Annotated in this window: 49 protein-coding genes (2 of these 49 running past the window's edge); 26 read left to right on the forward strand and 23 right to left on the reverse strand. The window is 71.1% G+C overall.

The genetic code is table 11. The features are described 5' to 3' along the window. From hsdR to ACTYVM_RS14300, 5 genes are all read right to left on the reverse strand, one after another. A protein-coding gene (gene hsdR, locus ACTYVM_RS14280) for an EcoAI/FtnUII family type I restriction enzme subunit R (protein WP_445526312.1) crosses the window boundary here: on the reverse strand, nucleotides 1-2247 show its 5' portion. It extends 219 nt beyond the left edge of the window; 2247 of the gene's 2466 nt are visible here — the first part of the coding sequence; its start codon is at nucleotides 2245-2247; its stop codon lies off the left edge, out of view. Between the two features lie 800 nt (nucleotides 2248-3047). Continuing rightward, the gene (locus ACTYVM_RS14285; protein ID WP_445526313.1) at nucleotides 3048-4724 is read right to left on the reverse strand and encodes an SWIM zinc finger family protein; all 1677 of its coding nucleotides are present in this window, start codon (nucleotides 4722-4724) and stop codon (nucleotides 3048-3050) included. A 516-nt stretch (nucleotides 4725-5240) separates the two neighbouring features. Continuing rightward, the gene (locus ACTYVM_RS14290; protein WP_445526314.1) at nucleotides 5241-6674 is read right to left on the reverse strand and encodes an ATP-binding protein; all 1434 of its coding nucleotides are present in this window, start codon (nucleotides 6672-6674) and stop codon (nucleotides 5241-5243) included. A 342-nt stretch (nucleotides 6675-7016) separates the two neighbouring features. Then, entirely contained in the window at nucleotides 7017-8258 is a 1242-nt protein-coding gene (locus ACTYVM_RS14295; RefSeq protein ID WP_445526315.1) for a S53 family peptidase, read from the reverse strand. Nucleotides 8259-8691: 433 nt separating this feature from the next. After that, a complete protein-coding gene (locus ACTYVM_RS14300; RefSeq protein ID WP_445526316.1) occupies nucleotides 8692-9579 on the reverse strand; it encodes a LysR family transcriptional regulator in 888 nt (295 codons plus the stop codon). Between the two features lie 165 nt (nucleotides 9580-9744). Between ACTYVM_RS14300 and ACTYVM_RS14305 the strand changes: the two genes are divergently transcribed. From ACTYVM_RS14305 to ACTYVM_RS14315, 3 genes are read left to right on the forward strand one after another with little or no spacing between them, the layout of a single operon-like run. Continuing rightward, nucleotides 9745-10590, forward strand: a complete 846-nt coding sequence (locus ACTYVM_RS14305) for an alpha/beta hydrolase (protein ID WP_445526317.1) — start codon at nucleotides 9745-9747, stop codon at nucleotides 10588-10590. Then, nucleotides 10587-10988 (forward strand): alpha/beta hydrolase, encoded by a 402-nt coding sequence (locus tag ACTYVM_RS14310; protein ID WP_445526318.1) that lies wholly within the window; start codon nucleotides 10587-10589, stop codon nucleotides 10986-10988. Before ACTYVM_RS14305 ends, ACTYVM_RS14310 begins: the two co-directional genes overlap by 4 nt. 49 nt (nucleotides 10989-11037) lie before the next feature. Further along, the gene (locus ACTYVM_RS14315; protein WP_445526319.1) at nucleotides 11038-12213 is read left to right on the forward strand and encodes an alpha/beta hydrolase; all 1176 of its coding nucleotides are present in this window, start codon (nucleotides 11038-11040) and stop codon (nucleotides 12211-12213) included. A gap of 355 nt (nucleotides 12214-12568) precedes the next feature. Here ACTYVM_RS14315 and ACTYVM_RS14320 read toward each other — a convergent pair whose 3' ends face one another. Then, nucleotides 12569-12712: a hypothetical protein gene (locus ACTYVM_RS14320; protein WP_445526320.1), complete on the reverse strand. Its 144-nt coding sequence runs from the start codon at nucleotides 12710-12712 to the stop codon at nucleotides 12569-12571. Between the two features lie 7 nt (nucleotides 12713-12719). On the opposite strand from ACTYVM_RS14320, the gene ACTYVM_RS14325 reads away from it, so the two are divergent. Further along, on the forward strand, nucleotides 12720-13232 hold the full coding sequence (locus ACTYVM_RS14325) for a hypothetical protein (RefSeq protein WP_445526321.1): 513 nt from the start codon (nucleotides 12720-12722) through the stop codon (nucleotides 13230-13232). Nucleotides 13233-13254: 22 nt separating this feature from the next. Here ACTYVM_RS14325 and ACTYVM_RS14330 read toward each other — a convergent pair whose 3' ends face one another. The 3 genes from ACTYVM_RS14330 to ACTYVM_RS14340 are packed head-to-tail and all read right to left on the reverse strand — an operon-like array spanning nucleotide 13255 to nucleotide 16090. After that, entirely contained in the window at nucleotides 13255-13854 is a 600-nt protein-coding gene (locus tag ACTYVM_RS14330) for a NifU family protein (RefSeq protein WP_445526322.1), read from the reverse strand. Beyond that, nucleotides 13851-15788 carry a ferrous iron transporter B gene (gene feoB / locus ACTYVM_RS14335; protein ID WP_445526323.1) on the reverse strand — a complete coding sequence of 646 codons (1938 nt, stop codon included), beginning with the start codon at nucleotides 15786-15788 and terminating at the stop codon, nucleotides 13851-13853. Before feoB ends, ACTYVM_RS14330 begins: the two co-directional genes overlap by 4 nt. Next, entirely contained in the window at nucleotides 15785-16090 is a 306-nt protein-coding gene (locus tag ACTYVM_RS14340) for a FeoA family protein (RefSeq protein ID WP_445526324.1), read from the reverse strand. Before ACTYVM_RS14340 ends, feoB begins: the two co-directional genes overlap by 4 nt. Before the next feature lie 167 nt (nucleotides 16091-16257). Here ACTYVM_RS14340 and ACTYVM_RS14345 point away from each other — a divergent pair, with 167 nt between their 5' ends. Together ACTYVM_RS14345 and ACTYVM_RS14350 are read left to right on the forward strand one after the other, a co-directional pair. After that, on the forward strand, nucleotides 16258-17679 hold the full coding sequence (locus ACTYVM_RS14345; RefSeq protein WP_445526325.1) for an SMI1/KNR4 family protein: 1422 nt from the start codon (nucleotides 16258-16260) through the stop codon (nucleotides 17677-17679). Between the two features lie 97 nt (nucleotides 17680-17776). After that, nucleotides 17777-19360 (forward strand): FMN-binding glutamate synthase family protein, encoded by a 1584-nt coding sequence (locus ACTYVM_RS14350; RefSeq protein ID WP_445526326.1) that lies wholly within the window; start codon nucleotides 17777-17779, stop codon nucleotides 19358-19360. Between the two features lie 269 nt (nucleotides 19361-19629). Here ACTYVM_RS14350 and ACTYVM_RS14355 read toward each other — a convergent pair whose 3' ends face one another. The 3 genes from ACTYVM_RS14355 to ACTYVM_RS14365 all read right to left on the reverse strand — a co-directional run bounded on the left by ACTYVM_RS14355 (nucleotide 19630) and on the right by ACTYVM_RS14365 (nucleotide 21330). Further along, nucleotides 19630-20034, reverse strand: a complete 405-nt coding sequence (locus tag ACTYVM_RS14355) for a VOC family protein (RefSeq protein ID WP_445526327.1) — start codon at nucleotides 20032-20034, stop codon at nucleotides 19630-19632. 182 nt (nucleotides 20035-20216) lie between these two features. Then, nucleotides 20217-21029: a rhomboid family intramembrane serine protease gene (locus ACTYVM_RS14360; RefSeq protein WP_445526328.1), complete on the reverse strand. Its 813-nt coding sequence runs from the start codon at nucleotides 21027-21029 to the stop codon at nucleotides 20217-20219. A gap of 127 nt (nucleotides 21030-21156) precedes the next feature. Further along, nucleotides 21157-21330, reverse strand: coding sequence for a hypothetical protein (locus tag ACTYVM_RS14365; protein ID WP_445526329.1), 174 nt, complete (start codon nucleotides 21328-21330; stop codon nucleotides 21157-21159). A gap of 852 nt (nucleotides 21331-22182) precedes the next feature. Between ACTYVM_RS14365 and ACTYVM_RS14370 the strand changes: the two genes are divergently transcribed. Next, nucleotides 22183-23052, forward strand: coding sequence for a class II glutamine amidotransferase (locus ACTYVM_RS14370; RefSeq protein ID WP_445526330.1), 870 nt, complete (start codon nucleotides 22183-22185; stop codon nucleotides 23050-23052). Between the two features lie 216 nt (nucleotides 23053-23268). Beyond that, nucleotides 23269-23751, forward strand: a complete 483-nt coding sequence (locus tag ACTYVM_RS14375) for a hypothetical protein (RefSeq protein WP_445526331.1) — start codon at nucleotides 23269-23271, stop codon at nucleotides 23749-23751. 456 nt (nucleotides 23752-24207) lie between these two features. Here ACTYVM_RS14375 and ku read toward each other — a convergent pair whose 3' ends face one another. After that, nucleotides 24208-25290 (reverse strand): non-homologous end joining protein Ku, encoded by a 1083-nt coding sequence (ku, locus tag ACTYVM_RS14380; protein WP_445526332.1) that lies wholly within the window; start codon nucleotides 25288-25290, stop codon nucleotides 24208-24210. A gap of 93 nt (nucleotides 25291-25383) precedes the next feature. Here ku and ligD point away from each other — a divergent pair, with 93 nt between their 5' ends. Further along, the gene (gene ligD, locus ACTYVM_RS14385) at nucleotides 25384-26265 is read left to right on the forward strand and encodes a non-homologous end-joining DNA ligase (protein WP_445526333.1); all 882 of its coding nucleotides are present in this window, start codon (nucleotides 25384-25386) and stop codon (nucleotides 26263-26265) included. Between the two features lie 68 nt (nucleotides 26266-26333). Here ligD and ACTYVM_RS14390 read toward each other — a convergent pair whose 3' ends face one another. Then, nucleotides 26334-27146 carry a nuclease-related domain-containing protein gene (locus ACTYVM_RS14390; RefSeq protein WP_445526334.1) on the reverse strand — a complete coding sequence of 271 codons (813 nt, stop codon included), beginning with the start codon at nucleotides 27144-27146 and terminating at the stop codon, nucleotides 26334-26336. Between the two features lie 157 nt (nucleotides 27147-27303). Between ACTYVM_RS14390 and ACTYVM_RS14395 the strand changes: the two genes are divergently transcribed. The 7 genes from ACTYVM_RS14395 to ACTYVM_RS14425 all read left to right on the forward strand — a co-directional run bounded on the left by ACTYVM_RS14395 (nucleotide 27304) and on the right by ACTYVM_RS14425 (nucleotide 34059). Continuing rightward, entirely contained in the window at nucleotides 27304-27810 is a 507-nt protein-coding gene (locus ACTYVM_RS14395) for a protein-tyrosine phosphatase family protein (protein WP_400029095.1), read from the forward strand. 171 nt (nucleotides 27811-27981) lie between these two features. Then, nucleotides 27982-28815 carry a hypothetical protein gene (locus ACTYVM_RS14400; RefSeq protein WP_445526335.1) on the forward strand — a complete coding sequence of 278 codons (834 nt, stop codon included), beginning with the start codon at nucleotides 27982-27984 and terminating at the stop codon, nucleotides 28813-28815. After that, nucleotides 28812-30263, forward strand: a complete 1452-nt coding sequence (locus tag ACTYVM_RS14405; protein ID WP_445526336.1) for an ATP-binding protein — start codon at nucleotides 28812-28814, stop codon at nucleotides 30261-30263. Before ACTYVM_RS14400 ends, ACTYVM_RS14405 begins: the two co-directional genes overlap by 4 nt. A 176-nt stretch (nucleotides 30264-30439) precedes the next feature. After that, nucleotides 30440-30649: a hypothetical protein gene (locus ACTYVM_RS14410; protein ID WP_400029092.1), complete on the forward strand. Its 210-nt coding sequence runs from the start codon at nucleotides 30440-30442 to the stop codon at nucleotides 30647-30649. Beyond that, nucleotides 30646-32007: an FtsW/RodA/SpoVE family cell cycle protein gene (locus ACTYVM_RS14415; RefSeq protein ID WP_445526337.1), complete on the forward strand. Its 1362-nt coding sequence runs from the start codon at nucleotides 30646-30648 to the stop codon at nucleotides 32005-32007. Before ACTYVM_RS14410 ends, ACTYVM_RS14415 begins: the two co-directional genes overlap by 4 nt. 19 nt (nucleotides 32008-32026) lie before the next feature. Continuing rightward, on the forward strand, nucleotides 32027-33496 hold the full coding sequence (locus tag ACTYVM_RS14420; protein ID WP_445526338.1) for a peptidoglycan D,D-transpeptidase FtsI family protein: 1470 nt from the start codon (nucleotides 32027-32029) through the stop codon (nucleotides 33494-33496). A 44-nt stretch (nucleotides 33497-33540) separates the two neighbouring features. Continuing rightward, nucleotides 33541-34059 (forward strand): DUF3291 domain-containing protein, encoded by a 519-nt coding sequence (locus tag ACTYVM_RS14425; RefSeq protein ID WP_445526339.1) that lies wholly within the window; start codon nucleotides 33541-33543, stop codon nucleotides 34057-34059. Here the strand turns inward: ACTYVM_RS14425 and ACTYVM_RS14430 are convergent. Then, nucleotides 34041-35153, reverse strand: a complete 1113-nt coding sequence (locus tag ACTYVM_RS14430; RefSeq protein ID WP_445526340.1) for a ferritin-like domain-containing protein — start codon at nucleotides 35151-35153, stop codon at nucleotides 34041-34043. The genes ACTYVM_RS14425 and ACTYVM_RS14430 overlap by 19 nt on opposite strands. Nucleotides 35154-35304: 151 nt before the next feature. Here ACTYVM_RS14430 and ACTYVM_RS14435 point away from each other — a divergent pair, with 151 nt between their 5' ends. The 4 genes from ACTYVM_RS14435 (at nucleotide 35305) to ACTYVM_RS14450 (ending at nucleotide 38834) form a co-directional block, all read left to right on the forward strand. Then, nucleotides 35305-36243 carry an AurF N-oxygenase family protein gene (locus ACTYVM_RS14435; RefSeq protein ID WP_445526341.1) on the forward strand — a complete coding sequence of 313 codons (939 nt, stop codon included), beginning with the start codon at nucleotides 35305-35307 and terminating at the stop codon, nucleotides 36241-36243. Between the two features lie 363 nt (nucleotides 36244-36606). After that, the gene (locus ACTYVM_RS14440) at nucleotides 36607-37266 is read left to right on the forward strand and encodes a TetR/AcrR family transcriptional regulator (RefSeq protein ID WP_400029086.1); all 660 of its coding nucleotides are present in this window, start codon (nucleotides 36607-36609) and stop codon (nucleotides 37264-37266) included. Nucleotides 37267-37276: 10 nt separating this feature from the next. Then, nucleotides 37277-37579, forward strand: coding sequence for a DUF8847 domain-containing protein (locus ACTYVM_RS14445; RefSeq protein WP_445526342.1), 303 nt, complete (start codon nucleotides 37277-37279; stop codon nucleotides 37577-37579). Between the two features lie 103 nt (nucleotides 37580-37682). Then, nucleotides 37683-38834 (forward strand): C40 family peptidase, encoded by a 1152-nt coding sequence (locus ACTYVM_RS14450; protein ID WP_445526343.1) that lies wholly within the window; start codon nucleotides 37683-37685, stop codon nucleotides 38832-38834. Here the strand turns inward: ACTYVM_RS14450 and ACTYVM_RS14455 are convergent. The 5 genes from ACTYVM_RS14455 to ACTYVM_RS14475 are packed head-to-tail and all read right to left on the reverse strand — an operon-like array spanning nucleotide 38798 to nucleotide 44584. Beyond that, nucleotides 38798-40060 carry a styrene monooxygenase/indole monooxygenase family protein gene (locus ACTYVM_RS14455; protein ID WP_445526344.1) on the reverse strand — a complete coding sequence of 421 codons (1263 nt, stop codon included), beginning with the start codon at nucleotides 40058-40060 and terminating at the stop codon, nucleotides 38798-38800. The genes ACTYVM_RS14450 and ACTYVM_RS14455 overlap by 37 nt on opposite strands. 58 nt (nucleotides 40061-40118) lie before the next feature. After that, nucleotides 40119-40760, reverse strand: a complete 642-nt coding sequence (locus ACTYVM_RS14460) for a GTP-binding protein (RefSeq protein ID WP_445526345.1) — start codon at nucleotides 40758-40760, stop codon at nucleotides 40119-40121. After that, nucleotides 40741-41157: a DUF742 domain-containing protein gene (locus tag ACTYVM_RS14465; RefSeq protein ID WP_445526346.1), complete on the reverse strand. Its 417-nt coding sequence runs from the start codon at nucleotides 41155-41157 to the stop codon at nucleotides 40741-40743. The genes ACTYVM_RS14460 and ACTYVM_RS14465 overlap by 20 nt, the downstream gene beginning before the upstream one ends. Continuing rightward, on the reverse strand, nucleotides 41154-41663 hold the full coding sequence (locus ACTYVM_RS14470; RefSeq protein ID WP_445526347.1) for a roadblock/LC7 domain-containing protein: 510 nt from the start codon (nucleotides 41661-41663) through the stop codon (nucleotides 41154-41156). The genes ACTYVM_RS14465 and ACTYVM_RS14470 overlap by 4 nt, the downstream gene beginning before the upstream one ends. Beyond that, nucleotides 41660-44584: a sensor histidine kinase gene (locus ACTYVM_RS14475; RefSeq protein ID WP_445526348.1), complete on the reverse strand. Its 2925-nt coding sequence runs from the start codon at nucleotides 44582-44584 to the stop codon at nucleotides 41660-41662. Before ACTYVM_RS14475 ends, ACTYVM_RS14470 begins: the two co-directional genes overlap by 4 nt. Before the next feature lie 417 nt (nucleotides 44585-45001). Between ACTYVM_RS14475 and ACTYVM_RS14480 the strand changes: the two genes are divergently transcribed. Continuing rightward, nucleotides 45002-45790 carry a protein phosphatase 2C domain-containing protein gene (locus ACTYVM_RS14480; RefSeq protein WP_445526349.1) on the forward strand — a complete coding sequence of 263 codons (789 nt, stop codon included), beginning with the start codon at nucleotides 45002-45004 and terminating at the stop codon, nucleotides 45788-45790. A gap of 58 nt (nucleotides 45791-45848) precedes the next feature. Here ACTYVM_RS14480 and ACTYVM_RS14485 read toward each other — a convergent pair whose 3' ends face one another. Next, nucleotides 45849-46340: a MarR family winged helix-turn-helix transcriptional regulator gene (locus ACTYVM_RS14485; RefSeq protein ID WP_445526350.1), complete on the reverse strand. Its 492-nt coding sequence runs from the start codon at nucleotides 46338-46340 to the stop codon at nucleotides 45849-45851. 296 nt (nucleotides 46341-46636) lie between these two features. On the opposite strand from ACTYVM_RS14485, the gene ACTYVM_RS14490 reads away from it, so the two are divergent. Next, on the forward strand, nucleotides 46637-47455 hold the full coding sequence (locus tag ACTYVM_RS14490) for a lysozyme (protein WP_445526351.1): 819 nt from the start codon (nucleotides 46637-46639) through the stop codon (nucleotides 47453-47455). A gap of 249 nt (nucleotides 47456-47704) precedes the next feature. Here the strand turns inward: ACTYVM_RS14490 and lon are convergent, their stop codons facing one another. Both lon and ACTYVM_RS14500 read right to left on the reverse strand, forming a co-directional pair. Continuing rightward, entirely contained in the window at nucleotides 47705-50137 is a 2433-nt protein-coding gene (lon, locus tag ACTYVM_RS14495; protein WP_445526352.1) for an endopeptidase La, read from the reverse strand. Between the two features lie 145 nt (nucleotides 50138-50282). Beyond that, nucleotides 50283-51098, reverse strand: coding sequence for a rhomboid-like protein (locus ACTYVM_RS14500; protein ID WP_445526435.1), 816 nt, complete (start codon nucleotides 51096-51098; stop codon nucleotides 50283-50285). A gap of 390 nt (nucleotides 51099-51488) precedes the next feature. Here ACTYVM_RS14500 and ACTYVM_RS14505 point away from each other — a divergent pair, with 390 nt between their 5' ends. The 4 genes from ACTYVM_RS14505 to ACTYVM_RS14520 all read left to right on the forward strand — a co-directional run. After that, a complete protein-coding gene (locus ACTYVM_RS14505; RefSeq protein ID WP_445526353.1) occupies nucleotides 51489-52166 on the forward strand; it encodes a spermine/spermidine synthase domain-containing protein in 678 nt (225 codons plus the stop codon). 123 nt (nucleotides 52167-52289) lie between these two features. Then, the gene (locus ACTYVM_RS14510) at nucleotides 52290-53027 is read left to right on the forward strand and encodes a response regulator transcription factor (protein ID WP_400029072.1); all 738 of its coding nucleotides are present in this window, start codon (nucleotides 52290-52292) and stop codon (nucleotides 53025-53027) included. Further along, nucleotides 53024-54130 (forward strand): HAMP domain-containing sensor histidine kinase, encoded by a 1107-nt coding sequence (locus tag ACTYVM_RS14515; RefSeq protein WP_445526354.1) that lies wholly within the window; start codon nucleotides 53024-53026, stop codon nucleotides 54128-54130. Before ACTYVM_RS14510 ends, ACTYVM_RS14515 begins: the two co-directional genes overlap by 4 nt. Before the next feature lie 284 nt (nucleotides 54131-54414). Next, on the forward strand, nucleotides 54415-57671 hold the 5' portion of the coding sequence (locus ACTYVM_RS14520; RefSeq protein WP_445526355.1) for a multifunctional oxoglutarate decarboxylase/oxoglutarate dehydrogenase thiamine pyrophosphate-binding subunit/dihydrolipoyllysine-residue succinyltransferase subunit. 535 nt of this gene lie beyond the right edge of the window; only the first 3257 of its 3792 coding nucleotides appear in the window; it begins with the start codon at nucleotides 54415-54417; its stop codon lies off the right edge, out of view.

Below are 57671 nucleotides of genomic sequence, written 5' to 3' on the forward strand. Positions count from 1 at the left end.
GTCCCGGTGCTCGTGCAGGAACCGGTACAGCCGTTCCTCCCGGCTGACCAGCGGCAGTCCCCAGGCGACGTTGAGGAGCAGGTCGACCGGATCGACATCCGGGCTGCCGAACTCCGCAGGCAGTTCCTCTGCCTCGATGTCGGCGGTGTGCAGAATGGTCATGAGCTCGCGCCGGCTCTTGGCGACGGCCCACTGGGCGCGCAGCCTGTCCGGTGCGAGGTCGAGTTCGAGTACGCGGTCGTGTACCCACTGCTGGATGGTCACCAGCCTCATCGTCCGGCCATCCGTGTCGAGTTGGTAGCGCCGCTCGCCCCACTTGTAGACATGGACTCCGTTGACCACGTAGCGCCTGCCGCGGGATTGGATGCGGTCCACCTCGTCAGGGTCATCCACCCTGCCCTCGGCGCGGTGCGCGTCGAAGCTGCCGCCGTCCGAGTGGTCGTACGCGGTCTCCGGCTCCGCAACGGTCTCCGGGGCGATCTCGTCGCCCTCTGGGGTCTCTGGTGCGCTCCCGACCACATGCCCTTGGTTGTCGGCGGTATCGCGTACGACACGGAGCGGAGGACCGTCGAACCCGGGGTCGTTGAAGAGCCGGGTGGCCTCGACGAAGTCGATGATGTCGAAGGACCCCTTGCCGATCTCCGGGCACAGACGGGTGCCCCGACCGATGGTCTGTTTGAACTCGGGCATCGAGCCAATGCGCCGGAACAGGACGATGTTGCGTACGGCCGGCAGGTCGATACCGGTGTTGAGTAGCTTCGACGTCACGGCGATCACTGGTTCGTCGGAGTCGTCCTTGCGGAAGTCATCCAGCAGAGCCCGGCCATGGGGGCCGTCGGCGTCGGTGATCCGTACGACATAGTCGTGGTGCGCCTGCACCTCCGCCGAGGCCGCGTTGAAGAGGGCCGTGCGCATGCGTGCGGCGTGGTTGTTGTCCTCGCAGAACACGATGGTCTTGCCGTGCTTGCCGTCCTCCGCGGTAGAGCGCAGGTAGTCGATGACGTACTGCGCCGCCGCCTCCGTGCGCTCCAGGATCACCATGACCCGCTCGAAGTCCTTCGGGCCATAAACGCCCTCCGGGATCTCGTTGCCGTACTTGTCCCGCTGTCCTGGCTCGGTCTGGTAGCCCTCCATGTCCACGTTGAGCCGGACCCGGCGCACCCGGTACGGGGCCAGGAAGCCGTCCTCGATGCCGTCGGCCAGCGAGTAGGTGTAGACGGGCTCGCCGAAGTAGTCGAAGGTGTCGGCCTCCTTCTTACTGATCGGGGTGGCGGTCAGCCCGAGCTGGGTCGCAGGTGAGAAGTGCTCCAGCACGCGACGCCACTGCGAGTTGTCCCGGGCGCTGCCCCGATGGCACTCGTCCACGATGACAAGATCGAAGTAGTCGGGTTCGTAGCGACGGAAAAGTTCTTCCTCATCGCCCTTCTCCAGCGCCTGGTACAGAGCGAAGTAGATCTTCCGGCCTCGCACGGGCTCGCCGCTGATCTTGTGGACGTCGTCTTGGCCGAAGACGGAGAGGAAGTACTTGTCCTTGGGATCGTCGACAAGCATCGAGCGGTCGGACAGGTACAGAACCCTGGGCTTGCGTCCGGAGATCCACTGGGACCTGTAGAGCTTGGCAACCGTCTGAAGGGCCACCATGGTCTTCCCCGTACCGGTGGCCAGCACGAGAAGGATCCGCTTCTGCCCTGCGGCGATGGCCGCGAGGGTGCGGGCTACCGCGACGCGCTGGTAGTAGCGGGGCCGCTTGGCGGTGTTGTCCGAATTTCGCAGCGTGTGATCGTAGGGGGCAGCCAGGAGTTCGCGCCCGACGCTGGAGTCCGCCTGCTGGTCGGCCAGATAGCGGCTCCACAGCTCCTTGGGCGTGGGGAAACGGTCGATGTCCCGGATCGTGGGAGCAGCACCGCTATAGTCGATCTCCACGATCTGTCGGCCGTTGGTGGCGTAGGCGAAGGACAGCCCAAGCTTCGCGGCGTACCGACGAGCCTGCTCCACACCGTCGTTGGCATCGACTCGGTAGCGCTTGGCCTCGACAACCCCGATAGGGACGTCCGGTGCGTACTCCAGCACATAGTCGGCAACCAGAGGGTCGCCGTAGACGTGCCGCTTCGGCGTGGGTGTGAGCCGCCCGTCGTTGATGCGGAACTGCGGGCGAATCTGATCACTGGTCCACCCGGAATCCGCGAGGGCAGGTATGACCAGTGCCCGGCACGTCTCGTCTTCTGTCATCCCCTGTGCAGCTGTCACCACACGGAGAGTAGTGCCGCTGATCGCGGCTGTCCTCACCATTGACGAGATCCAGCCTCTGCCTCTCACTGACGTGTAGGGGACGGTGTCGCCACCCGACAGCTCGAGGTGGTGCCGGTGGGCGGCTCATGGACCATTCGTGGACGAGTCACCGGCAACTGCCGCCCTACAGTTGGCTGAGCAGGAGGAAAGCAGCGAGCAGAAGAGGCCTCCGGAGCCGTGTGCGCAGGTTCGACGACGTCGAGTTCCGAAGATCGTACGGACGCGCAGCGAGCGGGGACGCGACCGCGGCTGGCGGAAGCGCCAGCGCACGAGTCTTCTGCCAGACGCGGTGGTACGTGGACGAGCTGACCACTCCAGGCGGTCACCGGTAATAATCTGCCGGGTCGGGTTGGTCGAGGCAGATCACGACCGACGAGCGGCTGTTCCCGTGGGGCGACACACCCAACGGCACCCGCGTGAAATGCGCCGACTCGTGGGTCGGCGCACCAGGCCCGCTCGCGGCCCTGACCGGGAAGCTGCGTCGCCGAGACCCTCCCCGCCCCGAAGCAACGACGGAACCAGGCGCCCGTACCGTGTCGTCAAGACTGCTGCGATGGCGGTATGACACGGAGTTGTCATGGTGACTTCTACGACTCCGAGGCCTGCCACAAAGCAGTTCCGCCATGTCCCCAGGACCGCACCCTGAGCACGACCGACTGACTGGGGCTCCGGCCGCGAGCGGAGGATCAAGAGCGCCATCCGGCGGCTGGGGTGTGAGGGCAGCGTGGGCCGGGTGGGCCTCCGGGACGCCGTCCGGCTCACAGACCGTGTTGGTCCATCAGGCGCATCAGGTTCCGCTTGCGTTTCTGGGCGGTGCGCAGGGCCGTGGCGTACGCGGTGAACTCGTCGGGCGTGCCCAGGCGACGGTGGCAGTCTCGGACGCTCAGCAGCAGGCTGACGAGCTGCTCGTAGACCGTGTTGCCGGTCTGCTTGGTCAGTGGTTCGGCCAGGCGCAGGTAGACGCCGAGCGCGTCGGCGGGACGGTCGGCCCGGGCCTGCTCGGCGAGGGCGAGCCACTGCCGGTCATGGGTGCTGGTTCGGGCAGCGGCCTGCCAGGCGGCATCGACGTCCTTGTCGTCGAGCAGGGCGTCGACCAGGACGGAGCCGCCGTACCAGCCCTGCTGCCGCCGCTCCGCGTCAGCACGCAGCAGGGCAAGGGCTCCTGCGCGCTCGGCCGGCCAGCAGTCCGCGGCCTGCGCAGCGGCGCGCAACTGCTGGTACGCGGCCAGGGTGCGGCGAGCACGGAAGTGGTCGCGGCGCACGGCAACGGCATCCGACAGACGATCCGCCTGGGTGTAGCGGTCGCAGAGGTAGTCGACGAGGGCGGTGTCGACGTCGGAGAGGTCCCGGGTTTCCCGGATGCCGCGTTCTGCCCAGCGCAGGGCCTCGTCGGCGCGCCGTGCGGTGTCCAGCTCGCGGGCGATGACCAGGTGCGTGTGGCCGTTCGGTGAGAGGTCGGCCGCATGCACGGCGATCACCGCGTCGACATCGCCTCCCGCCTTGGCCAGACGCTCCATCAGGTACTTCTCCGCCCAGCCGCGACGGTTGCCCTGCCATGCCCCGACCGCCGACTTCCGCAGGACTGCCATTCCCTCTTCGCCGAGGACATCCTCATAATCGAGCGGATCGATATCGGTCAGACCGTCGTCGATGTCACCGAGAGCATGGCCGACCAGCCAGCGCGCGAGCTTCTCGGGGTCGGGGCGTGCCGCACGGCACGCGTCGAGGTGCGCATCGGCAAGGCCCGCACCGATCTGCCCGAACCAGCCGTCCGAATCGTCGACGCTCTCCACCGCCTCGGCCAGCAGTCGCATCGTCTCGCGCGCCAGGGTGATCGCGTCGGCGGCCCGGCCCGAGCCGGTCAGCGCGCCGATCGCGGACACCGCCTGCCCAGCCTGGTCGGCGTAGGCGCGGGCATCGGCGTACTCGACGTAGCCGTACTGCGCGAAGGGTCCGATGTCGAGCAGATCGCGGATACGGGACCGGACCGCGGCAAGGTCCCCGCGGGCGGTCGCGGCCCGCAGCTCCAGGCGGCGCCGCAACTGGGGGTCCTCGTCGATCTGTTCCCGTAGCAGAGCGAGCAACTCGTCCTTGGGCAGAGCGGACAGCCAACCGTCGAGGTCCTGCGCGCGCTCCCGGGGCGCCTTCCGCTGCCGCGGCAGGCTCTCCCGCCGGGCGAGCACCGTCAGGCCGAGGGCGACCAGGTGCTTGCAGAAGTTTCCCTCCAGCCCGTATGGGCAGTCGCACTCGCCGGCCGGCCCGCCGGGCCCGTCCAGGGTCAGCTCCACCTCGTACCGTTCCGTGCCGTGAACGGTCGCGGTGACCCAGCCGTCACCGATCTCGACCCCGGACACCGCGTTCAGGTACCCGAGGCCACGTTCGAAGGAACGGGCACCGGCCAGCTTCTTGAGGTTCGCCTCGGTAAGGCCGCGCATGGTTCTTTTCCGCCCTGCTGTGGTGGTGCAGTTGATGCTTCCGCCAGCCTAGGGGGGTCCGGAAGTGCGGGCGGCGCCTTTGGCGGCTTCGACCTCCAACTCGACCTGGTGCCGGGGGTCGGCCGGTCACGCTCCCTCTCCCGGTCCTTGTGGAGTTCGCGGTTCTCGGCGGCCACCCCGAGGACGATGACTCGCCCAAGGCTCTGGCTCTCGCAGCCCACCAGCTCCGTCAGGCCCCCGGCCTGCGGCCACTGCCCCGGGCCGGATTGCCTTCGAGCAGACCGGAGAGTTTCTCCAGATCGACCGGCACCGGCCAGCACCGCCCCGGCCTCATCCACCGCCTCGACCACCACGGCCTCCGGTAACAACGCGACTCCCCTGTCTGCAGGCTTCCGTCCCGAAACCACCGCGCGGCTGAGCTCCAGACCGACCCAGCACCGCTCGTGATCGCCCCGCAGGTGCAGGTCAGCGCCGTGCGCACGACCAACCACGTACCCATGCCTCACCGTGTCTCCGCTACTGCCAGGCGCGGACCAGATCTTCAGGTCCCCAGTGGGCCGCAAGCGGCAGGCTGCCGACCACACCGCTGCGGGACACCGCGACCAGCGGCGTGTCCGGCCCGGCGCCGGGTACCGCGAGCACGTCCCGAGCCAGGGTGTCGTATTCACGCCGGCCGAACGGCTGGGACTCCAGCCACTTGATGGACCCGACGAAGTGCACCGCGCCCGCCACGGGTTCACGATCGGTGCCCACCAGGTCGATCTCGGGGTTGTTCTGCCTGTTCCACCAACCGCCGACCGCCTCCGTCTCCGGCCACCGCTCGTCGGGCAGCAGCCGCAGCAGCGACTCCCGGATGAGCGGCTCGACCGCACGCCCCCGCCAGGCGGTCCAGGACCGCTCGATGCGCTCCAGGGCCAGATCGCCCCGGCCGCGCTCGATGAGCGGGATCCCCCGCTGCAGGAAGGCCAGCCAGAACCGGAGATACGGATCCGCGACGCGGTAGCGCTTGTTCTTGGTGTCGGCCTTCGCGGACAGCGGCAGGTCGGCCGCCAGAACCCGCTTGGCCTGCAGGGTGTTCAGCAGCGGGGACAGCGTGCCCGATGGCAGGGCGCCTGTTCCCCCAGCCTGTGCAGCGATGGTGGAGAAGGTCCGCTCGCCGCTGCCCACCGCCTCCAGCACCGCCCGCGAGTGCGACGCCTCGGGAAACTCCCCCAGCAGCGACAGCTCGCCCGCCACCAGCAGCGGAGACAGCGGATTCGCCACGGCCTCGCGCAGGAAGTCCACCCGGCCCACGCCCGGCCGCCACGACTGAACGATTTCCGGAAAGCCTCCCGTGATCAGCAGCGCGTCCACCGCGTCCACCGCATCCAGCTGGGTCATGGCCTGCACATCGCCGAGGTGCAGCGGCTGGACGGTCATCTTCGCCGCCCGCCCGAAGAACGGGCGGCCGTAGGACTGCAGCGCCTCCATCACCGACATGTCGCTGCCGACCAGGATGAGCAGGACCGGCTTGGTGGACAGGTGACGGTCCCAGACGGTCTGCAGAGCCCCCTCGAACTCCGCGTCCTGTTCCACCAGCCACGGCACCTCGTCGATCACCGCGATGCTCGGGGCGTCGTCCGGAACCGCGACGGCCAGTGAGCGAAGCGCCTGATTCCAGTCCGCGGCCTGCAGCCCGGCCACCAGCTCCGCCCCCGGTAGGGCGGACTGGGCGAGCACCCCGGTGAAGTCCGCCCGCTCGGCCATGGCATTGCGGCCCCGGGTCGCCTGGAAGACCACGTACGGAACCCCGGACCGGTCACAGAACTCCTGAACCAGACGAGACTTCCCCACCCGGCGCCGCCCGGTCATGGTCACGGCCCGCCCTCGGGTGGCGCCCGCGCCCTCGATCACCAGGCCCAGCTGTCGAGTCAGCAGATCCAGGTCAGCCACCCTCCCCTTGAATTCCACAGGCAGCCTCCCCAACCAAACACAGTTTCGATATTACGTAGATTGAATCTTACTTAGATGTTAGCTCGCTTCCTATGCCAGCGTGATCCTTGTCGGAAACTTGGACGGGCACGCCACACCATCAGCCCTTTCGGGTCTTGGTCAGATGCGCCGACATCGACACAACCAGGGGAGTTGCCAGCCCGACGGGCCGGGTCAGCGATCGGCATCCCGGCGTTCGGCCACCGCCATCGCCTCATGCGAATTTGGGTCACGTCAGTCCGTCGAAGATCCACAGAGCGGCCGGCGCGGGGCACCCGGCGGTCTGTGGCAGGCGCCCGCGCCTCGGGGGCGGGAGTGCTTTCAGCCCTCCTTGGCGAGGGCCCGGACGAAGCGGGCCGCGTCGATCGTGCCGACGCCGGTCGCCATGTCGTAGCCCTTCACCGCGGTGTAGCCGGGGACTCCCGCGTAACTGTTGTTCGTGCCGTCCTTCGCGTCGACGATCCCGGTGGACGGGTTCCGCGAGGACTGCGCGAACAGCGAGTACAGCGCCTGGTGGATGTCACCCAGCCGGTGCCCGGCGGCCTGGTCGGCCAGGGCCACGATGCCCGCGAAGAGCGGGCTGGCCTCGCTGGTGCCGGTGTAGACGTCCCAGCCGACCCGCTTCGGGTCGAAGCTGGAGTACACCCATGCGCCGCCGTTCATCGCGGCGGACATCGAGACGTCGGGGGTGCCGCGGCGGTCGCCGACCACCTGCTTGACCCCGTTCTGGTACGAGGGACGGGCGAAGACATGGGACTTGCCGCCGCCGCTTGCTCCACGGTCGTTGTAGACGCTGTCCGGCGCGATGCGGTCGCCCTTGGCGTCCAAGTGCAGTTGGGTGCCGCCGACCGAGACGACCAACGGGTCGGAGGACGGCCAGGAGTTGGCCCTGTACGGGTAGTCGGCATCGCCGTTCGGGGTGGGGCTGGTGGCTCCGTCGTCGCCGGAGGCCGCGAGGACGGTCACACCGTGCCTGGCCGCGTCCTTGAAGGCGTACCGCAGGTTCTGAATGCTGGAGAAGTCACCGCTGCGGTAGCCGGGGAAGGTGTTCTCCGTCGCGCCGAAACTCTGGCTGATCACATCGCCCACACCGCGGTCGATGAGCGACTTCTCGGCGTCCATCATCTCTCGCAGGCCGGTGGTGCCGTCCCCGCTCTGGTTGACGCCGGTCTCCACCAGGACGATGTGCGCGTCCGGGGCGACGGCATGCGCCATCTCCACGTCGAGGGTGCTCTCGTCGGCCCAGAAGTTGTGGTCGCCGTTGGAGGGGTCGAAGGGCGGGACGTCACCCCACTTGACCACGTCGACGTGGGTGCTCTTCATGCCGAACCGGGCGCTGTAGACATCCAGGTCGTGCTGGATGGTCGGCGAGCCGAAGGAATCCACGATCACGATCGTGCGGCCCTTGCCGGTGACTCCCGCCCGGTACAGCGAGTTCAGGTTGTACGCCTTTTGGTACTGGGTCGGGGTGTAACAGGAGATCTGCCACTTCGCCTGGCACTGCTCGGTGGTCAGCAAGCTGCGGCCCGTGCTCTCCGGTTGCTGCCCGGCTGCCGCCGGCACGTCCTTGACTCCTTGTGCGGATTGCACGGGTGCGGCCATCGCAGAATCGGACAAAATAGGCGATATCAGTGCGGTATTGGCGAGGACTGTGACCCCGGCCACTGTGACCGCAATACGGCGCCGCACGCGAACTCCGCGCATGATTAATCCCCTTGCAAGGTGAGACCCCCACTCGACGGTTGCCGCAATCCCACCTTGAGGTCATTCGCAGAGCAAGCACTTGACCCTGTGCGACTTCTCACTGATGTGCTACTTGTCACTGTTGTCCGATTCAGGACTGTGCGGTCATGCCTGGCGCGCACAGGACGACCCGGAAAGAGCGGGAGTCGCTCTCACCGACTCCCGCTCTTTCTCACTGTCCCTCAGTGATCGCACACCCCCGGCGCAGTCAGAGCGGCCCCGGCACAGTCGGAGCGGCGCCTCTCCCCCTGGATCAAGTCGCCGTCAGCGCCGCGGTCAGGTGGTCGCGGAAGCGGCGGGCCGCCTCGGACACGTAGGCCCCCTCCCGCCAGTACAGCCGCAGGACCCGCTCGGCGCCGGGAGCCGCCAGTCGTACGGGCGAGAACGGTGCCCGCGACGTCGCCAGCGGGGAGCGGAGATACCAGGCGGGCCCGAACCCCACGCCGAGCCCGGCGCTGACCATCTCGATGGCCGTGGTGGCCTCGTCGATCTCGCAGGCGACCACCAGTTCCAAGCCGGCCTCGGAGAACAGCCGCTCGGCCAGCGTGCGCTGCCAGATCCCCGGCCGGGTGGTGACCACGGGTTCGCCCGCGAGGTCGGCCATGGCCACCTCCCGCCGGCCGGCGAGCCGGTGCCCGAGCGGCACGGCGAGCCCGACTTCCTCGCGGACCAGCTCGTCATGGCCCAGCCCCGGCCCCTCGAGCACCTCGGAAGCCAGGCAGAAGTCGACCTGACCCTCGCTCAGTCGCCTGGCCATGACCGTCGGGGTCGCCTGGAAGAGACGAACGGCGACATCCGGATGCTCAGCGATGAAGCTCTTGACCGGTTCGGTGACCGTGAGCAGCGTCTCCGAGGCGAGCGAGACGCTGCCACGGGCGAGCCCGGCGGCGTCGGAGAGTTCGCGCGTGGCGTCGTCCAGCTCGGCCAGGGCCTTGTCCACCCGGCGCAGGAACGCGGCGCCGAACCGGTTGAGGCGGATCCGCCTGCCCTGCCGGTCGAACAGCTGCACGCCCACGTCGGCCTCCAGCCGCGCGATGGTCCGGCTGATCGAGGGCTGGGCGACGCGAAGCTCGTCCGCCGCCCTGCTGATGTGCTCATGGCGTGCCACGACTTGGAAGTAGCGCAGCGACAGCAGATCCATAATGCCTCTGACGTTATGCCTCTACCGTTATGACTACATGGAAAAACTGGTCTTGGACAGCATATAGCGCCGCTGGCTACGGTCGCCCCTCAGAGACCTTGGATCCGGCCTGCCCGCGGTTCGCCGTCGCGACGGGCATGCGCAATGTCGATCTTTGGAGGTTCCGTGCCCGTCGGTTATCTGGTCAGTGTGGCGTTGGCCGCGATCGGCACGCTGTTCGCGCTGGCGCCGGTGCCGTGGTCGCGCCCACTCGGCCACGTGAGCTACTTCTTCGGCCTCGCCGCGAACGAAATGCCGTTCGCGGCCTTCTGGTGGCTGGTGCTGCTCCCGACCGCGCTGGCGTTCGGCGAAGGTGACATCCATTCGCCGGGCGCCTGGGCGGTTGTCGCCCTGGCCGCTCTGATCACGCCCGGGCTCGCGGTCATCGCCCATCGCGCGCTCGGGGAGCGGGACCAGATCGAGCGCGCCATGGCCGACGGGCTGGGTGCCGGGTGGCGTGCCGCCATCGACGCCGACCTCGCCGAAGGGCTGCGGCGCCGCCTCCCGCTGGTCCGCATCCTGTTCCTGCCCATCTTCCGGCGCCGCTGGGATGTCCGGCGCGTGGCCAACCTCGCCTACGGCGACGCGGGTCGCCGCAACCTGCTCGACCTCTACCATCACCGCTCGCGCCCGCGCGGCGCGCCCGTCCTGATCCACCTGCACGGCGGCCACTACCGCCAGGGCCGCAAGAACACCCAGTCGCTGCCGTTGCTCCACCACCTGGCCGGCCGGGGCTGGGTGACCGTCAGCGCCAACTACCGGTTGCAGCCCACGGCCCAGCACCCCGACCACCTGATCGACCTGAAGAAGATCATCGCCTGGGTGCGGGAGCACGCCCACGAGTACGGGGCCGATCCGGCGACGCTGTTCGTCGCGGGCAGTTCGGCGGGCGGGCACAACGCCGCCTGGCCGCGCTCACCCAGAACGACCCCGCCTTCCAGCCGGGCTTCGAGGACGCCGACACCTCGGTGACCGGCGCCATCTGCCTGGGCACCTACTACGGCCCCATCAGCGACGATCCGAAGTCCTCGCCGCTGGCCCGCATCACACCCAACGCCCCGCCGTTCCTCCTCGTGCACGGCGACCTGGATCCGCTCGTACCCGTGGCCGACGTCCGGCAGGCCGCCGAGCGGCTCCGCCGTACCTCCTCCAACGCGGTTGTCCACGCCGAACTGCGCGGCGGGAACCACGCCTTCGACCTGTACCACTCGGTTCGCTTCGAAGCCGTCGTCGACGCCATCGAGGCCTTCACCGCCTGGGTGAGATCACGGGAGAGGGCCGCCGCCCCGGAAGGCGGGCAGACCTGCGACCCGGCCGAGCAGAAGACCACAGAGTCGGCCGAGGCGTCCGCCAAGGGCCAAGGCGAGTAACTTCATGACGTTTTCCCAGAGTTGACGGAAGTAGGTCACGGTCATGCCGATGGGATATCTGACGACGACAGCACTCCTCGCCTGGTGCACCTTCTTCGCCGTTGTCGCACCGCGCCGGCCCCGACCGCTGGCGAGCATGAGCTTCTGGTTCGGGCTGATCCTCAACGAGGTGCCGTTCCTGGGCATCTACGCCCTGGTGGCCTCCACGGCACTGGCCGCCGCCCAGGGCGATCTGGAGTCACCGGGCGCCAAGGCGACGGCCACCGTGGCCGCCGTCACCGCCGCCGGGCTCGCTGTCTCCGCCTGGCGGGGCCTGCGGACGGACCAAGCGGTCGGGCGGGCCCTTGAGCAGGGGCTGGGGACCGGCTGGCGGGAGCGTGTGCACGTACCGCTGCGCCGCCACCGGCCCTGGGCCCGCATCCTGCTGCTCCCGGGCTTCTTCTGGCGGCGTGACGTGGAGCGGATCCCCAACATCAGCTACGGGGACGCCGGGCGCCGGAATCTGCTCGACGTCTACCGCCGCCGCGACGCACCGCACAACGGGCCGGTCCTGGTCTACTTCCACGGCGGCGGCTACGCCGGCGGAGCGAAGAACCGCGAGGCACGGCCTCTGCTCTACCGGCTCGCCGGCCAGGGATGGGTGTGTATCAGCGCCAACTACCGGCTGCGGCCCCAGACCACTTTCCCCGGCCACCAGATCGACGCCAAGAAGGTCATCGCCTGGGTCCGCGAGCACGGCGCCGAGTATGGCGCCGATCCCTCGCGGCTGTTCGTTGCGGGCAGTTCCGCCGGCTCCAACATGGCAGGCCTGTGCGCGCTCACCCCGAACGACCCCGGGTTCCAGCCCGGATTCGAGTCCGCCGACACCTCCGTCACCGCCGCGATCTGCCTCTACGGTTACTACGGCCACTACTTCGGCGACCCGCCGGACGGGCCCCCGCCCCCGCCCCAGCCGCAGGGATACATCCACCCCGGTGCGCCGCCGTTCCTCATCGCCCACGGCACCAAGGACGCACGGGGGACCGTCGAGGCCGCCCGGAACTTCGCCGGTCAGCTGCGCCGCGTCTCGGACAGCGCCGTGGTCTACGCCGAACTGCCGGGTGGGCAGCACTCGTTCGACGTTTTCCACTCCCCGCGTTTCGATGCGGTCGTGGACGGCGTCGAAGCCTTCGCCGCCTGGGTCCTGGCTCCGCAGCGCACTCCTGGCTCCGCCCGCCAGGTGTAGTGACCTGAGGCAGTGGGCGCTGCGCCAGGCAGACCCCGATCAACACATACAGCACACACACCCCTCACATTTTCCATACAATCTCCCCCTGTCTGCCGTGTGCGCCGCGTGGGCGCGGCGCACGTGTCGGGAACGGAATCGTCCACGCCGACATGTGCGGACACGAATCGCCAGCAGACGCTGAGTACAGGAGCCAGGGGGCGTACATGTCTTTTCGGGTTGGCCCGAAGCGGTCGGAATCCAGCGGTGCCCGGGACGGGAAGAGCGGCGGAGGCAAGAGGCGTCGGGCCTACGGGGGCCTGGTGGTCGGGCTTGTGGCCTTGTCCCTCGGCGCATCGGCGTGCTCTGGCACGGATCAGGTCGAGAACACATCAGCCATACCTTCGACTTCGGCGACCATATCCAGTTCGCCCTCCGACGCTTCTCCCTCCGCCACGTCTTCGACATCCCTGTCCGCGACGTCTTCGTCCGCGACTCCTTCGAAGCGGCCCGTCGTCAAGGAGACGGTGAGCAGCTACGTCGGCTGGAATCTGCAGAAAGCCGTGGCAGATGCTCGCGCGCACCACGTCAAGTCGGTGTCCTACGCGGACGCGAGCGAGCTGAGGCGCACCGTGGTGCACACCTACAACTGGAAGGTGTGCTCGCAGACGCCGTCCGCCGGTGTCCACAGCACCGCCACCAAGCTCGCGTTCAAGATCGTGGGAGTCAACGAGTCATGTTCGTATCCCCCGCGCGCCACGTCCGCTAGTACGTCCGGCAGCGGCGGTTCCTCTTCCTCCGGCGGTTCCTCTTCCTCCTCCGGGTCCTCTTCCTCCGGTGGCTCCGGCTCGGGTGGCAGTACGTCGTCGGGCGGCAGCTCCAGCAAGACGCAGCTGTGCAGCATCCGGTCCAACGCCGGCAACTGCTACCACGCCGGACAGTTCTGCCGGAATTCCGACGTCGGGGCGACGACCACGGACGCCGCCGGACGTGCCATCACGTGTGGCTATCAGTCCGGCTCAAACCGGTGGCACTACTGAGAGTCCATGACGGTCAGGGCGGTCAAGCGCTGCGGCGGCGCAGGGTGAGCCAGGTGCGCCGTGCCGCCCTGCCGGGCTCCTGCGTGGCCCGCAGCTCGACCAGTTCGGGGAACCGGGCGCGCAGTTCCGACTCGAGGCGGGAGTGGAGGGTGAATCCGGCCGCCGGGCAGTGTGTGCAGGTGCCCGCCATCCGGACCTCCGCCCGCCGGTCGTGGGCGGACACGATCGTCACTTCGCCGCCGTGGGAGCGGATGTAGTCGCCGGCGGGTCCGTCCAGGACGTCCTGCAGTGCGGCGCGCAGCCGGTCGTCCTCGGTGACCACGTCGGCCGGCCGCCACCGCTGGGGGTGCTGCAGCGCGGCGCCGAGCGCGTCGCGCACCCTCGCCCCCGCGCCGGACCAGCTCCGGCCGTCGGCGAGCCGGACCACCACGGCCTGCGCCTCCACCTCGATGGACTCGATGGAGGTGACGTCGTCGGAGTGGAGCATTCTCCCGAGCTCGTCCGGTGCCTCGGCGATCTCTCCGAGGACCGGCAGCGTGCCGGCGGGGATCACCCAGCGGACGGCCCGCGGGTCGGCGGTGGCCTCGGGGTGCATGGGGACGATGTTCGGGACGGTGCTCATGCCAGCAGCCCTACGACGGTGTGCGTCAGGAAGGCCATCGTCCAGGCCAGCACGAACATGTAGCCGAAGGCGACCGCGGGCCATCTCCACGAGCCGGTCTCACGGCGCATGACTCCGATGGTCGACATGCACTGGAGCGCGTAGAGGAAGAAGACCAGCAAGGCGGCCGTCGTGGCCGGGGTGAAGAGCTTCTCTCCCTGGTGCGGCCCGTCGGTGTACGTCATGTGCGCCAGGGTTTCGGCCGGCTGGTCGGGGTTCTGGGCGGCGGCGACCTGGCCGAGGGTGGCGACGAACACCTCGCGGGCGGACAGCGATGCCAGCACGCCGACGTTGATCCGCCAGTCGAAGCCGAGGGGCTCGAAGACGGGTTCGATGGCGTGACCGATGTCGGCGGCGTAGCTGTGGTCGACCTCGTAGGCCGAGACCGCGGTCCGGTCGCCCGGGTCGACGCCGGCGGAACGCAGTTGGGCATCGCTGTGCATGGGCAGGGTGAGCAGCAGCCACAGCACGACGGTGACCAGCAGGATGATCCGGCCGACCTTGTGCAGGAAGCCCTTGCAGGCGCTCCACATGGATTCGATCACTGATCGGGGCCGCGGCAACCGGTAGGACGGCATCTCCATGTAGAACGGCAGCACCGGGCCGCCCCGGCTGCTGAACCGTTTGAACACCCAGGCCGTCGCCATGGCCGAGAGCGCGCCGACGAGGTACAGGGCGAACATGACGACGCCCTGGGCGCCGAAGGGACCGACGCTGGCATCGGGACTGACCAGCAGGCCGGTCAGCAGCACGTAGACCGTCAGGCGCGCCGAGCAGGTCATCAGCGGCGCGCCCATCATGGTCGCGAAGCGGTCCTTGGCCGACGGGAGGGAGCGGGTGGCCATGATGCCCGGGATGGCGCAGGCGAGGGAGGAGAGCAGGGCGACGAACGCCCGGCCCTCAAGACCGGCCTTGGCCATGATCCGGTCCATCAGGAAGGCCGCGCGGGAGAGGTAGCCGCTGCCCTCCAGCAGGGAGATCATGAGGAACAGCAGGGCGATCTGCGGCAGGAAGACCAAGACGCTGCCCAGGCCGCCGATCAGGGCGTTGCCGAGGAAGCCGGCGAGCAGCGGGTTCGAAACGTACTCGGTGACGAGCGTGCCGAGCCGGTCGAAGAGGCTCTGCACCGCGTCCTGCAGCGGTGTCGCGACGGTGAAGATGATCTGGAAGAACGCGAACATGGTCGCGAAGAAGATGAGCGTGCCCCACAGCGGGTGCAGCAGTACGGCGTCGATCCGCCGTGTGCGGTGGTCGACCTCCGGGACCCGGTAGTCCGCGCTCTGCAGCAGCGACTCCACCCAGGCCCGCCTCTGTGAGGGGTCGGTGGGCGGCGGGACGACCGGCCGCTCCCATGCGGCCCAGTCGAGCAGCATGGACCGCAACCGCGCCAGGTCGTTGCGCGACCCGCTCGTCACCCCGACGACCGGCACGCCCAGAGCGCGGCTGAGGGCCGAGACGTCGAGGGTGCCGCCGCGACGGGCCAGTTCGTCCCGGAAGGTGAGTACCACGCAGACCGGCAGGCCCGTCTGCATGACCTGGGCGAGCAGCCCGAGGGAACGACGCACCGTCGTCGCGTCGATCGTGACGAGAATCCCGTCGGGTGTGCCGATGTCCGGGTTGTCCGGGTCGAGCACGTCGGCGACGACCTGCTCGTCCGGGCTGATCGGGTCGAGGCTGTAGGTGCCCGGGAGATCCTCGATGACCACCTCGTGCTCGCCGACGCGCGCCGTCCCCTCATAGCGCGCGACGGTCACTCCGGGGTAGTTGCCGGTCTTGGTCCGCAGGCCGGTCAGGGCGTTGAAGAGCGTGCTCTTGCCCGAGTTGGGGCTGCCGACGAGAGCCAGGCGGATGTCGCCGGTGACCGTCTGGGCCACCGGACCGCAGTGCGCGCTCATGCGGTGCGCCGTACACGGATGCCGGCGGCCTGCTCTTTGCGCAGTGCCACCTCGTACTCCACGACCTGGAAGACGACGGGGTCGCCGAGCGGCGCCTTCCGCAGCACGGTGACCTCCGCGCCGGGGGCGAACCCCAGGTCGAACAGTCGTCGCGCGGTGCTCGGCTCGACCGACTCGTCGATGTCGGTCACCTGGCCGCTCATCCCGGGTCGGAGGTCGGCCAGTCGCGCGCCTTCCGCTGAATCCGTCGGCATGGGCAGACCGCTCTGACGCCCACCCAACTGCACTGAGACCATCGACATCCTCAACCCCGGAATCACCTCTATAGCTTAGGGCAGGCTAACCTTTTATCCCGGTAGCGGCAATATCGCCCCCCCCTTAACGCAGTGCTGCTCATAGCCGTTCGCACTCGGCAGACAGCGTCCTGGCGGCGAAAGAGATTGTCAGTGACGGTCCCTAGAGTCACCGCATGGTTGATCAGAGACTCACTTGTGCGGGGCTGTACGACTTCGCCACCTGGGCCCCGGTGTTGCGGCTGCTGCGGGACCACGGCACCGGTCAGCGCTCCGATGCCGTCGCGCGCGCGACAGGGCGCATAGGCCGCGGGAGTTGGAGCCTGCCGCTGGAGCGGCCGCGGCCCAGGTCCGGGAGTGCCGCTCAGCTGGACGACCGCCAGGAGGAGTTCGACGCGGTGGGGCGGGTGCGCGAGGCACTCGAGGCGGCCGGCGTCGACGACGTGTCCTTTTCCGTGAAGTTCGCGCCGACCGGGCAGGCGACGCTCCGTGTGATGGGGCCGAGCCCCGCCGTAGAGTCCGGCATCGGCACCGCGCAGCCGGGGGCGCTGATCCTGGTCGACGGCACGGTGCCCGAGCCCTGGCGCCGGCTGCCGGATGCGGTGCCCGGCGCGGTGCCGGCCCCGACGGCGGACCCGGCGCTGCTGGCCCGCACGCTGCGCGAGCGGGTGCCCGACGCCGTCGGCGCGACCGACGCGGAGATCGCCGCCACGGAGGCACGGCTCGGCGTCGCACTGCCCGAGGAGCTGAAGGCGTTCTACCAGGTCGCCCACCCGAAGTGGGAGCACGGCTCGGAGACCGGTTACGAGGCCGCGGAGCGGATCGACAGGGCGGTCGGGTGGGAGCTCTTCCCGCTGGACTCCTTCTACGTCGCCGACGCCGCGTCCCGTCCCTCCCCCTGGGGCCACGGTGCCATGGAGGCGGTCGTCACCGAGCCCGATGCCGCCGTGCAGGGCCTGGTCGGCTCGCCGGGCTGGATCGTGTTCGGGGACAACGGCGGGGGCGACCGTCTCGCGGTCGACCTGACGCCAGCACCGCGCGGGCACATCGGACAGGTCATCCTGATCGGCCACGAGGGGTACATCGGCGCGGAGATCGTCGCGGACTCCCTCACGGACCTGGTGCTCGACCGGCTGCACCGCAGACCGCGGGGTCGGCGCGGCGAGCAGCCGCCCGTCGTGGCGCACGTCAACATCCGCGGCACAGCGAGCGTCGAGGCCGCCGCCCATCCCGGCCTGGAGGTGCTGTCCATCGGGGTGTGGGACGACCCACCGGTCAGCCTCGCCCCGGTCGTCGGACTGCCGCGGCTGCGCACGCTGTGCGCCTACCCCGGCACGCTCGCCGATCCGCTGGAGATCGCCCGGCTCGGAGGTCTCGAGTTCTTGGAGCTCGGCCCGGAGGAATGGAGGGTGCTGCTCGACGCCGGGGCGGTCCCGCGCAGCCTGTCGGCCGCCGCCATCACGGTCCACGGCCGGCAGGATGTGCTGCCGACCGTGGACCTGGCCAACGAGATCCTGGCGCTGTGGGACCGCCCGCAGATCGTCCGCACCGTACTCAGGGGCGACCTCGGGCCCGCCGCGCGGACCGCCGCTGGCTGAACGCCGGGTGGCGCCGTCCTGACGTGCGCATCATGCGTCCGATGTCTCACCCTTGGAACATTGTGATGCGCACGGGCGAGGATGTACGTTCCTCCGCGTGATCAGAATTGCAGTGATCGTATTCATCGGGGCTCTCGCCATATCCTCCGGCGTCGCGGCGTTGACCGTGTCGCCCTGGTGGTGGCTGGCCGCCGTGTTGTGCGCGGGGATAGCCGGACTCGGCACTTATGACCTGCTCCAAAAACGCCACTCCGTCCTGCGTAACTACCCGGTGCTGGGACACATCCGCTTCATGCTGGAGTCGATCCGGCCGGAGTTGCAGCAGTATTTCATTGAGCGCAATTTCGATGGCCGCCCGTACGACCGCGATGTGCGCAGCCTTGTCTACCAGCGCGCCAAGGGGACCGAGGCGGAGATCGCGTTCGGCACCGAGCGGAACGTCTACGCCGAGGGCTACGAGTACTTCGAGTCGTCGATGAGGCCGCGCCCGGTGCCGACGGAGCAGCCCCGGGTCCGCATCGGCGGCCCGGACTGCACCCAGCCCTACGACATGGCCCTGCTCAACGTCTCGGCCATGAGCTTCGGTTCACTGTCCGCCAACGCCATCCTCGCGCTGAACCGGGGGGCCGCCCTCGGAGGTTTCGCTCACGACACCGGCGAGGGCGGTATGTCGGAGTACCACCTGCGTCACGGTGGTGACCTGGTGTGGGAGATCGGCACCGGATACTTCGGCTGCCGCACCGCGGACGGTGGTTTCGATCGCGCGCGGTTCGCCGAAAAGGCCGCCCGTGACAACGTGAAATGCGTGTCGCTGAAGTTGTCCCAGGGAGCCAAGCCCGGTATCGGAGGGGTGCTGCCCGGAGAGAAGGTCAGCGCCGAGATAGCCCGGGTACGCGAGGTTCCCGAGGGGCAGACCGTCATTTCTCCCCCTTACCACCAGGTTTTCGACACACCCCGGGAACTGATCCGGTTCATCGCCGAAATGCGTGAGCTGTCCGGTGGCAAGCCGGTCGGCTTCAAACTGTGTGTGGGCTCCCGGCGGGAGTTCCTGGCGGTGTGCAAGGCCATGGTCGAGGAAGGCACCGCGCCGGACTTCATCATCGTCGACGGCGCGGAGGGCGGCACCGGAGCCGCCCCGCTGGAGTTCGCCGACCACCTGGGAAGTCCGCTCACCGAGGGACTGATCACCGTCCACAACGCCCTGGTCGGCACCGGCCTGCGGGACCGGATCAAGATCGGCGCCAGCGGCAAGGTCGCCACCGGGGCCGACGTCGTCAAGCGCATGCTGCAAGGCGCCGACTTCACCAACGCGGCCCGCGCCATGATGTTCGCGATCGGATGCATCCAGGCGCAGAGCTGCCACACCAACGCCTGCCCCGCCGGCGTCGCCACACAGGACCCGCGCCGCGCACGCGCGTTGGACGTCGCCGACAAGTCGGCCCGGGTCCACCGCTTCCAGTCCGGCACGGTGAAGAGCGCACTGCAGATCATCGCCTCGCTGGGCGTGAGCGAACCCGCCGAACTGCGCCCGAGCATGCTGCGCCGGCGCGTGGACCCGGTCACCGTCCGCTCCTACGCGGAGCTCTACGACTGGCTGACCCCCGGCCAGTTGCTGATCGAGCCGCCCGAGTCCTGGGCGGCGGACTGGAAGGCCGCTGATCCCGACCGTTTCGCCGCCTGACAGGCCCGTAGACGGCTTCGGGGGCGGCGCCTGTCCGTCGTGGCGCTCCTACTGGAACACCGCCTGGAACACCGCCCCCGGTCGGCGCCGGCCGCACGCACGCGTCTGCGGCGGCCGGTGGGAGCACCGGGAGCGTCCCGCCCGGGCGGCCGCCGGCGCAAGGTTCCTGGAGCATCGCCGCAGGTGAGTGGGCCTGGTCTGCCCCACACCGCCACGGAGTGAACCGCCGGCGAGCAGCGTGGTGATGGTGATCAGCGGCAGCCGTTCCCTCAGCCGGCCTGTGGTGTGTCCTCGCCGCTGCCGTACGGGCGGGTGAGGAGCTCCATCGCGTGGCCCACCGGGTCCTGGAAGTACAGGCCGCGGCCGCCGTCGCGGTGGTTGATCTGGTCGGGCTGTTCCAGGTGCGGGTCGGCGTAGTACGTCACGTGGGCCTGCTGGATCCGGTCGAACGCCGCGTCGAAGTCCTCGTCGGACACGAGGAAGGCGTAGTGCTGGGAGGCGATCGGCCCCTCCGGGTCGGCCATGTAGTCGAGGGTGACGCCGTTGCCGGTGGCGACGGGAACGAACGGGCCGAAGGGCGCGCCGACCTCCAGACCCAGGATGTCCGCGAGGAACTCGGCGGACTCCTGCTTGTTCCGGGCATGGACGATGGTGTGGTTCAGCTCCACGTTCATGGTGTGCCTCCCTACGGCACCTGTCGTCGGCGCCTCCGTGCCCCACCAAGCCGATGTCCGGCACGCGGTGCCGTCATTTCGACCCTAGCCGCGGCGGTCCGCGGAGGACAGCCGGACCCGGATCACCCGGTGCGCGGGCGGGCGGACGAGAACGCAACGCGACCAGTCGTCACTCCGCGCTCTCACGAGGTCGCTGGTCCCGGCACGCTGCTCGCCGCCATCGCCGGCAGCCTGGTGAAGACGCCCTGAGCGAGCTGGAGGAGGCCCAGGTCGCCGAGTTCCTTGTGCAGGTCGGCGCGCGGGTTGTCGGCTCGTGCGGGCAGGTCGCCGCGGCCGGTCGTCCCGGTGCCGCCGTCGGGGCGGCCGGTTCCGGTGGGCCGTGGACGCCGCTCCCGGAAGAGCCAGGCACCGACCAGGCCGCCGATCAGGCCGCCGAGGTGTCCGAGCCAGCTCACTCCCGGTGTCCCGGGCACGGCGACGGTGAGCATGTAGGCGAAGGAGGCCGCCATGACGATGCCGATCAGCGTGTCGATCAGATGCCGGTCGAAGAGGCCGCGGACCACGACGTAGCCGAAGTAGCCGAAGATCAGACCGCTGGCTCCCACGGTCTCCACGCCGCCTCGTTCGAAGAACCAGACGGTGAGTCCGCTGGTCACCGCGACGAGCAGGCTCAGTCCGAGGAAGCGGACCACACCCCGGTAGGCGGCGAGGAACCCGAAGATGAACAGCGGGCCGGAGTTGCTTTCGATGTGCGCCCAACTCCAGTGCAGGAAGGGGGCGGTGAGGATGTCGGGCAGCGTGCCGAGGTCGCCCGACATCACTCCGAACTGCCGTGAGAGGGCGTAGCCGTCGGTGTAGTTGGCCAGTTGCACCAGCCAGACCACCGCGAGGAACCCGAACATCGTGAACAACGCCTTCCGCGCCTCCGCGATCATCTGCTCCGGCCCCACCGGCCCGGCCCCCGCCCCGGCCCGCTTCTGATCCGACCTGCCCATGGCGTGCTCTCCTCCCCCTGTGGACCCGCGTCCGCGCCACCACGGACCTCAAGTATTCCCGGTGGCGGGCGTGCGCAGGGAGGGGGAGCACATGTGCGCGGAGGGTGAGCCGTCCAGTATCGCCGCGCTAGCCGTCGAAGCCGTCTCGGACGATGCGCCGGGCCACCTTGCCCCGCGCGTCGGCGAGTTCGGCGGCGATCCGGTCCTCCCGGTCGCCGTCCCTCACCACGGCGGCGGGCACGGGCGCGCCGGCGAGCAGGCTGGTGCGCCTGAGGTGTGTCGGTGGGTGGGTCGCGTCCACGCTGTGTCCGCGCCGGGCGCCGACGCGCCGCCGGCGCTCGTACTCGTACGGTGAGGGCGGCGTTGTTGGCCTCGCGTCGCAGGGTGACGGCGACCGAGTCCGTGGTCAGGAGCCTGTCCATGAGCCCCACGGTCGCTTCGGTGGACGCGGCGCGGGCGGCCTCGCGATCGGCCAGGTACTCCGCACGCTGGGTGGCCCGCAGCGTCAGATGGTCCAGCAGCGACAGCACGCCGCGGACGAGCAGTCGCGGCACGACGTACAGCACGTTGACGACCATGTCGAGGGCGGACGGCCTCGCGGTCCTGTACGCCGCCGCGGGCTGCCCCGCGCACTCCCCCGACGAGCTGCCGCGGTCCACGGCGCAAGCCGTCGAGTTCCACCGGCTGGTCGGCGCCGGCCGGCTCCCGCTCGCCCGGGGAACGGGGATCCTGCTGATGGAGGACGCCTGGGACGCCGTCGTCGTGGAGTGCGCCAGGGCCGCCGTCGGGACCGGCACCTGGCCGCTCGGCGGGCCGCTCGCCGCGCCGCGCGCACACGACGAGGAACACGGCACGCCGTACCTCACGACCCTCGCGGCCCGGCTGGACCACTTCGGCGACCCGCACGAGCCCGAACGGTCCGCCGCCGAGGTGATCGCCGGCTCTCGGTCTCCCGCCGCTCCCTCGCCGCTCCTGCGCCTCTCCCTCGCCGCTCCTTCGCCGGACGGTGTTGGTCCGGGTCTTCGCGGACGGCCCGGTTCGGGGCCTGGTGGCGGGGAACACGGGGCACACGGAGAAGGTCGTCGGCCGGAGCGGCCGCCGGTCGGGCGCCTTGACCGGGCCCGGGCCGTCCGACACCCCGCGGAGGAACCCGATGTGCCGTCTGTTCGGACTCAGCAGCGCGCCGCGGCGCACCCGCGCCACCTTCTGGCTGCTGGACGCCCCCGACAGCCTCAGCCGGCAGAGTCACCGCGATCCGGACGGCACCGGGCTGGGGTACTTCGACGCGGACGGCACTCCACGGGTCGACAAGGCACCGATCGCCGCCTACCGGGACCGTGCGTTCGCCGAGGACGCCCGGCAGGTGGAGTCCGCCACCTTCCTCGCCCATGTGCGGTTCGCCTCGACCGGCGGCCTGGACGCCCGCAACACCCACCCCTTCGAGCAGGAAGGGCGGTTGTTCGCGCACAACGGGGTCATCGAGGGCCTCGACGCGCTCGACGACCACCTGGGCGAGGACCGGTCACTGGTCAGGGGCGACACCGACTCGGAGCGGTTCTTCGCCCTCGTCACCCGGGAGGCCCGCGAGCACGGCGGTGACGTCACCGCCGGCATCGCGCAGGCGGCGCGCTGGATCGCCGGGCACCTGCCCGTGTACGCCCTCAACCTGGTCCTCGTCACGCCCGACCAACTGTGGGCGCTGCGTTATCCCGACACGCACGAGCTGTACGTCCTCCAGCGCGCGGCGGGCGGCCAGCACGGCACCCGGCACCTCGACCACAGCGGCAGCCACGGGCGGATGCGGGTCCACTCCGAGGCCCTGGCCGGGCATCCGGCCGTCGTCGTCGCCAGCGAGCGCATGGACGACAACCCCCGCTGGCACCTGCTGGAGGCGGGCGAACTGCTCCACGTCGGCTCCGACCTGCACACCGCCCGGCACCTCGTCCTGCCCGATCCGCCGGCGCACCCGCTCACCCTCGACGATCTGCGCCCCGACGCCGCCGCCTCGCAGAAGGCCGCCTAGGGTCTGCCGTCACGTCACCTCTCTCCGCCTATGGGGCGATTGCCCAACCAGGCGATCTCGCAGGCCGGTTGCGGCCCTGCTGTGACACTGTTGTGACGGGCGGAGTGGCCCGCGTCACAGCTGGAGTGGTCCAGGGCCTGATGGGGTGCTCCGACACACGTCGCCGGGTGCGTGTCGCGCGTCGTCGGACACGTGGGGCGCCCCTCCCGCAAGGAGGTGGAGGGCATACTCACGGTTCTCGCCCTCGGGGGTGTCGCCGTCTTCCTCGTCGGTGCCGTCGGTGCGCTGATCGCGCTGGTCAGGGCGCTCGTGATGGCACTGCCGGGTCGGCCCCGGCCATGGCCGGCGCACCTGATGCGCCGTGCCGCGTTGACGGTCGGCCTCGCGGCCGCGGCCATCTACGCACTGGGGCTCCTCGACGTCGCGCTGTCCGAGCACGAGTTCGGCAACGGCGCGGACTCGGTACCCGCTCCGGCCTGCCGCGACGGCTTCGACAGTGAGATCCGCCGGCACCTCACCCACCATCAGCCCTCCTACCTCCCGCTGGGTTTCGACTGCTTCCTCGACGACGGCACGGTCTATTCGAGCAACCCCAACTACGGCTGGATGAACTGGACGAGCATGTCCCTGGCGCTGTCCGGTGCACTGCTCGCCGTCGGCGCGCGCCATCTGACCGATGACCGGCGGGCCGCGGCATGACGCTGTTCGTGGTCTTCGTGGGGCTTGTGGTCGCCTGGGTCGCGGTGCGCGGGGCAATCGTCCATCCTCGCCTGTCGGCGTACGCGAAAGCCGGCGCGTTCACGTCCGCGTGGATCGCTGCCTTCGCCTGGGTGTTCATCATGCAGTCGGCCGATTCCCTGTTCCCGGACGCCGCGCCCTGCCCCAGGGAGCCGCTGCGGCACGAGGTATACGGACACGGGGCCGTCTCCGGGCTCACCCAGGCGTTCCCGCCCCGGGCCTACTGCGCCTGGGAGGACGGCACCACCTATGAACTCGCCTCAGGACCCAGGCTGGTGTTCTGGGTGTGCTTCTCGCTGGTCGTGTGGGTGCTCGCGGTCGGACTGTGGCACGCCCTGCGGGACCCGAAGTCACTCCTCCGACAGTTCCCGCCACGGTTGACCGGCCCCTACAGCGGGAGCCGGGCGAGGCCGGTCCTCACGCGGTGCGTTTGCGGGAGGCCGTCTTCTTCGCCGGGGTCTTCTTCTCCGTGCCCTTGGCGGTCGTCGCGGTCTTCTTCGTGGACCGCGACGACCGCGCCGTCTTGGACGTGCCGGACGTGGACTTCTTCGCGGCGGCCGTCGTCTTCTTCGCCGCGGTCTTCTTCGCCGCGGGGGCCGACTTCCGGGTGGTGGTCTTCTTGGCCGCGGCGCCGGTCCGCCGGCCGCGCGGGAGGTGCCTGACCTCGGCCTCCTCCGCCGGTTCCCCGGCCTCCCCCTCCCCCACTTCCTCGGCCGCTTCCTCGCCCCTGGACCGCTTGGCCGCGCGCACGCTCTTCTCCAGGGCGGCCATCAGGTCGAGGACCTTGCCGCCGGGGGCGGGCTCCGGGGCCTCGGGGGGTGCCTCGCCGGCGGCCTTGGCGGCGATGACCTCCTCCAGCGCCTCGCGGTACTCGTCGTGGAGATCCTGGAGGTCGACCTCGCCCAGGGTGTCCATGAGGGCGTCGGCGAGGTCCAGTTCCTGGTCGCGGACGGTGACGTCGACGTCCGGTGCCACGCCCTGGGGGGCACGGATCTCGTCGGGCCAGAGCAGGCCGTGCATGGCGATGACGTCGTCCACCACGCGCAGCATGCCCAGGCGCTCGCGGCCGCGCAGGGCGAACTTCGCGATCGCCACCTTCCGGCTGCGCTTGAGGGCCTCGCGCAGCAGGGTGTACGGCTTGGCGGCGGGGGCACCGCTCGCGGCCAGGTAGTACGCGTTCTCCATCTGGAGCGGATCGATCCGCTCGGCCGGGACGAAGGCCACGATGTCGATCGTCTTCGCGGTGGGCAGCGGCAGGTGGGCCAGGTCCTCGTCCGTGATCGGGACGATCGTGCCGTCCGCGTCCTCGTAGGCCTTGCCGATCTCCGCCTGGGTGACCTCGCGCTCCTCCAGTTCGCACACCTTGCGGTAGCGGATGCGGCCGCCGTCCTCCGTGTGGATCTGGCGGAAGGAGATGGTGTGGCTCTCGGTCGCGTTCACGAGCTTGATCGGGATGCTGACGAGGCCGAACGAGATGGCGCCGTTCCAAATGGATCGCACGTGCGGCCCCTTCCGGATCGGATCAGTACGATCTGCTTGAGCCAGGTGATCTCTTTACCCTGGTTTACGCACTTTCCATGGTTTTCTTATCGTATGGCGCCGATCACGGAGGTGGAGGGGCGACGGCTCGCGCTCAGCAACCTGGACAAGGTGCTGTATCCCGCGACCGGGTTCACCAAGGGGGAGGTGCTGCACTACTACGCGATGACCGCCGACGCGCTGCTGCCCCATCTGCGGGACCGGCCGCTGTCCTTCCTGCGCTACCCGGACGGGCCGGACGGGCAGGTGTTCTTCGCCAAGAACGTGCCGCCGGGTACCCCCGAGTGGGTGACGACGGCCGAGGTGCCGAGGTCGACGGGGGCGGCGCGGATGGTGCTGGTGCAGGATCTGCCGAGTCTGATGTGGGCGGCCAATCTGGTGACCGAGTTCCATACCCCGCAGTGGGTGGTCGAGGCGCCCTCGGAGGCCGACCGGCTGGTGTTCGACCTGGATCCGGGGGCGCCGGCGAGCGTGGTGGACTGCTGCCGGGTGGCGCTGTGGCTGCGGGAGCGGCTGGCCGAGGACGGGATCGAGGCGCACGCGAAGACGTCCGGTTCGAAGGGGCTGCATCTGCTGGCCGCGGTGCGGGGGGCTTCGAGCGAGCGGGCGTCCGAGTACGCGAAGGGGCTCGCCGTGGAGGCGGAGCACGCCCTGCCCGATCTGGTGCTGCACCGGATGACGCGGAGTCTGCGCCCGGGGAAGGTGTTCGTCGACTGGAGTCAGAACGCGGCGCGGAAGACCACCGCGGCGCCCTACACGCTGCGGGCACGCCCGGTGCCCTCGGTCTCGGCGCCGGTCACCTGGGACGAGGTGGCGAAGTGCCGGGCGCCGGGGCGGCTGGAGTTCCAGGCGCCGGACATGGTGCCCCGGCTGCGGGACCACGGTGACCTGCTGGCTCCGCTGCTGGACCCCGAGCACGCGGCCACGCTGCCGTGACCTGGAAGTAAGGAAGGGAAAGCGAAGGGAAAGCGAGGGGAAAGCGGAGGGGGAACCCGGGCGTCCGGTCAGACCCGCTCCCACGTCCTGCGGTCCCGCGCCATCGCGTGGAGCGCTTCCACGTCCGCCGGTTTCAGCAGGCCGCCCAGGCGGGTCAGGTTCCGCAGGTCGGAGGGGTCCAGGACGCGTACGCCCCTGGGCGGGGCGGTGACGTGGAGGGCGGCCGGGTCCGTCAGGACCAGGACGGGGCGCACCTCGGCCGTCAGGGCGTGGGAGGCCCGGTCGGCCCGGGCGCGGAGGTCGCGCAGCACGGGGACGGGGTCGTGCCGGCCGAGGGCGACCATCGGGTCGTCGATGCGGACGCGCTGCTTGCGGGCGTACAGGGCGTGGACGGCGAAGAGGCCGCCGGGGCCGATGACCAGGTGGTGGATGCGGTCGCCGCCGGGCAGCGGTACGGAGTGGAGGGCGTGCCAGCCGGCGCCGTCGAGGTGGTCCAGTTCCTCGCCCACCGTCTGCTCGGCGGTCAGGGCGCGGCGGCGCGGGTCCGGGCGGAGCCGGTGGGCGGGGGCGGGCTCCCGGTCGAGGGCGATCAGCAGCGCCTCGCCGGGGCGGTTGGGGGCGAGGTCGTCGTCCGGGTGCAGGCTCAGGCGGGCGAGTTCGGCGGGTGTGGGCACCGGGGGCGGGCCCACCGCCACCGGGCCGGTGAGGAAGGGGCTCAGGGCCTGGAGCACGTCCTCCTGCTCTTCCGTGCTGACAAGGTTGACCCGGGCGGCCTCACGGTCGTACCAGGCGATGTTCCTGCCGTCGGGCCGGCAGACGTACAGCCGTTCCTGTCCGTGGCGCCAGATCGGTATGACGCGCAGTCCGCGATGTCCGCTCATGCAGCATCACCCCCACGATCCATGGGAACAGGCGGGTGCTCCCGGGGCAAGAACCCGGCTACCGTGAGAGGGCCCGTCGCCGGGCTCCCGACCACCGCCGGCCGGGCGGCAGCCCGAGGACAGGCTCTGGTCGGGAGGGGGAGTTGGGGAGGCGCCGTTGCGGACCCGCGGGAAGCAGCCCGACGTACCGGTTCCGGACAGTCCGTGGAGTGAGATCGTGCCCGGCCTGTGGATGGGCGCGCACGAGTTCAGGACGCGCTCCGGGCAACTGGAACTCGCCGTCGTGCGCGATGAGTTCGATCTTGTGCAGACCCTGCTCAGGCTGCCGGGGCACGGACCCGACCCCGGTGTCGAGCACCATGTGTGGCCGATCCCCGACGGGCCGCTGGACGGGACGCAGCTCGCGGGGGTGATCCGGCTGGCCCGGGCCGCCTGTGAGGCGCTGGACCAGGACCGCCGGGTCCTGGTGCGCTGCTACTCCGGGTACAACCGCTCGGGTCTGGTGGTCGCGCACGCGCTGGTCCGGCAGGGGCGCTCCGCCGACGAGGCGATCCGGCTGATCCGCGCCCGCCGCTCTCCCTGGGCGCTGCACAACGAATTGTTCGTCGACTATCTGCGGGCGGGCCTGCCGACGGCACGGCTGCTGGAGGAGCTGACCGAGTAACCGTTTCGCCGGGGGCTTCGGGTCTTCGCGGGGCGCTTCCGGGGGAAACGAAAGACCTCCGCGGGAAACGAAAGACCGATGGGCAAAAGGGACTTCCATACGAAACGAATAGGGTGTAGCAGGCTGTCACCCGCACCTCTCCCCCAGCTCGCCTCCAGCCACCGGAGAACCGTGTTCCGCAGACGCCCCGCCCTGTTCACCGCCCTCGTCGCCCTGCTGACGGCGACGACCGCCGCCTGCGGCGACGCGGGCGGGCTGCGCGGCGCGGGGCCCACACCGACCGCGGTCAGCCCGGCCCGGCTGTGGCCCTCGCTGCGCCCGGCGGCGAGCCCCGCCTGGCCCTACGACGAGATACAGATCGAGGCGGTCAGGGGCGTCACCGCTCCCGGCGACGACATCCACGAGGTCGACCCGGTGGCCGTCGTTCGGGCCGAGGTGGCCGCGCATCCGGACGCCTACACGAGCGCCAAGGCGCCGTACCGGGAGACGGTCGCCCGGCTCGCGGAGTGCGGCCGCGGAAAGGATCCCTCACGGTGTCCCGTCATGCGGCCGTACTACCGGGACCTCACCGGGGACGGGCACGACGACATGGCGCTGGGCTTCCGGCTGTACCCGACCAACCAGACCGCGGTACGCGTCTACACCTTCGAGGAGCACCGGCTGGTCCAGGTGTTCGCCAACGACGACGCGGTGATCGGCGTCGAGCTGGCCGGGCGGGCCGTGATCATCCGCTCGCCGGCCGGGATCGCCGGGTACGAGTACCGCACCACGTGGTCCTGGGACCCGGAGCAGCGGGCGATGGTGTTCTCGCGCGACGAGTTCCTGCGCACCGGCCGGCACCGGCCCACGCACGCGCGTACCCCCTCGCCCCTCGCCTCGTCCCCGCTCCCGTCCACGGACGCTCCCACCCCTTCCCCCTCGTCCTCCTCCCCCTCCTCCCCTGTTCCCCCCTCCGCCCTCGCCCCCTCCACCTTCGCTCCCGCCTCCCCCGCGAGCGTGCGATGAGGGTCGCGCTTCCCCGGTGGACGGGGGCGCTCGCGATGAAGGCCGCGGCCTTCATCACGGTGATGTGCTGCGCGCTCGCCGCGCTGCTCGGCGTTCTCGTGCACGTCTCGGTGACCGACCAGACCGTCGGCCAGGCGCGCGCCCTCGCCCTGTCCCGGCTGAGGGACGCCACGACCGCGTACGAGTCCGGCGACACGCTGCTGCCGGGTGCCGGGGTCGACCCGGAGGGCCTGCCGGAGCGGCTGCGGCGGCTGGCGGCGAGCGGACAGCGCGGCACGATGGTCGACGTGCACCACGGCCGGCCCACGATGTGGGCGGCCGGGCCCGCCGACCGGGGACGGACGCTGGCCGTGGCGGTCGACTACTCGCAGCAGGCCCGCACCATAGACGCGCTGGACCAGTCCATCCTGTGGTCGTCGTTGCTGGCGATCGGGGCGACGCTGCTGGTCGGCGCGTTCGCGGTGACCCGGGTGACCCGGCGGCTGCACGCCACGGCCCGTGTGGCCCGGCGGATCAGCGCGGGCGACCTGGACGCGCGCGTGCACGACCCGCTGGCTCGGGACGCGTCGCGCCCCCACGACGAGGTGGCCGCCGTCGCCGCGGCGCTGGACTCCATGGCGTCGTCGCTCCAGGGCAAACTGCTGGCCGAGCAGCGGTTCACCGCGGACGTGGCGCACGAGTTGCGCACCCCGCTGACCGGGCTGCACGCGGCGGCCGAGCTGCTGCCGCCGGGCCGCCCCACCGAACTGGTGCGCGACCGGGTGGCCGCGCTGCGCACGCTCACCGAGGACCTGCTGGAGATCTCCCGTCTTGACACCGGGCGGGAGCGGCCGGCCCTGGACGCCGGACACCTGAGCTCGGTGGCCGAGCGAGCGGTGCGGGCGACGGGCGCGGCGGGCGCCGCGGCCGGGACGGACACCGAGGTCAGGGTCGTACGGGACGTGTACGTGGAGACCGACCGGCGGCGGCTGGAGCGGGTGCTGGGCAACCTCGTGACCAACGCGCACAGCCACGGCCGGCCGCCGGTGGTGCTGACCGTGGACGGGCCGGTGGTCACCGTGCGGGACCACGGCGACGGCTTCCCGGACTACCTCGTGACGCACGGGCCGCAGCGCTTCCGCACGGAGGGCGGGGCGACCGGGCACGGGCTCGGGCTGACGATCGCCCTGGGGCAGGCGGAGGTGCTCGGCGCCCGACTGGAGTTCGCCAACGCGCCGGACGGCGGGGCGGTGGCGGCCCTGACGCTCCCTCAGACACCTCCTGCGTCTTCTGGGCCGGATGCCATGGGGTCGGATGCCACGGCTCCGGAGGCCATGTCGCCGCACGTCACGGCTCCGGAGGCCATGTCGCCGCACGTCACGGCTCCGGAGGCCACCGGGCCGAATGTCACGGCTCCGAACGCCATGGGGCCGGATGCCACGGGTCCGACCGACACTGTGTCCGGGTGACCCGTCTCAGGAGCAACCCCGCCGCCGCCGGGTGACACCGTGACGCCCCCTCAGGCGTCGGCCCCCCGATGGCGCAGTGTGACGGGCCCCCGGCGCGCGGCGCTCCTAATGTGGCGGTTAGTCAGATTCGCTCGCCCGGCTTCGATGGGCTTCGCCACCTCAGGTGGAGGTACTCCATGCCCCTGCGCTCCCTCCTCATCCGACTGGCCATGGCGGCCGTCACCGCCGCACTCCTCTCCGCGGTCACCCCGCCACCCGCCGCCGCCGGCGGACGGAGCGGCCAACCGAACGCGACCCCCCGGGACAGCCGGCCGGGCAGGCTCGTACGGATCTCCGGCCTCTCGGACGGCGTCCGGGCGTGGGGCTCGGCGCGCCGCATGACATGACCCAGGTCAAAACCCCCGTGGCGGCGGCTGTCCCGTCCGCGTCCGCCGACCGCCTCGACCGGCGCCGCGGCGTCGAACTCTCCCTCATCGTCCTGGCCGTCCTGCTGTCGGTGTGTGGCTACTGCGCGGTCGGCCTGGCCAGGAACGGCTCCCTCCCGCCCGGCGCCGCCGGCTACGGCGCCGGGCTCGGCGGGCTCGCGCTGGGCGCGCACCTCGCGGTGCGCCTGTGCGCGCCGTACGCCGACCCGCTGCTGCTGCCCATCGCGGTCCTGCTCAACGGTCTTGGCCTGGTGCTGATCTACCGGCTCGACCTGGAGACACCGGGCGACGTGGCCGCGCCCGCCCAGCTGGTGTGGTCCACGTTGGGTGTGGGGCTGTTCATCCTGGTGGTGCTCGTGCTGCGCGATCACCGGTGGCTCCAGCGCTACGCCTACGTCTGTGTCGCCACCGCGCTCGCCCTGCTCACGCTGCCGATCCTCTTCCCCGCCGTCAACGGCGCCCGCATCTGGATCCGGCTGGGCGGGTTCTCCCTCCAGCCGGGCGAGTTCGCGAAGGTGCTCCTCGCGGTGTTCTTCGCCGCGTACCTGGCCGCCAACCGCAGCGCGCTGGCGTTCACCGGCCGCCAGGTGTGGCGGCTGCAACTGCCCACCGGCCGGGTGCTGGGACCGGTGGTCACGATCTGGCTGCTGAGCGTCGTCGTCCTGGTCCTGGAGCGCGACCTCGGCACCTCGCTGCTGTTCTTCGGACTGTTCGTCGTCATGCTGTACGTGGCCACCGGGCGCACCGGCTGGATCGCCGTCGGGCTGCTCCTCGCGGCGGCCGGTGCGGTCGCCGTCGGCTGGCTGGAGCCGCACGTGCGCGGCCGGTTCGCGGAGTGGCTGCACCCGTTCGCGTCCTTCGAGGCCGGTCACGGCCCCGGGCAGGTGGCCCAGTCGCTGTTCTCCTTCGCGGCGGGCGGCGTGACCGGGACCGGCCTCGGCCTCGGCCACTCGATCCTCGTCGGCTTCGCCGTCAAGTCGGACTTCATCCTGGCCACCGCCGGGGAGGAACTGGGGCTGGCCGGGCTGTCCGCGGTCTTCCTGCTGTACGCGCTGCTCGTCCAGCGCGGCTTCCGGGCGGGCCTCGCCGTGCGCGACCCCTTCGGCCGGCTGCTCGCGATCGGGCTCGCCTCGCTCGTGGCGCTCCAGGTGTTCGTGATCGCGGGCGGGGTGACCGGCCTGATCCCGCTGACCGGGCTGGCGATGCCGTTCCTGGCGCAGGGCGGCTCGTCGGTCGTGACCAACTGGGCGATCGTGGCGCTGCTGATCCGGGTGAGCCATGTGGCGCGCCGGGAGTACGACGGGTCGGTGGCCCCGTGACCCGTGAGGAGGCCGTCCGTTGACCCGGTGCATCCGGCATGCCGAGGCCTTCTGCGTGCTGCTGCTGTCGGCGCTCCTGGTGAACATCGCCTGGTTGCAGGTGTTCCAGAGCCCGAGGTACGGCGGCAACGCGGCCAACCGCCGCCCGGCCATCGTCCGGTACCAGCAGCCGCGCGGCGAGATCCTGGTCGGCGGCCGGCCGGTCACCGGCTCCAAGGACACCGGGGAGCAACTGCGCTTCGAACGGACCTACATGGACGGGCCGTTGTACGCGCCGGTGACCGGCTTCGCCTCGCAGCTGTACGGGACGACGTTCCTGGAGCACTCCGAGGACGGGGTGCTGTCGGGCTCGGATCCGATGCTCGCGGGGTTCGCGCTGTGGAGGGGCTTCGGGGACGGGCAGAGCCCGGGCGGCAACGTGGTGACGACGATCGACCCGGCCGCCCAGCGGGCCGCGTTCCAGGGGCTGGGCGGACGCAGGGGTGCGGTCGCGGCGATCGAGCCGACGTCGGGGCGGATCCTGGCGCTGGTGTCCACGCCCTCGTACGACCCCTCGCTGCTGTCCGGGAACGGGCCGACGGCGTCGGCGGAGTGGGCGCGGCTGAACGGGGACCCGGAGCAGCCGATGCTGAACCGGGCGGTGCGGCAGACCTATCCGCCGGGTTCGACGTTCAAGGTGGTCACCGCGGCGGCCGCGCTGGACGCGGGCGTGGTGCGGGACCTGGACGAGCCGACCGACTCACCCGACCCGTACCTGCTGCCGGGCACGTCGACGTGGCTGTACAACGAGGCCGACGACTGCGAGGACGCCTCCCTGCGGCATGCGTTCGAGTGGTCGTGCAACACGGTGTTCGCGAAGCTGGGCGTGGACGTGGGGGTGCGGCGCATGCGGGCCGCGGCGGAGGGGTTCGGCTTCAACGACAAGGAGGCGGGGATCCCCTTCTCGGTCGCGCCGAGCACCTTCGACACCAAGGTGGACCGGGCGCAGCTCGCGCTGTCGTCGATCGGGCAGTACAACACGCGGGCCACTCCGCTGGAGATGGCGATGGTGGCGGCGGCGGTCGCGAACGGCGGGCAGGTGCGGTCGCCGTACCTCGTGGAGCGGACCACGCGCCACAACGGGGGCACGATCTCCGCGGCCGGTTCCCCGCCCGCGCGGCAGGTGATGCGCCCGGCGACCGCGGCGCGGCTGCGGGAGCTCATGGCCGACGTGGTCACCGAGGGCACCGGCGGGAACGCGGCGATCCCCGGGGCCACGGTGGGCGGCAAGACGGGCACCGCCCAGCACGGCCTGGGCAACGCCGGCACGCCGTACGCCTGGTTCGTCTCCTGGGCGCAGGGCGACGACGACATGGAGCCGAAGGTCGCGGTCGCCGTCGTGGTGGAGGACACGTCCGCGCGGCGGGGCGACATCAGCGGGGGCGGTACGGCGGCGCCGATCGCCAGGGCGGTGATGGAGGCGGTGCTGCACGCGCCGCCCGCTGGGTGAGACGGGGGTGCCGGGAACGGCGGAGGCCGACCTACGGTTCCGGCATGACGATTCCGGCATCGGTGCACGAACTCGCCCAGGTCAACATCGCCCGCCTCAACGCCCCTCTGGACTCACCGCTGTTGAAGGACTTCGTGGACGCACTCGACCCGGTGAACGCCGACGCGGACGCCGCGGACGGTTTCGTCTGGCGGCTGCAGAACGACTCCGGCAACGCGACGGACGTGGCCGCCTTCGGCGACGCGTGGCTGATCGTCAACATGTCGGTGTGGCGCGACGCGAACGCACTGACGGCCTACATGTACCGGGGCCGGCACCGGGAGATGCTCGCCCGCCGCAGGGAGTTCTTCGAGCGGCCGACGGAGGCGGTCACCGCGCTGTGGTGGGTTCCGGCGGGTCACCGTCCGACGGTGGCGGAGGCGGAGGAACGGCTCCTGCACCTCCGTGCGCACGGTCCGTCGGAGTACGCGTTCACCCTGCGGGCGTCGTTTCCGCCGCCGCGGGCGGTGCCGGTGACCGGCGGGGCGCCCGAGGGGCCGGGTGATCAGCCGGTGGGGCGCTGACCCTCCTCGATCGCCTCCGCCACCTCCGCCACCCGCTCCCGTTCCTCGGCCTTGAAGCGTTCCGCGTCCAGTCTCTCGGCGATCTCCTCGTCCTGGGCCATGAGCTGGTCCAGGCTGGAGTCGCCCATCTCGAAGACGCCCATGTCGACGTAGGCCTGCTGGAGGCGCTTGCCCCACAGGCCGATGTCCTTGACGCAGGGGACGATGCGACTGAAGAGCAACTTCCGGAAGAGCTGGAGGAATTCGGAGCGCTCGCTGAGCGCGTCGGCCTCCGCCCGGGGGATGCCGAAGTTCTCCAGGACCTCCACGCCGCGCAGGCGGTCGCGCATCAGGTAGCAGCCCTCGATGACGAAATCCTCGCGCTCGCGCAGTTCGGCGTCGGTGAGCCGGCGGTAGTAGTCGCGCAGAGCCATGCGGCCGAAGGCCACGTGCCGGGCCTCGTCCTGCATGACGTAGGCGAGGATCTGCTGGGGCAGCGGCTTGTTCGTGGTGTCGCGGATCATGCCGAAGGCCGCCAGGGCGAGGCCCTCGATCAGTACCTGCATGCCCAGGTACGGCATGTCCCAGCGGCCGTCGCGGAGGGTGTCGCCGAGGAGGGACTGGAGGTTGTCGTTGATCGGGTACAGCATCCCGATCTTCTCGTGCAGGAAGCGGCCGTAGATCTCGGCGTGCCGGGCCTCGTCCATGGTCTGGGTCGCCGAGTAGAACTTGGCGTCCAGGTCGGGGGCGGACTCCACGATCCGCGCGGCGCAGATCATCGCGCCCTGCTCGCCGTGCAGGAACTGGCTGAACTGCCAGGCCGCGAAGTGGCGGCGCAGCTCGCCCTTGTCACGGTCGGTCATCTTCGCCCAGTGCGGGGTGCCGTAGAGGGTCATCGCCTCCTCGGGCGTGCCGAGCGGGTCGTACGGGTCCACCTCGAGGTCCCAGTCGATCCGCTTCTGCCCGTCCCACTGCTTGTCCTTCCCCTTCTGGTAGAGGGCGAGGAGGCGGTCGCGGCCGTTGTCGTACTCCCAGCTGAAGCGAGCCGCGCCGGTCGCGGGGACCTGCCAGTGCGAGTCCCCCGGATCCCTGGCGTACAGGTCGTAGGTCGGCATACCTCGCAGGTTCACACGTAGACGCCGAGTCAACAAGTCGTGTGCGAGGGATTGACGAGCTTGCTGACAGGCAGTCTCATAAGAGGCGGAGAACCTGACCCCGGGCAACCAGCCGACCCAGCCACATCCCGTACGACGAGGTGGGACAGCCATGACGACCGTGACGGAAGACGGCGCGCTCACGGACCTGCGCGACGCGCTCGGCCTGCTGAAGGACCGGGAGCAGGTGGCCGAGCGGCTGCTCGACTCTTCCGCCAGGCACTCCTTCGACCCGGACAAGGAGCTGGACTGGGACGCGCCCTTCGAGGAGGGCAAGTGGTTCTGGCCGCCGGAGCTGGTGTCGCTGTACGGCACGCCGTTGTGGAAGCGGATGGGCGAGGAGCAGCGGATCCTGCTCTCCCGGCACGAGGCCGCGGCGCTCGCCTCGCTCGGCATCTGGTTCGAGCTCATCCTCATGCAGCTGCTCGTGCGGCACATCTACGACAAGGCGGCCACGAGCGCGCACGTGCGGTACGCGCTGACCGAGATCGAGGACGAGTGCCGGCACTCGAAGATGTTCGCGCGGGTGATAGCGCGCGGTGAGACGCCCTGGTACCCGGTGAGCCGGGCGCACCAGAACCTCGGCCGGCTCTTCAAGACGATCTCCACGACCCCCGGGTCCTTCACGGCGACCCTGCTCGGCGAGGAGGTCCTGGACTGGATGCAGCGGCTGACGTTCCCTGACGAGCGGGTGCAGCCGCTGATCCGGGGCGTGACGCGGATCCACGTCGTGGAGGAGGCGCGCCATGTCCGCTACGCGCGTGAGGAGTTGCGCCGGCAGATGCTGACGGCGCCGAAGTGGTCGCAGGAGTTCACCCGGGTCACCTCGGGCGAGTTCGCCCGGGTCTTCTCGGTGGCCTTCGTCAACCCCGAGGTGTACATGAACGTGGGCCTGGACAAGCGGGAGGCGATGGCTCAGATGAAGGCAAGCGGGCACCGGCGGGAGGTCATGCAAACGGGCGCGAAGCGGCTGACGGACTTCCTCGACGACATCGGCGTCCTCCGCGGCGTCGGCCGCCGCCTCTGGCAGTCCTCGGGCCTCCTGGCCTGACCGAACGGGCCCGCCCGGGGCAACGGACGGGCCGACGCCCCCACCCGACGCCCGGGGCCGGCGCCCTCACCCGGGCCGGGTCCCGAGACCCCGCCGCCGTGGGCGGCCGGTGGTCCGGCACCCCCAGTCCGCCACACCCGGTCCGGCACCCCGGTCTGCCGTCCTCGGTCCGCACGCCCCGTCGCCCCCGGCTCCTGCCCCGGTCCGCCGTGACCGGTCCGGCCGCAGCGGGTTCGGCGGCAGCGGGTTCGGCCCCGGGCGGGGCGGTCCCGAGTGGGGCGGTCCCGGGTGGGCGGTCGGCTTCGCCGGGCCTTGGGGGGCGAGGCATAGGTATGGGCCGAGGGGGCGATTACGCTGCTGGTCATGAGCCCTGCCGCGTCCACTCCCGCGTACCGCCGCCTCAGCGTCGAGGAGCGGCGGGCCCAGTTGCTCGACGCGGCTCTGTCCCTCTTCGCGCACCGGGCGCCCGAGGAGGTCTCGCTGGACGACGTGGCGGAGGCGGCGGGGGTGTCGCGCCCGCTGGTGTACCGGTACTTCCCGGGCGGCAAGCAGCAGCTGTACGAGGCCGCCCTGCGGTCCGCCGCCGACGAGCTGCGGTACTGCTTCGACGAGCCGCAGGAGGGCCCCCTGCTGCCCCGCCTCGCCCGCGCCCTGGACCGGTACCTGGCCTTCGTCGACCAGCACGACGCCGGCTTCACCGCGCTGCTCCAGGGCGGGAGCGTGGTGGAGACCTCCCGGACGACGGCCATCGTGGACGGCGTGCGCCGGGCCGCCGCCGAGCGGATCCTGAGCCATCTCGGGGTCACGGACCCCGGCCCCCGGCTGCGCATGACCGTGCGGATGTGGATCACGGCCGTGGAGGCCGCCTCCCTGATCTGGCTGGACGAGGACAAGCAGCCGCCCACCGAGGAGCTGCGGGACTGGCTGGTCGAGCAGTTCGCGGCGGCGCTGACCGTGACCGCCGCCCGGGACGCGCAGACCGCCGAGCTGGTACGGCGCGCCCTGGCCTCGGCGGATGGCTGACACTGGTGCCGTGAAGAGCGAAGACACCCCCTTCGAGGGCGGCCCGATGGACGGGCGGGTCCTGCCCGTACTGGTCGGGCCCACCGGGAACCCGCCGAAGACCTACCGCATCCCGGTGCCGGACGCCGCGGGCGGCCCGCCCACCGTGCTCGTCTACCGTCGGGTGCCGCGCGGGCACAGCAGACGGCTGGGGCTGCCCAAGGGGTGGAAGTACGAGTTCGATCCCGAAGGCAGGAGCGGTGGCCGGCTGAAATGGCCGTGGTCCAAGCCGGAGACCCGGCCCGGTGGCAAGCCGGGTGACACGGGCGGGTGACCTCGTTGCGCCGCACGGCGCACCAACGGCTCAGAAAGTCGGCTCATACGTCGAATCCTCCCGGTGCGGAGCGGAAACACCGCCCCGCACGGGAGGTGATGACGTGTCAGGAAAGGTGCCGCGTCTGGTGTGTACGGCGGCGGTGGCGGCGCAGGCCGCCTTCGCACCGGTGGCCGCCGTGGCCGCACCCGCGCCGCAGGAGCCCGGACAGCGCTCCGTCGCCGTACTGCTGACGGACCTTCAGACGCTCTACCGGCAGGCCGAGCAGGCCACCAGGACCTACAACGCCACCGCCGCGCAGCTGAAGCGGCAGCGCGTCGAGACCGAGCGCCTCGACGCCGACCTCGACGCCGCCCGGCGCGCCCTGGACGACAGCCGCGCGCAGGCGGCCCGGCTCGCCCTCCAGCAGTACCAGGGCAGCAGCACCGGACTCTCCCCGTACCTGCGGCTGCTGCTGGCGCCCGACCCGCAGACCGCGCTGGCGGAGGGGCATCTGATCGGACAGCTGGCACGGGAGCGGGCCGAGACGGTCAAGCGGCTCACCGGCAACGAGAAGAAGGCCGCCGACCTCGCCGGCAAGGCCCGCAGGGCGCTCGACACCCGGGGCGCGCTCGCCCGGCGCCAGCGGCAGGCCCGGGACGACGTCCGGGCACGGCTCCACGCCGTGAAGAAGCTGCTGGCCTCGCTCAGCGCCGAACAGGTGGCGACGCTCACCCGGGCCGAGACGAACGGGGTCCCCCCGGCGCGGCACGGGTTCCCGGGCACCGGGGCGCTCAGCGGTGCCCGCACACCGTCCCAGGAGGGCGACGAGGCCATGCGCTACGCCGTGCGCCAACTCGGCAAGCCGTACCAGTGGGGTGCCACGGGCCCGCAGGCCTACGACTGCTCGGGACTGACCTCGCGGGCCTGGCGGCACGCGGGGACGTCCATCCCGCGCACCAGTCAGGAGCAGTGGGCGCGGCTGCAGCACATCCCGCTCAGCGCGCTCCGGCCCGGCGACCTGGTCGTCTACTTCCGCGCGGCGACGCATGTCGCCCTCTACCTCGGCGACGGGATGGTGGTGCAGGCCCCGCGGCCCGGCACGAGGATCAAGGTCTCACCGGTCGCGTCCAACCCGGTACTGGGCGCCGTACGGCCGGACCCGGACGGGGAGCCCCTGCTGCGCTACACGCCGCCGAAGCTCCCCCGCGGCGCCCTGTCCGGGCCGGACGCGAGCCTCTATGCGGCGGACGCCGCGGAGACCTCGGCGAGATAGGCCTGGGCCTTGTCCGGGTCGAAGAAGAAGTTCTCCAGGTCGGCCGGGTCGTCGAAGCAGTTCACGAAGCGGTCGGCGACCGGCTGGAGCTGACCGGCCGCACCGAGGACGTTCAGGACGTGCTCCGGCGGCGGGGCGAGCATGGCGTTGGTCCACTTGGTGACGTGCTGGGCGGTGGCCCAGTAGCGGTCGAACGTCTGCCGCATCCATTCCTCGTCGAACGGCTTGTCGCCGTGTTCGATGATGGCGGCCAGGTACGCGGCGGCGCACTTGGAGGCCGAGTTGGAGCCCTGCCCGGTGATCGGGTCGTTGGCGACGACGACGTCCGCGACGCCGAGGACCAGCCCGCCGCCGGGCAGCCGGCCGATCGGATTGCGCACGGTCGGGGCGTAACGACCGGCCAACGTGCCGCCCGCGTCCGTGAGTTCGACGCCGGCGGTCCGGGCGTGCTCCCAGGGCAGGAACGTCTTCATCAGGTCGAGTGTGAGGGCGAGGTGCTCGGAGGGGTCCTTGATGCCGCGGAAGGCGTCGAGCGGCCCGCCCGGAATGCCCTCCCAGAACAGGATGTCGGCACGGCCGGAGAGGGTGTGGGTCGGCATGATGAACATCTCGCCGACGCCGGGCACCAGGTTGCAGCGGACCGCGTCGAACTCCGGGTGCTCCGGACGCGGGCCCAGGCCGTGCACGTACGCCACCGCCAGCGCGCGCTGCGGCTCGCTGTACGGGGAGCGGGAGGCGTCCCGCTCGAACATCTTCACCAGCTCGCCCTTGCCCGCCGAGACGAGGACGAGGTCGTACCTGCGGGAGAAGTAGTCCAGGTCGCCGACCGCGGCGCCGTGGATGACGAGTTGGCCGCCGCGCTCGGCGAACGTCTCCATCCAGCCGGCCATCTTCACCCGCTGGTCGACCGACTGGGCGTACCCGTCGAGCCTGCCCACCCAGTCGATCGCGCGCTGCGAGGGACCCGGGTCGAAGGAGCCGGGGGCGGCGACCGAGACGCCGAGCCCCTCGATGTTCGGGGCCTGGGACTCCCAGAAGTTCAGCTTCAGGTCGCGCTCGTGCTGGAGGGCCGTATGGAACATGCACTGCGTCGACATGACCCGGCCCGCGCGGATCTCGTCCGCGGTCCGGTTCGACATCAGGGTGACCTCGTACCCGTGCGACTGGAGTCCGAGGGCCAGCTGGAGACCGGACTGACCGGCCCCCACGACGAGTATCTTCCGCATACGGGTGCTGCCTCCTACGACGTCGGGACTGCTCGCTGGACTGCTCGGGGGGCGAGTACTACTCGGGGGTCTCCTCGAGTGCGTGGGCCACGAGGGCCAGCAGGGTCTCGATGGCCGACATCCGGCGCCGCGCGTCCATGATCATGATGGGTATGTGTGCGGGGATCGTCAGCGCCTCCCGCACGTCCTCCGGGTCGAACTCGTCGCTGCCCTCGAAGTGGTTGACGGCGACGATGTACGGCAGCCCGCAGCTCTCGAAGTAGTCCAGCGCCGGGAAGCAGTCCTTCAGGCGGCGGGTGTCGGCCAGGACCACGGCGCCGATCGCGCCGCGCACCAGGTCGTCCCACATGAACCAGAACCGCTGCTGGCCCGGCGTGCCGAACACGTAGAGCACGAGGTCGTCGTCGAGCGTGAGCCGGCCGTAGTCCATGGCGACCGTGGTGGTCACCTTGTCCGGAGTCTCGGTGAGGTCGTCGGTCCCCTCGCTCGCCTCGGTCATCAGCGCCTCGGTCTGCAGGGGCGTGATCTCCGAGACGGCGGTGACCAGCGTGGTCTTGCCGACGCCGAAGCCGCCGGCCACCACTATCTTGGTGGCGACCGGGGCCCGGGTGCGGTCCGTCTGCCAGGGCTGCAAGTTCTCGTCGGGCTCGTCGACGAGCGGGGAGACGCCCACGGCGGCGTCAGAGACGGCGGAGTCCACTCAGCACCCTTTCCAGCAGTGCGCGGTCCGGCCGGCCCGTGCCATGACCGGTTCCGGTTCCGTACACACGGATCTTTCCCTGGTCCGCGAGGTCGCTCAGGAGCACGCGGACCACGCCGAGCGGCATCGTCAGCAGCGCGGAGATCTCCGCCACCGTCCGCATCCGGCGGCACAGTTCGACGATGGCCCGCACCTCGGGCATGCCCTGGTTGGCCAGCGAGCCGTTGGTCAGCTCCTTGCGCTCCTCCGGGGCCTCCAGCGCGGCCACGAACGTCTCCACCTGGAGGACGTGGCCGAAGCGGGTACGGCCGCCGGTGAGCGAGTAGGGACGGACGCGGGCGGCCTTGCGGTCGCCGCCGCGCACCGGGAGCTGCCGCTTGGACGTACTGCCGCTCATCGGGTCGCTCCTTCGGTGCTCCCGTCGGTTTCCAGGGACTTGCGCAGTTCGCTGCGGAGTTCCGGCGTCAGGACGTGTCCGGCGCGGCCGACGAAGAGTGCCATGTGGTACGCCACGACACTCATGTCGCACTCGGCGGAGCCGTGCACGCCGAGCAGCGACCCGTCGCTGATCGACATGACGAACAGGCTGCCCTCGTCCATCGCGACCATCGTGTGCTTGACCTCGCCGGACTCCATCAGCTTGGCGGCGCCGAGGGTGAGGCTGCCGATGCCGGAGACGATGGTGGCGAGGTCGGCGGCGGAGCCGCGTGGACCGGTGCGGGGCGCTTCGCGGGGCCGGCGGGCCTCGTCGATGCGACCGGGGTCCGAGGAGAGGAGCAGGAGGCCGTCGGAGGAGACCACGGCCACGGATTCGATGCCGGGCACCTCCTCGACGAGGTTGCTCAGCAGCCAGTGCAGGTTGCGGGCCTCACTGCTCAGTCCGAAGGTACTGGGCGCGGTCAACTGCTTGCCTCCTCGACTGTGCCCCCCGTGGTCTGGTCGGCGATCTCCGCCTCCGCCTCGCGGTAGCCCTCCCGTGCTCCCCGGTGGAAGCCGCCCAGGCGACGGCGGAGCGCCTCGGCGTCCACGGAAGCGCTGCGCTGGCGCGGTGCCGGGGCGGGGGTGGCGATCCTCGGGGTGCGCTTGGGCAGGCCCTTGGCGGTGACCTCGTCCTCCGACGCGTCGGGGGTGCGGTGGTGTTCCGCCTCGGCTTCGCCGTCGGCGGGGGTGTTCTGCTGCGGGGGCAGTGTGGTGCGGGTCGTCCCGGCGCCGCCTCCGGCCGGTTCGTCCGCTTCCGCACGAGTCTGCCGCGGGAGGGGCGCGAAGGCCTCGGCCGCGTCCTCGTCCGGGTCGCTCCCGGCCGCGGTGCCGGCAGGGGTCTCCCGGGGGGCCTGCTCGACGTCGGCGGGGTCGGGGTGCGGGCGCGCCGGGTCCGGCTCACCCGCGGGCGACGGGAGCAGGAGTTCCATCGTCGTCTCGGACGGCGACGGCGGTTCCTCGTCCGCCGGCTCCTCGGCCGCCGGTCCCCCGGAGGTGGCCGGCTCCTCGACGGTGGCCGGCTCCTCGGTGGACGGCTTTCCGGTGGCCGACTTCTCGTCCGCCGGTGCCTCGTTCGTCGCCTCCGCCTCGCGCACCGCCTTCTCGGCCAGCGCGACCAGGGGGTCGATGCCCTCGGCGCGGGCGGGCAGGACGTTGGAGTTGGCCTCGGCGTCGGCGCCGGGCAGGTTGACCGCGGGGGCCTCTCCGGAGGCCGGGGCGGAGGCCGCGACGGCGGAGGCGGGCGCCGCCGCCAGCACGGACTTCGGGACGACCACGACGGCCGCGATGCCGCCCTGCTTCTGCTCGCGCAACTCGACGCGCGCGCCGTGCCGGTGGGCGAGGCGGGCCACGACGTACAGGCCGAGGCCCAGGCCCTTGTCGCCCTCCTTGTCGTAGGCCGACTTGGGGTCGAACTCGGTGAGGCGGGCGTTGAGGCGGGTCAGCCGCTCCTCGGGCACGCCGATGCCCTCGTCCTGGACGGAGAGCATGACCTCGCCGTTCTCCAGGAGCCAGCCGGAGACCTCGACGGGCTGGTCCGGCGGGGAGAACGAGGTGGCGTTCTCCATGAGTTCCGCCAGCAGGTGGGACAGGTCGTCCGCCGCGAAGCCCGCCACCTGCGCGTGCGGCGGCAGCGCGGCGATGCGGACGCGCTCGTAGCGCTCGATCTCGCTGACCGCGGCGCGTACGACGTCGACCAGCGGGACCGGCCCGGCGTGCTGCTGGACCTGCTCGGAGCCGGCCAGCACGAGAAGGTTCTCGCTGTGCCGGCGCATGACCGTGGCGAAATGGTCGAGCTTGAAGAGGGTGGAGAGACGGTCGGGGTCCTCCTCCCGGTCCTCCAGACCCTCGATGACGGTGAGTTGCCGCTCCACCAGGCCGAGCGTGCGCAGCGCCAGATTGACGAAGCTGCCGCCTATGCCGCTGCGCAGCCGCTCCAGCTGGGCGGCGGAGTCGGCGAGTTCGGCGCGCAGCTCCTCGCGGGCGTCGGCCATCTTCTGGCGCTGACCGACCAGGTGCTTGCGGTCCGCCTCCAGCGTGGCGATCCGCTCGGCGAGCGCGACGGCCTGCGCGTGCAGGGTATTGACGGAGCGGACGACCTGGGCGAACTCGTCGTTGCGACCGGTGAACTTGACGGGTTCCTCGGTGGCCGGGTCCTGCGCGCCGGCCAGCCGGGCCGAGCCCAGGCGCAGCACCGCGAGCGGCCGGGTCAGGGTGCGGGCGAGCGCGGTGGTGATGCCGAGGGTGACCAGCAGCAGGGCGCCGAGCAGGGCGATGCGGATCTCCAGCGCGGTGACGTCGTCGTCGCGAAGCTGCGCCAGGCCCTTGGTGCGGTGGTCGTACAGGGAGGACTCCGCGCCGCGCATCAGGTCGACGCGGGCGCTGAGCGCGGCATCCGCCTTCTTGACGCTGGTGTCCAGGTCGGTGTCGGAGAGGGTCGGCTGCCCAGTGAGCGAGGCGAGGTACTTGTCCGCGGTGTCGACCTCGGCGCCGCTCACCGTGGAGTCGTACACCGCGCGGGCCCCCTGGGGCGCGGTGCCGCGGAAGCCGGCGAGGGCGGCGTCGGAGCGCAGCCGGGCCTGCTGGGCGGCGGCGCTCAGGGCGTCGCGCTGCTTGGTGTCGGCCTCCGAGGAGGTGTTGGCCTGCGTGGGCAGGCCGGTGATGGGGTTGTAGACGGTCTGCGTGGTGTAGGGCACGTTCAGCGCCGCGAGCAGCAGCCCGCGGGTCGCGGCGGCCTCCTGGACGGCGGTGTCGAGCTGGGCGAGCGCGTGGGCGCCGGAGCCGGCCCGTGCGGGCATCCGTTCGGCCAGCTGCTCGGCCAGCTTGTGCAGGTCGGTGATGGCGGCGGAGTAGGTCTCGTGCGCCTGGAGGGCGGTGCTCCTCCCGGTGAGCGCGGTGCGGCGCACGGCGGCTATGCCGTCGAGGTCCTTGCGCAGCCAGGCGGGCACGTCGGGGTCGGCGCGCAGCTCGTCGACCTGGCGGTCCACGCGGGTGCTGCGCTGCTCGGAGGGCGCCTTGTCCTTGGGGCGGCCGGCGGCGACGTAGGAGGTGACCTCGTCGCGCTCGTCGGCCAGCGAGTGGGCGAGGGCGAGCGCGTCCTGGGTCTGCCCGGCGAGTGCCACCAGGTTCTGTGAGTCGTTCACCTGCCCCGAGGCGGCTATCAGGGAGGGCGCGCCCGCACCGGCCACCGCGGCGGCCACGACGGCGACGGCGGCGATCAGACGGTTGCGTACATGCGTGGGACGGCCCTTGCCGACGGGGGTGACGGGCGGCGTGCCGGGCGTCTGCGCCGGGTCTCCTGCCATGGCCGTCTGCTTACCTGCGCGCCGAGGCCGCTTCATCTGCACCGGTGCTCGCATTCCTGTACTCGTGTACTCATGGGCCCGGGTGGTGCCCCGTCAGCTGGCGCGGACAGGTGCGTACACCCTCCCCGCGCTCTCGACTCCGCTCGAGCAGGGGGGACCTGCATCGGTTCCCGACCCTCCCAGTGCCGGTGGGCAGTGGTCCTGCATCGTCCGACCGGCCACCCGAAGGAGTGAACCCCGGAGGGGAGTTGGCGGGCAAGTTCCTCCGGCGCATGCGCGGGCGCCGCGCGGTGGGCCGGTTGGACGTCTGCGGCGGGCTTTGGCAGTATTCGCCGCCACGTCTTCCCGGAGTGATCCAATTCAACCCAAAACAGGCGTCTGACCTGCGCCGCCTAGTCGATTCCCGGATGGTCGCCACCCTTTCGCAGACGCTGTGAAGGGCTCGTGCAGACTGGCCGGATGCGCACTGAGGTTGTTTCGGAGCCCGGCCGTCCCGACTGCCCCAACGAGGACTTCGCGAGTGTCGGACTACCCGCTTCTGGACAGGGTGGTTGCCTGGTCGTCCTCGACGGGGTGACACCGCCGCGGACCGGCACGGGGTGTTCGCATGCGGTGTCCTGGTTCAGCGCCCGGCTGGGCGGTGCGCTGACCGAACTGACGGTTTCCTGCCCAGATCTGACACTGCCGGAGATTCTTTCGCGCGCAATCCTCCGTACCGCCGAGGCACACGCTCCGACCTGTGACCTTTCTCACCCGCGCACACCTCAGGCAACCGTCGTTCTGGCCCGCTGGTCATCGGAGGCGGTCGAGTACCTGGTGCTGTCCGACTCCGTCCTGCTGCTGGAGTCGCCCGACGGTTCGGTCACCCCGGTCCTGGACGACCGGCTGGCCCGCCTGCCACGGGCCTCGCTCGCCACGGACGCGCTCATCGACGCCGTCGTGCGCAACAAGGAGGGCGGCTTCTTCACCGCGGCGGCGGATCCCTCGGTGGCCGGCCGGGCCGTGACGGGCAGCGTGCCGCGCGGTGAGGTCCGGGCGCTGGCCGCGCTGACGGACGGGGCGGCGCGCTGGGTGGAGAAGTTCCACGCGGGTGACTGGGAGCGGTGCCTCGGTCTCGTACGCGAGGAGGGGGCGGGCGCGCTCGTGGGCCGGGTGCGGGCCCTGGAGACGGCCGACAAGGAGGAGCGGACGCACCTGCGGCGCAGCAAGACGCACGACGACGCGACGGTGGTCTTCGTGGAGCCCTGAGCGGCCGGCCGACGCGTCGACGCCGACGCGTCGACGGGCCGGCGGGGGACTCCTTCTCCTACTTCTCCGTGACCTCGTTCAACTCGTGCAGCAGCCGGGCCAGTTCGGCGACCTCGTGGCGGTCCCAGTGGGCGAGCTGGCTGACGTAGCGGGCGCGGCGGGCCTCGCGTACCTGGCCGACCCGGCGGCGGCCGTCGTCGGTGAGGGCCACCAGCCAGGCCCGCCCGTCGGCGGGGTCCGGTTCCCGGGCGACGAGGCCGAGTTCCTCCAGGGCGTGCAGCTGACGTGACATGGTCGCCTTGCCGACGCCGATGTACCCGGCCAGGTCCGTGGCGCGCTGACGACCGCACTCCTCCAGGCGGACCAGCAGCCCGTAGGCGGCGGGCTCCAGGTGCGGGTGGACCTCGCGGGCCATCTCGCCCTGATTGGCCCGCGCGCGCCGCATCAGCACCGTCAGTTCCCGTTCGAGGGACAGGAACTCCCGGTCCGCACCACCCGGCGACACGGCGGACACGACCTCACGTCCGCCGCTGTTCACGTCTTCGTGCACGTCAGCCCCTGCCTGAAGGTTTCCCGTTCCTGAAAGTTTCCGCCCGCCGGCGCCATCACCGCAGCTCCGTCAGTATTTCGCAGGCGTAGACCATCGGCAGACTCCGGGCCCCCTTCCCAGGCCCCGGTCTACGTGCGTAGCTTCTTTATCGGGCACTTACTGCCATGCTCACGCCACTGCTGTCGCCCGCGGGTCGCGGGTCGGCGTGGCTGCTCGTCAGCGCGACCGGGATATGCCCATGATCAGGACATACCCGTATCCCCCCACCGAGCACCATCGAGCTTCGGAGGCATGCCATGTCCGTGCACAGATCCGGAACGGCCCGTTTACGGCGGTTCGGCGTCGCGGGAATCCTGCTCACCGCGTTCTCCCTGCTCTTCACCCTCCCTTCCGCCGCGGCCACCGTGCCCGCGCGCGGCTCCGCCTACATGGGCATGGGCATCGTGGAGCACGACGGCCAGGGCGGCACGCCGGCCGGTGCGGACGCCACCCAGACCGAGGGCGTCGACGTGGCCAGCTACCAGGGCAACGTCGCCTGGTCCACGCTGTGGAGCAGCGGCGTCAAGTGGGCGTACACGAAGGCCACCGAGGGGACGTACTACACGAACCCCTACTTCGCCCAGCAGTACAACGGCTCCTACAACGTCGGCATGATCCGCGGCGGGTACCACTTCGCGACTCCGGACACCACCAGCGGGGCCGTCCAGGCCAACTACTTCGTCGACCACGGCGGCGGCTGGTCCCGTGACGGCAAGACCCTGCCGGGCGCCCTCGACATCGAGTGGAACCCGTACGGGGCCTCCTGCTACGGCCTGTCGGCGAGCGCGATGGTCAACTGGATCGCCGACTTCCTGAACACCTACAAGGCCCGCACGGGCCGGGACGCCGTGATCTACACGGCCACGAGCTGGTGGACCGAGTGCACCGGCAACTACGGCGGCTTCGCCGCCAACAACCCGCTGTGGATCGCCCGTTACGCCTCGGACCCGGGCACCCTGCCGGCCGGCTGGAGCTACTACACCATGTGGCAGTACACGTCGTCCGGCCCGACGGTCGGCGACCACGACAAGTTCAACGGCGCGCTGGACCGGGTACAGGCACTCGCCAACGGCTAGTGCTGCGACACTCCGCGGCCGGGGCAGGCGCCCGCCAATGGCCAGCACCTGATCCCGGGGACACGCGGGGACCGCCGCGTCCCAGGGCGCGGCGGTTCGGCCTGAGGCTCGGGATGGCGATGCCGCCCGAGCCCCAGGCGTGCGGGCGGCCATACGGCCGCGAGCCCCGGAGCGCGGCCGTAGCGCCGGAGTCCCGCCGCCCGGGCAGCCGGGGAACGGTCGCCGCCCGGGACGGTCCGGGCGGACGGGTCACGCGGCGGCCGGAACCTCCGGCGACGTGTCGTTCGTCGCGGGGGCGAGGGCCAGTTCCAGGACCTGGCGGACGTCGGCGACGGTGTGGACGTCGAGCTTGTCCAGCACCTCCGCCGGGACGTCGTCCAGGTCGGGCTCGTTGCGCTTGGGGATGACCACCGTCGTCACCCCCGCGCGATGGGCGGCGAGCAGCTTCTGCTTGACGCCGCCGATCGGCAGCACCCGGCCGGTCAGCGAGACCTCGCCGGTCATCGCCACGTCCGTGCGGACCAGGCGGCCCGACAGGAGCGAGGCGAGCGCGGTCGTCATCGTGATGCCCGCGCTCGGACCGTCCTTCGGCACCGCGCCCGCCGGGAAGTGGATGTGCACACCCCGGTCCTTCAGATCGCCCACGGGCAGCTCCAGCTCGGCACCGTGGCTGCGCAGGAAGCTCAGCGCGATCTGCGCGGACTCCTTCATCACGTCGCCCAGCTGACCGGTCAGGGTCAGCCCGGCCGCGCCCGTCTCCGGGTCCGCGAGGGACGCCTCGACGAAGAGGACGTCGCCGCCGGCCCCGGTGACCGCGAGCCCCGTCGCCACGCCCGGCACGGACGTACGGCGCTCGGCCGGGTCCTGGGCGGACTCCGGAACGTGGTGCGGACGGCCGACCAGCCCGCGCAGCTCACCGTCGGTGACGGTGAACGGCAGCTCCCGCTCCCCCAGTTCGTGCTGGGCCGCGATCTTGCGCAGCAGCCGCGCGATGGACCGCTCCAGGGTCCGCACCCCCGCCTCGCGCGTGTACTCGCCGGCGAGCCTGCGCAGCGCGCCCTCCTCGATCGTGACCTCCTCCGGGTGCAGACCGGCCCGCTCCAGCTGGCGCGGGAGCAGGTGGTCACGGGCGATGACGACCTTCTCGTCCTCGGTGTAGCCGTCCAGGCGCACGATCTCCATCCGGTCGGCCAGCGCCTCCGGGATCGCCTCCAGGACGTTGGCCGTGGCCAGGAAGACGACGTCGGACAGGTCCAGCTCCACCTCCAGGTAGTGGTCCCGGAACGTGTGGTTCTGTGCCGGGTCCAGGACTTCGAGCAGGGCCGCGGCCGGATCGCCGCGGAAGTCGGAGCCCACCTTGTCGATCTCGTCCAGCAGGATCACCGGGTTCATCGACCCGGCCTCCTTGACGGCGCGCACGATCCGCCCGGGCAGCGCGCCGACGTAGGTACGCCGGTGGCCGCGGATCTCGGCCTCGTCGCGGACGCCACCCAGGGCGACGCGCACGAACTTCCGTCCCATCGCGTGGGCGACGGACTCGCCGAGGCTGGTCTTCCCCACGCCGGGCGGCCCGACGAGCGCGAGCACGGCACCGCCGCGCCGCCCGCCGATCACGCCCAGGCCCCGGTCGCCGCGCCGCTTGCGCACCGCCAGGTACTCGGTGATCCGCTCCTTCACGTCCTCCAGGCCCGCGTGCTCGGCGTCCAGGACTGCCTTGGCGCCCTGGATGTCGTAGGCGGAAGCACTGTCATCGGTTCGCTCGTTCCACGGCAGGTCGAGGATCGTATCGAGCCAGGTGCGGATCCAGGAGCCCTCGGGCGAGGCGTCGGAGGCCCGCTCCAGCTTGTCGACCTCCTTGAGCGCCGCCTCCCGCACCTTCTCCGGCAGGTCGGCGGCCTCGACACGGGCGCGGTAGTCGTCGGACTCCTCCCCCTCGCTCTCGCCGCCCAGCTCGCGCAGCTCCTTGCGCACGGCCTCCAGCTGGCGCCGCAGCAGGAACTCGCGCTGCTGCTTGTCGACGCCCTCCTGGACGTCCTTGGCGATGGACTCGGCCACGTCCTGCTCGGCGAGGTGGTCGCGCAGCCGCTGCGTGGCGAGCCTGAGACGGGCCACCGGGTCGGCGGTCTCCAGCAGCTCGACCTTCTGCTCGGTGGTCAGGAAGGGCGAGTAGCCGGAGTTGTCGGCGAGCGCGGAGACGTCGTCGATGGCCTGCACACGGTCGACCACCTGCCAGGCGCCGCGCTTGCGCAGCCAGACGGTGGCGAGCGCCTTGTACTCCTTCACCAGTTCGGCGACCTGGCCGGGCACCGGCTCGGGCACGCTCTCGTCGATCCGGGTCCCCTCGACCCACAGTGCGGCGCCCGGCCCGGTGGTCCCGGCACCGATCCGCACCCGACCGCGACCGCGGACGAGCGCGCCCGGATCGCCGTCGGCCAGCCGGCCCACCTGCTCGATGGTGCCCAGCACACCGGTCCTGGCGTAGGTCCCCTCGATCCGCGGCACCAGCAGCACCCTGGGCTTGCCCGGCTCGTCCCGCGCGGCGGCCTGCGCGGCCTTCACCGCGGCCCGTACCTCGGCGTCGCTCAGATCCAGCGGAACCACCATCCCGGGCAGCACGACCTCCTCGTCGAGCGGCAGCACGGGCAGGGTGAGCGGTGTGAACGCGGTGGACTCAGCAGCCATGATCTCCCCTTCGGCAGTCAAGTTGAGTTATGCCGACTCAATGCACGGAGCGGGTCGATTGTTCCCCGGCGCCTGTTCGCTCTGAGCGATCGGCCTTCCACACACCGCGCACGCAGGGGGAGGGCGAGCGGCCGTCCGGGGCGACTCAGAGGGTCTCGGACGCGGCAGCCGCCACTAGCCGCGCCTGGCGCCAGCGGCGCACCACCGGCCACGTCACCACGCCGAGTCCCACCGCGATCAGATGGCCCCAACTCGTCATCGGGTCGGCGAACGCGGCCAGGTCCTGGACCAGCATGCCCACGAACACGGCGAGCAGGGGCCAGCGCAGCCAGGGCGTGAGCAGGCCGGCCAGGGCACCGAGGCTGGCCGCGACGCCGAAGCTGATGCCGTAGTCGAGGCGGTGCGCCGAACTGCCCGGCAGGCGGCCCGCGAGCACGGCGAGCCCGACCGGCACCTCGGTGGCGAGGGTGGCCAGCACGTGCCCGAACAGGAACACACCGGCGGTGCGCAGCCCTCCTATCCGGCGCTCCAGCGCGGTCAGCACCAAAAGGAAGCAGAGGGAGTACGACGACACGACGGCGCCCGCGATCCACAGCGCGCTGGCCGGCAGCACCAGCAGGGGCGCCCGCAGGAGGTGGGCGACGTCCGTGCTGGAGCTCTGGTGCAGGGACTCCACCACCGCGGGATCGGCGTACCGGGAGACGAGCGACGTGGCGGCGAGCAGGGCCGCGTACCCGAAGGTGAACGGGGTCCCGGTGGGACCGGGCAGCAACCGCCACGGACGCAGAGCCCGCAGACGCCGCAGGCCCCGCGGATCGCACAGCCCCCGCAGCCCCGCGGCGGGTCGTGCCGCGCGGACGGGCTTCGTGCGCGCGCCTCCCGGGATGGCGCCGCGCGCCCACGCCCGCTGCTGCGGCAGGCCGTCCAGCACCTGCGGCACCTCCGTCGGCGTGCCGCTCACGACCGCGTCCGCGCCCCCGCCGAGGACCGCACCCTCCGCGCCCGCGTCCTCCACGTCGTCCGCGTCCCCCGCATCTCCCGCGGGCAGGCACGGGCCCGAGGGTGGCGGCGGGCCCGAGGGGCCGGTGGTCGCGGTCCGTTCCACGGTGCGGCGCTCCTTCCGTCGCGGTCCACACTTCGTGTCCCGGGCGCCCCTGTCCATGACCGGCGCCGCCCACGCGGCGATTCTCAGCAACCTATTAAGTTTGCGGCCACCGCGGCCACCCCGGCCACCTCAGCGGCACCGGCGGCACCGGCACCCCCGACTGCCCCGCCGCCCGCGACGCGCTCGCACACGGGTGTCACCCGTAATTCACGTGGCCTTGTAGGCCCGTTGGGGCAGGATGGCCCCATGACCGGCTCGTACGACGCCCCTGAGGTGCTGGACCGCCGCGAGGGCCCCCACGGCGAGGTCGTGCTGCGCCGGCAGGGGGCGCTGCTGCAGATCATCGCCAACGGCTGCTTCCTGATGGACACCTCCGACGGGCGCTCCGAGCGCCTCCTGGTCGACGCGGCGCTCGCCGCGCTGCCGAAGCGGCGGGCACCGAGCGTGCTCATCGGCGGCCTCGGCGTCGGCTTCTCGCTCGCGCACGCCGCGGCGGACCAGCGCTGGGGACGCGTCACCGTTGTCGAACGCGAACGCGCGATCATCGACTGGCATCGCGGCGGCCCCCTCGCCGAACTCACCGGCGACGCGCTGGCCGACCCGCGCACGGAGGTCGTCGAGAGAGACCTGATCGCCTACGTCAATGAGACATCCGACACGTTCGACGCGCTGTGCCTGGACATCGACAACGGCCCCGACTGGACGGTCACCGAGGACAACGAGGAGCTGTACGGACCGGCCGGACTGGCAAGCTGCGCAAGGGTGTTGAAGCCGGGAGGGGTGCTCGCGGTGTGGTCCGCGAAGCCCTCTGCGGAATTTGAAGGAACCTTGCGGAATGTCGGGTTCCGACAGGTGCGCACCGAAGAGGTCCCCGTTGCCCGGGGCGTTCCGGACGTCGTGCACCTCGCGGTCCGACCTGGATAGCAAAGGTGCGGTGAGTCCCCGTACGCTGCTTCCCTGGCGCCGATCATTCACGCGTCAATCGCAACTACGCGCAGTCAAGGAATCACCCCACGGATTCCGGAAAGCACACCTCAGGGGCGGGCGATGGAGCAGACACACACCGCGCACAACGGCACGACGGCCAGCCCGGGCGCCCAGCGCCGGGTCCTGGTGGTCGAGGACGACCAGACCATCATGGATGCCATCGCCACCCGCCTGCGCGCCGAGGGATTCCTCGTGCAGACCGCGGGTGACGGCCCGGCCGCCGTCGACACGGCCGAGGCCTGGCAGCCGGACCTGCTGATCCTCGACATCATGCTGCCCGGCTTCGACGGCCTGGAGGTCTGCCGCCGCGTGCAGGCCCAGCGCCCGGTGCCGGTGCTGATGCTCACCGCGCGCGACGACGAGACCGACATGCTGGTCGGCCTCGGGGTCGGCGCCGACGACTACATGACCAAGCCGTTCTCGATGCGGGAGCTGGCCGCACGCGTGCACGTGCTGCTGCGCCGCATGGAGCGGGCCGCGCTGGCCGCGGCGACCCCGCGCAGCGGCATCCTGCGCCTGGGCGAGCTGGAGATCGACCACGCCCAGCGCCGGGTGCGCGTGCGCGGCGAGGACGTCCACCTCACCCCGACCGAGTTCGACCTGCTGGTGTGCCTCGCGAACACCCCGCGCGCGGTGCTCTCGCGCGAGCAGCTGCTGGCCGAGGTGTGGGACTGGGCGGACGCCTCCGGCACCCGGACCGTGGACAGCCACATCAAGGCGCTGCGCCGGAAGATCGGCGCCGAGCGGATCCGCACGGTGCACGGCGTGGGCTACGCGCTGGAGACACCGACACCGTGAGCGACGGGCCGGCCGCGCGGAGGGACCAGGGCGACCCCTGGGGTGGCGTACGCCCGTTCTCGATCAAGACCAAGCTGGGCGCGCTGGTCGTCATATCGGTGCTGATCACCACGGGCCTGCTGATGATCGCCGTGCGCACGGCGACGGAGCTGCGCTTCATCACGGTCTTCTCGATGATCGCCACGCTGCTCATCACGCAGTTCGTGGCGCACTCGCTCACCGCGCCGCTGGACGAGATGAACACGGTGGCCCGCTCCATCTCACACGGCGACTACACGCGCCGGGTGCGCGAGAACCGCCGGGACGAGCTGGGCGACCTGGCCCAGACGATCAACCGCATGGCCGACGACCTGGAGGCCGAGGACCGTCAGCGCAAGGAGCTGGTGGCGAACGTCTCCCACGAGCTGCGCACGCCCATCGCGGGCCTGCGCGCGGTGCTGGAGAACATCGTCGACGGGGTCACCGAGGCCGACCCCGAGACCATGCGCACGGCGCTGAAGCAGACCGAGCGGCTCGGCCGGCTGGTGGAGACGCTGCTGGACCTGTCCCGTCTGGACAACGGCGTGGTGCCGCTCAAGCAGCGCCGGTTCGAGGTGTGGCCCTATCTGGCGGGCGTGCTGAAGGAGGCCAACATGGTCGCCTCGGCCCGCGCCGGCATCGCCTCCGGCTCCGGCAGCCACACCCGTACGGACGTGCATCTGCACCTGGACGTCTTTCCGTCCGAGCTGACCGCGCACGCCGACCCCGAGCGCATCCACCAGGTGGTCGCCAACCTGATCGACAACGCGGTCAAGCACAGCCCGCCGCACGGGCGCGTGACGGTGAAGGCGCGGCGCGGCCCGCAGCCGCAGTCGCTGGTGCTGGAGGTCCTGGACGAGGGGCCCGGCATCCCGCGCTCGGAGTGGCACCGCGTCTTCGAGCGCTTCAACCGGGGCACGGTGCACCGGCCGCACGGCCCGGGCAGCGACGGCGGCACCGGACTCGGCCTGGCGATCACCCGCTGGGCGGTCGATCTGCACGGCGGCCGGATCGGTGTGGCCGAATCCGAGCGGGGCTGCCGGATCCTCGTCACTCTTCCGGGCGCACCTTCTTTGCCAAGTTGACGTAAAGTCGATCACGATCCCCAAGATCCACGAGCATCCGCGCAGGCGGACACGTGTGATCCCGGCGGGGCCCGCATCCCCAGGGGGTCGGGCCCGGGTCCCCCCTTCCCTGACACAGCGGAACTACGGTTGTTTCCCGCCATTTCAAGCCCCGAAACCCGGGTTTCGATGTGACTTACATGACGAAGGAGTGGCCCGACCTGACCTTCCCCCTCTCAGGGGCGTAGCCTTTATTCCCGCTGTCCATCATTCTTGTGAAGAAGCGGAAGAGGGCGGTTGCCGCCGTGTCGCCACAGTCCCCCAGTAACTCGAGCATCTCGACCGACACCGACCAAGCCGGGAAGAACCCCGCAGCTGCGTTCGGTGCCAACGAGTGGCTCGTCGACGAGATCTATCAGCAGTACCTCCAGGACCCGAATTCCGTAGACCGTGCCTGGTGGGACTTCTTCGCCGACTACAAGCCGGGGGCCGCCGCCCCGCAGGCTCCGGCGGGTACCGCGGCCGCGGGGGCCGCGGAGACCACCAGCACGGCCCAGGCGGCGCCCGCCGCTCCGGCCCGGCCCCAGGCCGCCGCCGCGCAGGCCGCCGCTCCCGTGCAGCCCCCGGCCGCCGCTCCGGCTCCGGCCGCGGCGCCCGCGAAGCCGGCCGCTCAGGCTCCGGCGCCCGTGAGGGCCGCCGCCCCGGCCGAGCCCGCCGCCGCGGCGCCCGCGGGTCCGGAGCTCGTCACGCTGCGTGGTCCCTCGGCCGCGGTCGCGAAGAACATGAACGCCTCGCTGGAGCTGCCCACGGCCACGTCCGTGCGCGCCGTCCCGGTGAAGCTGCTGTTCGACAACCGCATCGTCATCAACAACCACCTCAAGCGGGCCCGCGGCGGGAAGATCTCCTTCACGCACATCATCGGCTACGCGATGGTCCAGGCCATCAAGCAGATGCCGTCGATGAACTGGTCCTTCGCGCAGAAGGACGGCAAGCCCACCCTGGTCAAGCCGGAGCACGTCAACCTCGGCCTGGCCATCGACCTGGTGAAGCCCAACGGCGACCGCCAGCTCGTCGTGGCGGCCATCAAGAAGGCCGAGACGCTGAACTTCTTCGAGTTCTGGCAGGCCTACGAGGACATCGTCCGTCGCGCCCGCGACAACAAGCTGACGATGGACGACTTCACCGGCGTCACCGTCTCCCTCACCAACCCCGGCGGTCTCGGCACGGTCCACTCCGTGCCGCGGCTGATGCCCGGCCAGTCGGTGATCATGGGCGTCGGCTCCATGGACTACCCGGCGGAGTTCCAGGGCACCTCCCAGGACACCCTGAACAAGCTCGGCGTCTCCAAGGTCATGACGCTCACGTCGACCTACGACCACCGGGTGATCCAGGGCGCCGCCTCCGGCGAGTTCCTGCGCGCCGTCGCCAACCTGCTGCTCGGCGAGCACGACTTCTACGACGACCTGTTCAAGTCGCTGCGCATCCCCTACGAGCCGGTCCGCTGGCTCAAGGACATCGACGCCTCGCACGACGACGACGTCACGAAGGCCGCCCGCGTCTTCGAGCTGATCCACTCCTACCGGGTCCGCGGCCACGTCATGGCCGACACCGACCCGCTGGAGTACCAGCAGCGCAAGCACCCCGACCTGGACATCACCGAGCACGGGCTCACCCTGTGGGACCTGGAGCGCGACTTCGCGGTCGGCGGCTTCGCCGGCAAGACGCTGATGAAGCTGCGCGACATCCTCGGCGTGCTGCGCGACTCGTACTGCCGCACGGTCGGCATCGAGTTCATGCACATCCAGGACCCCCGGCAGCGCAAGTGGATCCAGGACCGCGTGGAGCGCCCGCACTCCAAGCCGGAGCGCGAGGAGCAGCTGCGCATCCTGCGCCGGCTGAACGCGGCGGAGGCCTTCGAGACCTTCCTGCAGACCAAGTACGTCGGCCAGAAGCGGTTCTCCCTGGAGGGCGGCGAGTCCGTCATCCCGCTGCTCGACGCGGTCATCGACTCTGCGGCCGAGTCCCGCCTGGACGAGGTCGTCATCGGCATGGCCCACCGCGGCCGCCTCAACGTCCTGGCCAACATCGTCGGCAAGTCGTACGCGCAGATCTTCCGCGAGTTCGAGGGCAACCTCGACCCGAAGTCGATGCACGGCTCCGGCGACGTGAAGTACCACCTGGGCGCCGAGGGCACCTTCACCGGCCTGGACGGCGAGCAGATCAACGTCTCGCTGGTGGCCAACCCCTCCCACCTGGAGGCGGTGGACCCGGTCCTGGAGGGCGTCTCCCGCGCCAAGCAGGACATCATCAACAAGGGCGGCACGGACTTCACGGTCCTGCCGGTGGCGATCCACGGCGACGCGGCCTTCGCGGGCCAGGGCGTGGTGGCCGAGACCCTGAACATGTCGCAGCTGCGCGGCTACCGCACCGGCGGCACGGTCCACGTCGTCATCAACAACCAGGTCGGCTTCACCGCCGCCCCGGAGTCCTCGCGTTCGTCCATGTACGCCACCGACGTGGCGCGGATGATCGAGGCCCCGATCTTCCACGTGAACGGCGACGACCCGGAGGCCGTGGTCCGCGTGGCGCGCCTGGCCTTCGAGTTCCGCCAGGCGTTCAACAAGGACGTGGTGATCGACCTCATCTGCTACCGCCGCCGCGGTCACAACGAGTCGGACAACCCGGCCTTCACCCAGCCGCTGATGTACGACCTGATCGACAAGAAGCGCTCGGTGCGCAAGCTCTACACCGAGTCGCTGATCGGCCGGGGCGACATCACCCTGGAAGAGGCCGAGCAGGCGCTCCAGGACTACCAGGGCCAGCTCGAGAAGGTCTTCACCGAGGTCCGCGAGGCCACCGCGCAGCCGGCCTCCGGTGACGTCCAGGCGCCGCAGGACGGCTTCCCGGTCGCGGTGTCCACGGCCGTCTCCGCTGAGGTCGTCAAGCGCATCGCCGAGTCCCAGGTCAACATCCCCGACCACATCACCGTCCACCCGCGGCTGCTGCCGCAGCTCCAGCGCCGCGCGGCGATGGTCGAGGACGGCACGATCGACTGGGGCATGGGCGAGACCCTGGCCATCGGCTCGCTGCTCCTGGAGGGCGTCCCGGTCCGGCTGTCCGGCCAGGACTCCCGCCGCGGCACCTTCGGCCAGCGGCACGCGGTGATCATCGACCGTGAGACGGGCGAGGACTTCACCCCGCTGCTGTACCTGTCCGAGGACCAGGCCCGGTACAACGTCTACGACTCCCTGCTGTCCGAGTACGCGGCGATGGGCTTCGAGTACGGCTACTCGCTGGCCCGCCCGGACGCGCTGGTGATGTGGGAGGCCCAGTTCGGCGACTTCGTCAACGGCGCGCAGACGGTCGTGGACGAGTTCATCTCCTCAGCCGAGCAGAAGTGGGGCCAGACCTCCGGCGTCACCCTGCTCCTGCCGCACGGCTACGAGGGCCAGGGCCCGGACCACTCCTCCGCCCGCCCGGAGCGGTTCCTGCAGCTGTGCGCGCAGAACAACATGACGGTCGCGATGCCGACCCTGCCGTCGAACTACTTCCACCTCCTGCG

The organism is Streptomyces cyslabdanicus, assembly GCF_052663305.1.

Coding starts and splice junctions, on each gene's coding strand:
- ACTYVM_RS14300 (WP_445526316.1), bottom strand. CDS start 9,579: ATGGATCTGCTGTCGCTGCGCTACTTCCAAGTCGTGGCACGCCATGAG.
- ACTYVM_RS14410 (WP_400029092.1), top strand. CDS start 30,440: ATGCCCCTGCGCTCCCTCCTCATCCGACTGGCCATGGCGGCCGTCACC.
- ACTYVM_RS14360 (WP_445526328.1), bottom strand. CDS start 21,029: ATGGGCAGGTCGGATCAGAAGCGGGCCGGGGCGGGGGCCGGGCCGGTG.
- ACTYVM_RS14340 (WP_445526324.1), bottom strand. CDS start 16,090: ATGTCGATGGTCTCAGTGCAGTTGGGTGGGCGTCAGAGCGGTCTGCCC.
- ACTYVM_RS14405 (WP_445526336.1), top strand. CDS start 28,812: ATGAGGGTCGCGCTTCCCCGGTGGACGGGGGCGCTCGCGATGAAGGCC.
- ACTYVM_RS14490 (WP_445526351.1), top strand. CDS start 46,637: ATGTCCGTGCACAGATCCGGAACGGCCCGTTTACGGCGGTTCGGCGTC.
- ACTYVM_RS14440 (WP_400029086.1), top strand. CDS start 36,607: ATGAGCCCTGCCGCGTCCACTCCCGCGTACCGCCGCCTCAGCGTCGAG.
- ACTYVM_RS14455 (WP_445526344.1), bottom strand. CDS start 40,060: ATGCGGAAGATACTCGTCGTGGGGGCCGGTCAGTCCGGTCTCCAGCTG.
- ACTYVM_RS14315 (WP_445526319.1), top strand. CDS start 11,038: ATGGGATATCTGACGACGACAGCACTCCTCGCCTGGTGCACCTTCTTC.
- ACTYVM_RS14390 (WP_445526334.1), bottom strand. CDS start 27,146: ATGAGCGGACATCGCGGACTGCGCGTCATACCGATCTGGCGCCACGGA.
- ACTYVM_RS14425 (WP_445526339.1), top strand. CDS start 33,541: ATGACGATTCCGGCATCGGTGCACGAACTCGCCCAGGTCAACATCGCC.
- ligD (WP_445526333.1), top strand. CDS start 25,384: ATGGCGCCGATCACGGAGGTGGAGGGGCGACGGCTCGCGCTCAGCAAC.
- ACTYVM_RS14510 (WP_400029072.1), top strand. CDS start 52,290: ATGGAGCAGACACACACCGCGCACAACGGCACGACGGCCAGCCCGGGC.
- ACTYVM_RS14505 (WP_445526353.1), top strand. CDS start 51,489: ATGACCGGCTCGTACGACGCCCCTGAGGTGCTGGACCGCCGCGAGGGC.
- ACTYVM_RS14355 (WP_445526327.1), bottom strand. CDS start 20,034: ATGAACGTGGAGCTGAACCACACCATCGTCCATGCCCGGAACAAGCAG.
- ACTYVM_RS14345 (WP_445526325.1), top strand. CDS start 16,258: ATGGTTGATCAGAGACTCACTTGTGCGGGGCTGTACGACTTCGCCACC.
- ACTYVM_RS14415 (WP_445526337.1), top strand. CDS start 30,646: ATGACCCAGGTCAAAACCCCCGTGGCGGCGGCTGTCCCGTCCGCGTCC.
- ACTYVM_RS14480 (WP_445526349.1), top strand. CDS start 45,002: ATGCGCACTGAGGTTGTTTCGGAGCCCGGCCGTCCCGACTGCCCCAAC.
- feoB (WP_445526323.1), bottom strand. CDS start 15,788: ATGAGCGCGCACTGCGGTCCGGTGGCCCAGACGGTCACCGGCGACATC.
- ACTYVM_RS14465 (WP_445526346.1), bottom strand. CDS start 41,157: ATGAGCGGCAGTACGTCCAAGCGGCAGCTCCCGGTGCGCGGCGGCGAC.
- lon (WP_445526352.1), bottom strand. CDS start 50,137: ATGGCTGCTGAGTCCACCGCGTTCACACCGCTCACCCTGCCCGTGCTG.
- ACTYVM_RS14330 (WP_445526322.1), bottom strand. CDS start 13,854: ATGAGCACCGTCCCGAACATCGTCCCCATGCACCCCGAGGCCACCGCC.
- ACTYVM_RS14435 (WP_445526341.1), top strand. CDS start 35,305: ATGACGACCGTGACGGAAGACGGCGCGCTCACGGACCTGCGCGACGCG.
- ACTYVM_RS14370 (WP_445526330.1), top strand. CDS start 22,183: ATGTGCCGTCTGTTCGGACTCAGCAGCGCGCCGCGGCGCACCCGCGCC.
- ACTYVM_RS14430 (WP_445526340.1), bottom strand. CDS start 35,153: ATGCCGACCTACGACCTGTACGCCAGGGATCCGGGGGACTCGCACTGG.
- ACTYVM_RS14285 (WP_445526313.1), bottom strand. CDS start 4,724: ATGCGCGGCCTTACCGAGGCGAACCTCAAGAAGCTGGCCGGTGCCCGT.